Source organism: Psychrobacter sp. LFX-11D (genome assembly GCF_904846475.1).
Classification (GTDB): Bacteria; Pseudomonadota; Gammaproteobacteria; order Pseudomonadales; family Moraxellaceae; genus Psychrobacter; species Psychrobacter cryohalolentis.
On the sequence record NZ_CAJHAV010000014.1, the window covers coordinates 1 to 57671 of the forward strand.

Genomic DNA, 57671 nt, shown 5'->3' on the forward strand with positions numbered 1-57671 from the left:
ATTCTTCTTTGTATGTTTGTCACTACAAAAAGGGCAGTTTTTTGATTCATGGCGTTGATTCCTTGCAAATATAGACAGTATATAGCTTTAGGACCTATCCCAGCATGAAAAATGTCCATTACACCGAGCTTAATTAAAAAATCTTATTAAGGCTGCCACTGCTCAAGCTTAAACTTCGTATCCAAATGCTTCTCTAATGCCGGTATATTAAAGGCATCATCTTCGCTGACAAAGCTAATACTAATACCGGTTTGCCCGGCGCGCCCAGTACGACCTATACGGTGTACATAGTCATCTGGCTGATCTGGTAAGGTATAATTAATCACATGACTGACATCATCAACATGAATACCGCGCCCTGCTACATCCGTCGCAACCAAAACAGAGGCATGCCCGTCTTTAAAGCGCTGTAAATATTTCTCGCGTTTTTGCTGAATCACATCGCCTGATAACATGACAATTTTATGTCCCTGACGCAGCTTATGATATAGGCGCTTTACTTGGTCTTTACGATTGGCAAAAATAATGACCTTTTCTACCGTACTATCCGTGATAATACGCTCAACCGCTTCTAGCTTCTGATCTTCGGTTAAGAGATAAAAATGTTGGTCTACCAGCTCACTGGTTTTATGCTCAGGCTCAATCTCAACAAACTCTGGCTCATGTAACCAGCGATAAGCCAAACCCATCACATCTTGGTTAAAGGTAGCAGAAAACAATAAACTTTGACGGTCGGTATTAGGCGGCATGCGACCGACTAAGCGTTTGATATCGGGTATAAACCCCATATCGAGCATGCGGTCTGCTTCGTCTAATACTAGCACCTCTACGCGGTCTAAATAGACCATGCCTTTGTGCATCAAATCAATCAAGCGACCAGGTGTGGCAATCAAGATATCGACATATTGGCGCTCAAGCTCATGCTGTTGGGTTTCATAATTGGTACCCCCCATAATGCAAACGCTATGCAAAGCGGTATATTTGGTCAAGGCGATACAGTCATCAAATATTTGCTGAGCAAGCTCACGGGTTGGTGCCATGACGACGGCACGTGGCTCACCTAAATGACGCTCTTCATCAGCGGCAAACGGACGTTTGAGTAACGCCTCCATAATCGTCAATAAGAACGTGGCCGTTTTGCCCGTACCCGTCTGTGCCTGTCCAATTGCATCTTGATTTGCCAACGTATGCGGCAGTATCTTTGCTTGAATAGGCGTCAATTCAGTAAAACCTAAGTCACTTACTGCACGCAAGGTCGCTGCTGAAAGTGGCAAATCCGTAAACGTCGTAAAGTTACTCAAAAAAATATCCTTTTATATAAATCGCTTGTATATCATAAATAAATGAGCGGCCATAAGGCTTAGCTGTTTGCATTAAACATTGGCCAGCAGGCGAAGCTGTATAAAACTGATAAGCATAAAAAAGCCAAGCCCTATGTCGATGCTTACCCAATATGCTGCGTTAAAATCAACATAAGTAAGACAGGACGGACTTGACTCAGCAGTATATCAGTAGTTTGTACAGACATTATAGCTAAACTATAAGAATGACTGTCGCGATTACTCTTCTACTTTTCTGACTTCTTCAGCTTGTAGACCTTTATCACCTTCTACCACACTGAACTCAACTTTTTCGCCGTCTTTTAAAGAGCGATAACCATCACCTTGTATCGCGCGGAAATGCACAAAAATATCTTCTCCGCTGTCACGTTGAATGAAACCAAAGCCTTTTGAGTCATTAAACCACTTAACGATACCTTGTTCGCGAGCTGACATAATATTACTTCCTAAAAAGTTTACTTAGTCCCAAATTCCTTTGCATCATTGCATATAAACGGGTACTAAAATTATGAAATCAAAACTTAAGAGTGACTATCCGATATAATATTAGCGAAATCTAAAAGATTCATAATAGCTTTTAATATTTAGCATATAGTCATTTTACTGCCTCTAGTCTTTGGCAAAAACCAAAACCGCTTTACAAAAAAAGCATTAATCATCAAATAAACTAGAATTAGCAACAAACATGTAATGTTTGTTGTGTAAAAAATATCATAGCACGGCTTTTTAGCAACACAAAGACTTTTAATATGATTTTTGGAACTTGAACGGTCTTTTAGAATTATTTTTTTATAACTTAGCTCGCAAGCTGTTAATATAAAGGGATAGAGCACGCTATGTTCTCTAAAATCTGTTATTGTAGTACGCTTATATTCACCAAAAATTTATATAAAGATATTCATTGCTATTCATAGAGACCATTATGACCACCTCATCTCAATCAGCAACGACCACCACTGCATCCCATCAAAAAGCCAATAAAACCCTTACTCATAAACTATTATTGATTAATGGTGTGAATCTAAATCTACTCGGCAAACGTGAGCCTGATATTTACGGTCATATGACCCTTGCTGACATTGAGAGCGCCTTAACCGAGCGCGCAGCAGCACATGGTATTGAGCTGATTTGCAGTCAGTCTAATCACGAAGGCAAGCTGGTCGATGATATCCAGCATTACGGTCTATTAGCAGAGGCAAGTGCGCAGGTCGATGCAATAATTATTAATCCTGCTGCCTTTACTCATACCTCGGTTGCGATACGCGATGCCCTACTTGCCACTCAAAAGCCATTTATAGAGGTACATTTATCCAATGTCCACGCCCGCGAGTCGTTTCGAGAGCACTCTTATTTATGTGATGTAGCCGTTGGCGTGATTTGTGGTTTGGGGCAGCTGGGTTATCATATGGCATTGGATTATTGGCTGACCCATACTTATGCTATAACATTGAATAAGTAGTTTGTTGGCGTTGAAATTTTTATATGCATAATACTGCTAAAAACATGATAAAAATTACTGCGACAAATAGTACAAAAATCGTCATGGCGATACTTTTGGCACAGTAGTCAAACAGCATTTATGTAATTAAAATAATAATATGAGGGTTTAGAAAACAACCCACTATATGGTGATAGGCATGGCAAAATCGTCCGGAACGCGCTTTATGAAACTCGCTGGTATGACAGCAAGTATTGCCGGAAAAGCAGCTAAAAACTCACTAAAGCATCTCTCAAGTGACGAAGAAAAACGCCTACAAGCGCGCTCAGAATTGATGCAAGATGTCGGTATTCAAATCGCTGAAACTTTAGGTGAGATGAAAGGTGCGGTCATGAAGGTAGGTCAAATTGCATCGCAGTATAAAGATGTGTTTCCACCTGAAGTTGCAACCGCATTAGAGAAACTGCAGAAAGATGCACCGGCGATGCCCTATGCGCAGATACGCACACAAGTTGAACGTGAGCTGAAAGCACCTATTCATGAATTGTTTACTGAATTCGAAGAAATGCCATTTGCTGCAGCTTCCATCGGACAGGTACATCGCGCAATTTTACCATCTGGGCAAAGGGTTGTGGTTAAGGTGCAATACCCTGATGTCGACAAAAATTGTGATAGCGACCTAAAACAAGTGCGTATGGCACTAAAAATCGCTGGCGTGCTCAATATGAGTAAGCAATTGCAAGAGCAGTTATTTCACGAAATTCGCCAAAGCTTACATGATGAACTTGATTATATTAAAGAGGCGCATAATCTGCGGGTATTCGGCGCTTTTCATGCCGAAGATACGGGTCTCATTATCCCAAAAGTGATTAGCAGTCACTCTTCTAAAAGAATCTTGACCTTGACAGAAGAGAGCGGCGAAACCTTGACAGTGGCAGCAATGTGGGATAATGATATTAAGCAGAAAATCGCAGTGCGCTTGTTTCATTTTACCGCAGGGCAGCTGTTTGGGTTATATCGAATGCACTGCGACCCTCATCCGGGCAACTTTGCGTTCCGTGATGATGGCAGTGTAGTTGCCTATGATTTTGGCGGGATTCGTAGCTATAGCGACAGCGAAGTTCAATTATTTCGCCGATTTGCCAAGCATGCCTTAAAAGGTGATGTCACTGCGCTTGAGCAAGATTTGGTTGCTCTGGATATACGCCGTGAAGACGATAAAATCGTACCGGGCGAGTTTTATGGAAAATGGTTAGAGATTGGGCTGAAACCCTTATCTATCAAACCCTATCAAGACGGTGATTTTGATTTTGCAAGCAGTCAAACCCATCATGAAGCCATTGCCCAAATGCGCACTTCTTTGAAATACTTTGGACAGTTTCAACCATCAGCCTCTACGATGATGCTCGACCGTACTATATCAGGACAATACTGGAACCTAGTCAATCTAGGAGTGACGATAGATTTGTCGCCACTGGTACATGAATATATAGGTTTTTAGAGCGTTAAATGGCTATAAATATATAGGACAAGTTTTAGTATTGGTTATACATGCAAGGCATGTCCACAGCGGTCACAAAAATCCGCACCTACTGCGTGACCAAATTTACCACAGTTCGGACACGTGACAGGATTGAGCTGCGGGCGCATATTACGTGCAAGCTCTGAAGTGAAAATCCCTGTCGGTACAGCAATGATTGAATAACCTGTAATCATGACCATGGTTGCAATGGCTTGCCCTAAAGGTGTTTTTGGTGACATGTCTCCGTAACCAACCGTCGTCATGGTAACAACTGCCCAATAGATAGATAGCGGAATACTGGTAAAGCCGTTTTCTGGTCCTTCTACGACATAGATAATCGAGCCAAAAATGGTGACCAGTAACACCAGTGACAAGAAAAATACCGTGATTTTTTGCTGACTGGTTCTAAGCGCAGACGCCAAAAACCCTGCTTGTTGCATATAGGCTTCAAGCTTAAGTACCCGAAAGATACGCAAAATACGTAAGATACGAATGACAAGTAAGTACTGTACGCCCACAAACATTAAGCTTAAGTAGCTCGGTAGTACGGACAATAAATCCACTATCCCAAAAAAACTAAACACGTAACGAAAACGATTGGGTGCTGAGAACAACCTGAGCATATACTCAATCGTAAACAAAATAGTAAAAAACCATTCTGCATATAAAAACAGCGTGCCATACTGCAAGCGCATATAGAGCACACTATCGAGCATCACGACCGCCACACTGGCCAAAATCGCGATCAACAATACAATATCAAACAGCTTACCCAAACGAGTATCTGTACCTTCAATAATAATATGAATGCGGTTACGCAAATGAGTAACGGCTTCGGTATTCGGCTGCTTCATAAAGTCAATCAAATCATAGGATCAATGGATATCTAAAACCGGACAGCTTAGGCGTATATGCGTAAGCTAAGATTGGTCAAAATACGTGAAAGTGGTTTATAATATTGAAAGTAATGTGGTTATCGGCTGCTATCCGTCACTACGAAAATAATCGACAGCGGGTCAAAAGCCAGAACATAGCAGTGTAGCAAAAAAGCGCTATTAACAACATACAAATCGTTAACTTAGCGACAGATCACTTACCTGAGCTTAACAGCGAAATCAGGTAATAAAACTGCTGTAGCTATAAAAAATTTTTACCAATAAATATTTTAGCTGTACAATACATCACTCGTAATACTTAAGGACGTCATATGGCAGGCCATTCAAAATGGGCAAATATCAAACACCGTAAAGCCCGTCAGGATGCGGTAAAAGGTAAAGTATTTACCAAAATTATTCGTGAAATTGTTTCTGCTGCCAAGCAAGGTGATCCTGACCCTGATAAGAATCCGCGCCTACGTGCGGTTATTGAAAAAGCCCTGTCCGTCAATATGACAAGAGACACCATCAATCGTGCGGTAGCTCGTGGTACAGGCGGTGATGACAATGACAATATGGACGAAGTCAGCTATGAAGGTTATGGCATCGGCGGCGTCGCAGTATTAGTCGAAACCATGACTGACAATCTCAATCGGACAGTCAGTGAAGTACGCCATGCTTTTACCAAAAATGATGGCAATCTGGGTACTACTGGCTCTGTGGCTTACCTATTCAATAAACGCGGTGAAATAAGCTTTAATGACACAAGTTTAGAAGATGAAGTTATGCTAGTGGCATTAGATGCAGGCGCGCTTGATATCGAAAATGATGGCGAAAGCTTGCTGGTTATCACTGAGTGGGAAAATTTCGGTCATGTTAAAGACGCGCTTAATGCTGCTGGTTTAGTCTCTGACAATGCTGAAGTAACCATGTCGCCATCAACCAGTGCTGAAATAGACAACGTTGCAGATGCCGAAAAAGTCATGAAGATGATTGATATGTTAGAAGATATCGATGATGTGCAAGAAGTTTATAGCAACGTCAATTTTTCAGACGAAGTCATGGCACAGCTTGAGCAGTAATTTTTGTGCTTTGTATTAAAAAAGCCAAACGTTTTTAGCGTTTGGCTTTTTTGTTCAGCAATATGTGACGAGCAATTACTTCAAACTAAGCTTTGCACGTGACGCCTTCAAGCGCTAACAAATGCGTTTTCTTATCTAAGCCGCCTGTATAACCACCAAGTTTGCCGTCGCTTGCAATAACACGATGACACGGAACAACAATACTAAAAGGGTTTTTACTATTGGCATTCGCAACCGCACGAAAGCCTTTGGGACTATCGATATTTTGTGCCAGCGTTGCATAGCTAATCGTCTTGCCATAACCAATATCTTGTAGTGCTTGCCAAACTCGCTGCTGAAATTTAGTTCCTAGGCTCATATCTAGTGACAAATCGAACGCTTGACGCTCACCGTTAAAATACTCCGCTAATTGTGCTATAGCCTCTATTAATAATGCTTGAGTAGGTTCATTTTTGCTTAGGCTGTCTTTATCTATGAATGTAAAACTCTGATCGTCAATACCATAATGCTTTTTAAGCTTGGGAATAGATTTCGAACTGTGCCAAGAGTCACCTGCCAGCAGCCAATTGACTTCAACCAGCTTAGGACTGCTATGCTCATTGGCACTCGCAATTAATGTTAACTGATTAGATCCAAAAGCGGCTGTGGTGACTATCATGACTACTCCTTTTCAAATCGTTATATTTTCAAGACTTGAGTATTGACTAAAATAAACTGTTGAGCGCTATTCTTTGTCATCAGTTTCAAACAGCGCGGCGACAAATTGTTTTGGACTAAAGGCACGCAGATCATCAATCGACTCACCTACGCCAATATAACGAATAGGCACATCTGTCGTTTCGGCAATATTAAAGACCACACCGCCTTTGGCAGTCCCGTCTAGTTTGGTAATCGTGATTCCGGTTAATGGTACCACTTTATTAAATAATTCCACTTGATTAATGGCATTTTGACCCGTGCCAGCATCAAGCACAATCATGCCTTCATGTGGCGCGCTTGGATCGGCTTTACGCATAACGCGCACGACTTTTTCAAGCTCCGCCATCAGGTGGGTTTTATTTTGCAAGCGCCCTGCCGTATCAGCAATTAACACATCAATATTTTTTGCTTTAGCAGATTGCATGGCATCAAAGATAACTGATGCACTATCAGAGCCATGACCTTGCGCCACAACTGGAATGTTATTGCGTTCGCCCCAGATTTGTAGCTGTTCAGTCGCTGCTGCGCGGAAAGTGTCCCCTGCTGCTAACATCACAGACTTACCCTCGCCTTGCAAACGTTTGGCAAGTTTACCGATAGTCGTCGTTTTACCTACGCCATTCACGCCTACGACTAAAATCACAAAAGGTTTTTTGCTGCTATCAATAATAAGCGGCGCAACTTTCGGCGTTAAGATATCGACCAATTCAGTCTGCAATGCCTTGTATAGTGAATGCGCGTAGATTAAATCACCGCGATCTGTCTGCTCAGTAAGGCTTTTGATAATACGATTGGTTGCATTGACACCAATATCAGCCACCAACAGTTGGTCTTCAACCTCTTCTAATAGCTCATCATCAATCTCTTTGCCACCAATAAGGATACTGACCATCCCTTCGGCTAAGTTCTTACGCGACTTACTTAAACCGGTTTTCATCCGGTTAAACCAGCTGCCTTTTTTGCTGCTTTCTTGTTCTTCTTGCAACGCTTTATTTGCTTGCGACTCTACTGGAATCGTTTGCTGTGGCTCAGAAGACGCTTGATTACTATTACTATTAATGCTACTTGCACTGCTAGGCGCAACGCTTGGCAGATCTCCTAATTGTGCTTGTAAGGGCATAGTAGGGATTTTTGATCCAGAGACAGCTGGTGTTGTCTTCTCTGTTTCATTGGTATTTGCAAAGCTCTCTGAGGTATTGTCTGTATGACTCTGCTTTTGCGTCATGAGGATAGGCGCGCCTAGGGCAATGCTCTCGGCTGCATCGGTGCTTGATACTTGCTTATTGACTGTAGGCGTTACTGGCTCATCACTATTACTTACCTCATTTCTTTCAGGGGCATCGATAATAGGGACAGATTGCACTGGCAGACTGGGTAAGGTAATATCATCGTCATCTAATTCATCAAGTCCGCTGTCAAGATTAATGACCACACGATTGCTATTATTGGGGTTATTCATAAGTTTGCCCTAAAGTTCATCAGTATCAGTAATGTGTTTATGGTAAAACCGGATCTGTATATCGTTGTATTGTCCGTTTTCTATGATTCAATGCAGAGATTATTTTTAGTCTAGTTTAGCATAATTCAAGTTGAGCTCAGCCTTTCGCATCCTAGATTGCTTATAAATGGCAAAAATCATCCAGTGATACAAAAGCGCTATTAAACCTTTAGCGTGAAAAAGATGATAAATATAATCGCTCATTGAGCAAGTTTCGCTTAAGGTTTGGACACATAAATCTGACCTTTGCGATGGCAAACTTCGCCTACTCTTAGCAAGGCTAATTAAATACATGTTTATACCCTTTATCTCCATGCTTATTACTTATATTAGGAATGTCTTATGTTGTCTTTATCCAATCATTATAAAAACATTACCCATATCACTGCTGCTTTATTACTGGCGACGATGGCACTATCAGCGACAGGTTGTAACACGACTCAAGAATTCAAGCCGACTGCCAGTGTCATGGTTGGGGCGCACAAATCTTTATGATGGTATAAGTATCAGTGCCATGATGAAAATAAATATGTAGTCAATTCAATTTAAAAAGAACACAGTACTGCTATTCTGAACGTAACTCTTTTACATTGAACTTACTATACGATCTCATCCATTTACAAGCTGCCCGTTTAAAAGTCTTCCTTTTATATAAGTAGAACATACCATGTCTGTCCCTTTATCTCGAACCACACTCTCTTTACGTCTTGCATCTGCCTTAGCCATGGCGACCACACTTGCCGCTTGTCAAACCAGTACCATTAACGCCAATCCCGTGACTGCGGTCAAGAATCCAGTGTCTGAAAACATAGTTACCAAGGACGCTCAGCCATCATCAGCGCTGACTATGGATATGTCTGGTCGCCATGAATATCAGCTGGAAAACGGTCTAAAAATAATCGTCAAAGAAGACCATCGTGCGCCTGTGGTGATGACACAGATTTGGTATCGGGTGGGCTCAGCTGATGAGCCGGTCAATAAAGGTGGTATCTCGCATGTGCTTGAGCATATGATGTTTAAAGGCACTAGTAACGTTTCAAGCGCTGATTATGAACGCTTAATTGCTAAGTTTGGCGGCGTCAATAATGCCTTTACTAGCTATGATTATACGGGTTATTACGAGCTGTTCCCTGCCAACCGTTTTCCTTTAGCACTTGAGCTTGAAGCAGATCGGATGAAAAACTTGGTATTTAACGAAAAAGAATTTGTCAAAGAACATCAAGTTGTCATGGAAGAGCGCCGTCAGCGTACCGATGATAATCCACTTGCCAAGGCTTACGAATCATTTCGTTTACTGGCATTGCCAAATAGCCCTAAGGGTGAATCGGTTATCGGACCCATGAGTGAGCTTGAATCGATTACACTCTCAGACCTAAAAGACTGGTATAAAATATGGTATGCACCAAATAATGCCACCTTGGTTATCGTTGGTGACGTTGAGCCAGCCGAAGTCTTAACACAAGTGAAGCGTTACTTCGGTGAGCTAAAACCAAGCAAGCTACCAAAACGTCCTGCCGTTAATCAAAAAGGTTTTCGTGGTTATCAGCAAGTAGAATCTGAGCAAGCAGTACAAGTGCCTGTATTGCTGATGGGCTATAACGTGCCAAGCCTTGTGACAACAGATGCCAGCAATGAAAAACAAGCCTATGCACTATCACTTGCGCAAGACGTATTGGATGGCGGTTTATCAGCGCGCCTTGAGAGTCGATTGGTACGCGAGCAAGGGCTTCTGACCACGGTGGGTACGTCTTATGATCTATTAGATCGAGGCGACGGGCTATTTTTGATACAAGCGACTCCGCGTGAAGGCGTCAGCTTAGCGCAAGCGCAGCAAGCCATCCTCTCTGAAATAGAAAAGCTTAAAACCGATCCAATTGCCACCGATGAAATTGAGCGCGCCAAAACCAATACGGTCACTGGTCTGGTATACGCGCAAGACAGCATGGAAGGTCAAGCGCGCATGATTGGCTCACTACAATCTATCGGTCTCGATGATAGGTTACTTGCTCAGCTACCCACCAAAATGGATACCGTAACGGTTGCAGACATACAAGCAGCTAGCAAAAAGTATTTGGTCAAAGACAATTTGACGGTCATGCATATTATCCCACCTAAAGAGCCAGTCAAAAAGGTCGTTAAGAAAAAATAAGGGTACTGTAATATTGGATAATGTTATCAAATATCATGACTCAAAATACCAATGACTAAAACGCTATTAATAAGAAGAAAGATATGACTCAAAATCCTACTCTCCATGCTAAAAAGAATACTGCTCTGGTGTCATCAATAAAGCCAACATTCAAGCTACTACCCTATTTGAGCATGGGGTTATTTTTGGGGCTGACTACTTTGACCATGACCGCGCAGGCTGATGGCATTACTGGTGAGGATTATCGTACTCAGGCATCTGCAGTTGATGTCAATGCGCCTATTGCTGCTTTGTCTAAGTTGACTAGCCTCGATAATGCCAAGCCTTTAAAAGTCACCGTTCCAAAGATTCAACAGTTTAAGACCAAAGCGGGTGTGCCAGTACTTTTTGTACCGACGACGGCATTACCCATTGTCGACATCGATTTACGTTTTAATGCTGGTAGCGCACGCGATGGCAGTATCAGTAGCACAGGTTTTGGTATCGCCAATATGACAGCGACCATGCTCGAACAAGGCTCCAAACGTTTAGATGAAAATGAATTTACTCGCGCGGTTGAAACCTTAGGCATCAATCTAGGCAGCAGTGCCTATAAAGATATGTTTACGGTCTCATTACGCAGTTTATCTGACGATAAACATCTATTATCTGCCATCGATTTGATGACCCAAATGCTCACCGAACCAAGTTTTAATGAGCAAATTTTAGCCCGCAATAAAGCCCGTTTATTGGTCGGCTTGCAGCAGCAAAAACAAGACCCAAACAGCCTTGCCAGCCTTGCTTTTGATAAAGCACTCTATGGCGCCCATCCTTATGCTCATCCTTCTGTTGGTACACTTGAGACAGTACCTAATATCACAAGACAACAGCTGATAGATTTTAAAAATCGCTATCTGGTTGCCGCCAACGCTAGCCTTTCTATGACAGGTAATCTCACTTTAGCGCAAGCCAAAAAACTGGCAGAAAACATCACGGCAGGTTTACCTACTGGTCAAGCAGCGCCTATTCTGCCTGAACCAAAACCATTGACGAAGTCTCAGCATATTCATATTCCCTTTCCTAGCACTCAAACGACAGTACTGATGGGGCAACTTGGTGATAAGCGTGCAACGGATCCTCAAGCGCAGCAAAAGCAAACCAGTTTTGCCGTTGGCAACGAGGTGCTCGCAGGGGGCGATTTTAATGCACGACTGATGACGGAAATCAGACAAAACCTTGGCTATACTTATGGTATTTCAGGCTCGATGAGTCCGATGCTGACACGTGGACCTTATCAGATAGGTTTTTCGACTCGTAATGACAAGGCTCGTGCTGCGATTAATGCTAGCTTAGACGTTATTAATGACACGTTAAAAAATGGTATTACTAGTACTGAGATGAAGCTGACCACGGACAATTTAAAAAACAGCTTCCCAATGGGTTTTGCCAGTAACGCTGGTATTAATGGTTTGCTTGGTATGATGAATTTTTATCAGCTACCAACAAGCTATCTTAGTAACTATGTCAATCGTATCGAACAAGTCAAATTAGCGGAGGTGAATCAGACCCTGCGTGATACCTTAAAGCCTGATGACTTCTTAATTGTGACCGTTGGTGAGGTCAATCCTTGGGATAAGAAGGTGGCTAAATAGTTAATTTATTTTTTATAGTGCTATAAAAAAGCTCAGCCCATTATATATACGGGCTGAGCTTTTTTTCTATCTTAGAATTATCGTCAGTAGCGGCAGGCAGAGCTGCTACTGGCATGATTAAAGCCCCATTTACGATAACCATCGGTATCTAAATGTATAGCACCTGTAGAATACAACCCTAGACCAAAATTGTGCGACTGACCCTGATATTGCCAAAACTCACATAAGCTGTCTTGCATTCGGCTCAGCTGCCATGGACTACTTTCATAATCTGGCACCCAAATATCAATCGCGCCAGCTGTCATATGCTTACTACTACTTGCGCCGCCTGCACAGTCATTTAATCCGGGACTACGATATACCGAGCGTATCTCACTGTTTGCTGGCAGAATCCCTTGGCTTTTCAGCTGACTATATAGCTGCAATGTCGGTACAATGTTTGACCACAGCTCCTGAGGAGGCAGTTGATACGGCTCATAGCCACATTTGTCCCAACTGCGAGCGGTGGTCAGTAGCTGTGACAAAGGCGGTACGTTTCGAGCGCCGACACGCGCGCTTAAATAGCGCTGATAGTTTGCTACTTGGCTTGCGCGATAGCTATTACTGTTGAGCCAAGTATTAAAATCCATGCTGATAAAATCATTGTAATTGCTATTACCTGTGCTATAGGTGGTGTTATAACGCGGCGTACTTCTATTAGTAATGACACGTTTATTCTCCTCTATCGATAAGCTGGCATCAAATTCAAACTCACGCTGCTTTTGCTGAATGAGTCCTTGCATACTATCGCCGCCTGACCCACTTAAGATAGTGACACCTGCATTATAAGGCGCTCTTTGTGCAGATGGCGTGATATAGATATTGGCATTGCTGTTGTTCACACTGCTACCCTGACGTACTTGGATACGGCGCTCACTATTATCACTAATAATAGCGGCATGGGCACTCATAATGCTGGCACAAATACAGAGTGCAATAATAGGCTTGTGGATTTGCCTGTAAACTTGTTTTGTTATTTCGATCATTGCAACAAACACCGCTAAAAACGTTTTATCGATACTATCAAATTTTAAGCAAGCAAGCTAAACTATCGTCACCAATTGGCAGCGACTTATTCGTTATTAACACTTATCCTCATTATTTTTATATTGACGTTACTTTATTACCGACAAGTTACTTTTTTTATCATCTAATCGGTTAAATGCCCTATAATTATCGATTTTCTTAAGTCTTCTGCTAAATATAGCCCTTCTTCCACGCCAACTGCCAGTCACACTTTGCCTATGTCTTCTAACCCGCAATATCGTTTTTCCCGACAGAGCCACCATTTCGGTCAAGGTCAGACACCGACCTTTTGGCAACGTAGTCATATTGACCCTTGGTTGACCCTTTTATTATTGACCGTTTGTTGTATTGGGCTAACGATTTTATATAGTGCAGCCGCCCAAGATACGAGTATGGTGCTACGACAAATGGTCAGCTATGGTGTCGCTTTTACCGTTATGTTTATCATGGCGCAGATACCACCGAGCCTTTATCGTACCTTTACGCCCATCTTTTATGTGTTAGGTCTGATACTACTGGTGTTGGTTGATATTATCGGTGAAGTACGCATGGGGGCGCAGCGCTGGATTAATCTACCGGGATTTGGCAGTGTGCAGCCCTCAGAGTTTATGAAGCTTGGCATGCCTATGATGTGTGCGTGGTTTTTGTCTAAGCGTGATCTGCCCCCTTCACTACCCAGTATCGGCATTACCTTGGCGTTAATTGTGGTGCCAGTCTTATTAATCGCTAAAGAGCCAGATCTTGGCACTTCATTATTAGTCGCTGCTAGCGGTATCTTTGTGCTGTTTTTGGCAGGGCTATCGTGGCAACTGATAGCTGGTGCGGTTGCTTTGTCGATCCCGCTTGTTGCCTTTGCTTGGAATTTTTTGTTACACGACTATCAGCGTACCCGTGTACTCACACTATTCAATCCTGAGGCAGATGTGCAAGGTGCTGGCTGGAATATCATTCAGTCCAAAACTGCTATCGGCTCCGGCGGTCTAACGGGTAAAGGCTATTTAGAGGGTACGCAGTCGCATTTACATTTCTTACCAGAAGGTCATACCGACTTTATTATCGCGGCTTTCTCTGAAGAGTTTGGCTTGCTTGGCGTCATACTATTGATGTTTATTTATGCATGCTTATTGACCCGCGCCTTATATATTGCCTTTTCTCATCCTGATACTTATAGCCGACTACTAGCAGGCGCGATTGCGATGTCGTTTTTTGTGTATGTCTTTGTCAATGTTGGTATGGTCGGCGGTATTTTACCTGTCGTTGGCGTACCTCTGCCTTTTATCAGTTATGGTGGTACTGCCATTGTTACTTTAATGGCAGGTTTTGGTTTACTGATGTCCATTCATACGCACAAGTCAGACTAAGTATCTCCATTTTTATACCTAAAGAGACAATATTTTAATAATACGGTCTCTTTTTTTATACCCTCTATAAGCCCTATCAAGGTGCAATGAATTTTTCAGAAATTAAGTATTCAATAGCTTATGTCAGTATCTAACATAGTGAAAATGGCGATGATACATAGATGGCTGAATACATAAAGAAAACATAACATAGCATGTTTCAAAATTGAATCGATTAACAAATAACCGCACAAATTTGACTTAAAATCTAGTTACTAAGTAACTATACGTAAAGATAGAATGTGCAAAAATCTTAGTAAATAAGTTCATTTTTGCCCATCTTATTTGTAATCAATTATATATGAACTATTATAAAAACTATAATTTTATTACACCTTATTGGATCATAAGATTATGATTTAATTAATAATATTTTCAAATACCATCCTTGCAAATTATACCTAATATTCAGTATTTAGGATTGAATGCCAGTCTGTTTTATTCCTTGTCTTTTACAATTATTTGCGTTAATCTCGTCTTAGTGTCATTTATACATAACCTGTACAGACCTACTAAGAAAGTTAGCATTTAATTATATTGTCGTTGTAGCTCATCCGTATAGTTAGCAACTTGTAGACTTTAGACTTTCAAAGTCACTACTTAATTAACGGTTTAATAACAAACTCATACGTAAAACTCTCGAAACCCTTTATTAACTTAGCAATGTTAAAAAAGGCTGTTTATCGAATATTAGTATCTGATTTTAGTTGTTGATGGATATTTTAATTAAGATTGTTAACTATCATTTGAGCGTGTCATAAGTGGATTATTTACAATCATCCATCCAGTTATGATCATGAATTAAAAATTACCATACGTTAGAACTTATAAAAGCCGAATGATAAAATCAGTCATTATAAAGAAGATAGATTGATATCGGTTTTGGAGTTTGCGGTATTGTTAGATTGGTCTAACACTATCTCGCTCAATCTAAGATGTTTTTAGAGTTAGGTTCTAAGGTATAAGTCATAGAGGTATTTATGAATAAGCGTTTATCTGGTTTACTTACAATGTCAGCGGTACTATTTGCTGGCTCTGCAATCGCTTCTAATGCAAATGCTGTAGAATCAAGAACCTCCCTTGCTATGATCTCGCAAGATAACGCCTCCCATATCGACCGTGTACTTGGTGAACTTAGTCGCCAACATGACGGCGCATCAAGCTTAGTCAAGTCTGCACGCCAACCTGCCTCATTAGCGCTTAGCAGCTCACTGTTAGCCAGTGATACCGCCCAAGTCAGTAATGATGAAGATGTGTTAGAGCGCTTAACAGCCGTTGCCTCTAACTCTGTCAGCAAATTCAAGCAAACCGGTTTAGCTTCTTGGTATGGTCGCCAGTTTCATGGTCGCAAAACCGCCAGTGGCGAAACTTTTGATATGAATGGTTTAACGGCTGCACATCGCTCATTGCCATTAAACTGTTATGTTAGAGTGACCAACAAAACCAATGGTAAAAGCGTCATCGTTAAAGTAAATGATCGTGGTCCGTTCCATGGTAATCGTGTGATGGATTTATCTTATGGTGCTGCCAAAAAACTTGGTATTACTGCTAAAGGTGTCGGTAACGTCGCGATTGAGCGTGTTTCAGGACCTTCTTCTTAAACCATTAACGTTTTAGACCATTCGCGGTTTAAGCCTTTAACGGTTTTGTACAAATATTTTTAGATTTAAATAAAAGCGCCTAACTAATTAATAGTTAGGCGCTTTTGCGTGTCTTAAATTTACAAGGTTTATAGTTATAAATGTTAGATCAACAAACTATAACTCGAATGCACTCGCAATCGCATCATCAAGACGTTCGACTGCAATGACATTAATGCCTTTAAACTGCGGCGCATCTTTGGCAGGCGCATTGGCTTTAGGAATAATGGCATGCTTAAAACCATGCTTCATGGCTTCCTTTAAACGCTCTTGTCCATTGGGTACAGGACGAATTTCTCCTGATAACCCCACTTCACCAAAAACCGCCAATGACGATGGCAATGCTTTTTCTCTAATGCTGGACGCACAGGCTAATAATACTGCCAAGTCCGACCCAGTTTCTATCACTTTAACACCGCCCACGACGTTGACATACACATCTTGCCCGCTAGTATGGATACCGCCATGGCGATGCATCACTGCTAACAGCATAGACAAGCGCTGAAAGTCTAATCCTAATGCCATACGTCTTGGTGAGCCTTGAGAGTCATCAACCAAGGCTTGTACCTCTACCAATAGCGGTCTTGTGCCTTCTCGGCTGACCATAACCACAGAACCCGCCACGGGCTTGTCATAGCGACTCAAAAATATCGCTGATGGATTGGCAACCTCTTTTAGTCCCATATCCGTCATGCCAAAAATACCTAGCTCATTAACCGCGCCAAAACGGTTTTTAACGGCACGAATCATACGAAAACGCGAATCAGATTGACCCTCAAAGTACAATACCGTATCAACCATATGCTCAAGAACGCGTGGACCAGCAAGCGTGCCTTCTTTAGTGACATGTCCTACCAAAAAAAGTGCCGTACCCGTTTGCTTAGCATAACGCGTCAAAATCGCCGCTGACTCTCGAATTTGACTGACCCCGCCTGGTGCAGAGTTAATCGCATCAGTATAAATAGTCTGAATGGAATCAATAATAGCAATCGCTGGCTGCTCTTGAGTCAAGGCGGCACAAATAGTCTCGACATTGGTTTCAGCGAGCACACGAAGTCTGTCCGCAGGCAAATCCAAGCGCTTTGCCCGCATAGCAACCTGTGCCAATGATTCCTCACCAGTCACATACAAAGCGCTTCCTGCCAGTGAATCCGCTTTTGCCATATTGGTCGCAGTTTGCAGTAGAATGGTCGATTTTCCGATACCGGGATCACCGCCAATCAGTACCACAGAACCTGCAACCAATCCACCGCCCAACACACGATCAAATTCACTAATACCAGTCGGCAACCTAGTATCTAAACCTACGCTCACTGCATTGAGCGGCATCACAGCACTATGCGTTCCTGCATAATTGCCCGCCGGTGTACCAGCACCACTTGCATTACGAGGTATGGCGCGACCAGCATTGGGCTTTGCTACGTTTTTATTATGATGTGGCATACTGACGTTAGGCGCTTCAGTCAAAGTATTCCATTCGCCGCAATCACTGCATTGCCCTGCCCACTTGCCAAAATGAGCACCGCAAGCTTGACAGACATAACTGGTTTTATTTTTTGCCATAATATAGAAGCCTTATGCAGGTGTTCAAGTTTAAAAGAGAGAGTATATGAAAGGGAATGACGCTTATAAGCGTATTTTTGAAGATAAGAACTAAAGTATAAATATTAAGATAAACAAGCAGTTGCTGTAAGAAGCAATGTTTTATAGAAGGATTTTTGCGAACGGCACAATATAGAGATGGCTGACTAAGAATGCAAAGTAACAAATCTTATGTCAGCATAATTCAGTAATCAATCAATTAGTCTATACCTGAAAGTCTTTACCAAGATACACAGATTTCACCAGCTCATTTTCCAGAACTTCTTCTGAGGTACCCTCAGCAATGATAGCGCCTTCTGAAACAATATAGGCTTTTTCACAAATCGCTAAGGTCTCACGAACATTGTGATCAGTGATTAACACACCGATACCACGTCGTTTGAGCGCTAAAATGACATCTTTGATATCACCGACAGAGATAGGATCTACACCGGCAAAAGGCTCATCTAGTAAGATAAACTTGGGGTCAGCTGCTAGAGCGCGAGCAATCTCACAACGACGACGCTCACCGCCTGATACGCTCATACCTAGAGATTTTCGTACATGTTCTAAGTGAAAATCACTAATGAGCTTTTCAAGCTCTTGACGCTGCTGGTTACCATTCAAATCTTTACGAGTTTGTAAAATGGCTAAAATATTGTCTTCAATGGATAGCTTACGAAAAATAGAGGCTTCTTGCGGTAAATAACCAATACCGGCACGCGCACGCTCATGCATGGCATATTTAGATAAGTCCATATTTCCCAAGGTGACACGGCCTTTATCCATATTGACCAGTCCGACTACCATATAAAAACTGGTCGTTTTACCTGCTCCATTTGGACCTAACAATCCAACCACTTGCCCTTGCTCAACAGAAAATGAGACATCTTTGACGACCCAGCGCTTACCATAGCGCTTACCCAAGTTTTGCATCGACAAACGAGCGACCGGCTCAACAGCATCATGCGCTGTTATGGTTTGGTTTTCTACTAAACTGGCATTATTTTTATTATCATTCATAACTTACTCATAAGGTGGTCGCATCTAAATGGATAGCAACCACTGAAATGTTTAGTCGTTTGTTTATATTTATCGCAGGTGTTATGACTTAAGTCGTCATATAGCCTAACGTATACCACTCTGGCTGGTACTATTGTTAGGCGGGAATACCAATTCGACGCGCTGATTGCCGCCAGCAGTCGCTTCCACATCACCAGCTTTTAGGCTATAACGAATAACATTACCTGCGAAGCTTGCACCATTTTGTACCAATTTTGCATTGCCCGTTAGCGTCACGATACCCGTCACAGCATTATAGTCAATCTTATTTGCCTGACCTTTTGCCAGACCTTTTTCTTGCGTCACAACTTGCTGCATCGTCGCTGGACGCCCTGTTGCTACTGCAGAATTGATACTTCGACCTTGTGATAAATTAACCGTGATATTATCAGCGGTCATCTTAAACGTACCTTGAGTAATAACTACTGTACCAGAATAGCTTGTAATACCGCTACGCTCACTATAAGTGGCTTTGTCTGCCAATAATTTAATAGGCTGATTGGCATCTGATGGCAAAGCATGGCTGTATAGTGGCAGCGCCAACAGCATAACCACTGGCAGTGCACGCAATCTATGCGACACTTGAATAGAGCGTGTCGATAGCAAGCGTAAAGTAGGCAAAGAATTAGATTTCATGAAAATTACTCGTTTTATAATGGGTAGTAGAGTTTGCAAACTTCCTGCTAGATGCTTCACTGAATAATATGCTAATTAAAACAGGGCTTTGTCTTGACGATCAGCGGGCGTGAAAGAGACCGCCACTTGACCAAATTCATAGTCGCCCGTTTCAAGATTGGCTTTCATACTCGATGCCTCAAAACGGTTCATACCTTGTTCAACCTTAACTGGCTCATTACTATACACTTGACCTGACTTAGTATTACCTTTCAATGTGGCACCAGTGACCTTAATGGGTTCGACTTCAGGCTTAGCTGTTTTGCCTTCACTGATTAAAGAAAATCCACCTGATAAGCTCAGCTCGCCCGTCTGCTGACTGATAGCTGCTGTGCCCGCTTCGATACGATAACGCTGCTCATCCGAAGGCTCCCAATTCATGGTAATGCCTTTCATCTCATCTTTATTGGTTGCCGGATTGTGCGTCAATGACTCAGCGCTCAGCTCATATTCGGTCTCGCCTTGCTCATTCGTTTGTACCGCTTTAATATCTGTTGCTTCATAATCGACATCAGAGGTTTCAATATTGACTGGCGGCGTAATGTCCCCTTGCTGCTTAAAAAACCAACCAGCAAGACCAGCGATGATCAAGGTAATGACTATTAAAACACGAGTATTCACGATAAGTCATCCTGATTTTTTACTTCATCAAGCGTATAGTGCGCGATAAAGTCTTGGTAATGTCCATGACCCTTTAAAATGAGATCACATACTTCACGTACGGCGCCTGTACCGCCGGCTCGCGTGGTCACCATATCACTGCGATTGATAACCTCTGCTTGGGCATTTGGCACAGTAGCAGCAAATCCTACTGTTTGCATGGCTTTGATATCTGGCAAATCATCACCCATATAAGCGCAATCAGCAGCTGTGATATGAAGCGCCGGATCAAGGCTTGCAAGCAGCTCATTTAATGCTACTAACTTATCATCACGTCCTTGGACAATATAATCTACACCAATTTCAGTGGCGCGTTTATCGACCATAGAACTGCTACGACCGGTAATAATCGCAGTCAAAATACCATAACGGGCTAATGACTTGACGCCTACACCATCATAGACAGAAAACGCTTTGGTCTCAACACCATTGGCATCATAGATAATTTGACCATTTGATAAAATACCATCAACGTCCATGACCAATAACTTCACTTGTCCGGCTTTCTTGATTAAGTCTTGCATCAGTCATCTCTTCTATTAATAGATATTCTAATATAACGTTTATTTTACACCAGCTTGTAGTAAATCATGTACCGTAATAATAGCTTCTAGGCGCTGGTCATCATCGATAATAAGCAATTGACTGATAGCATTTTCATTCATCACGCTAAGCGCATCTGATGCTCGCATGGATTTACTGATACGACGAGGGCTACTCACCATCAGCTCACACATAGGGGTCTGCAAATCAATGCCTTTTTCCAATCCTCGCCTTAAATCACCATCGGTAAATATACCGACTACTTTTTTCTCATCATCTGTGACCACCGTCATGCCCAATCGCCCAGCTGACATGATAAATAATGCTTCTTGTAACGGTGCTTGCTGATTGATGAGTGGCAAGTCCTCTGTCTTAGTATGCATCAAATCTTCTACGCGGGTCAGTAATTGACGACCCAATGCACCTGCAGGATGCGATAACGCAAAATCTTCTGAGGTAAAATTGCGGGCATGCACTAAGGCAACTGCCAATGCGTCACCGAGTGCTAGAGTTGCTGTGGTACTTGAGGTAGGAGCAAGATTGAGCGGGCAAGCTTCTTGCGACTTACCAAGAGTCAAGATAATATCCGCAGCATGGGGCAGCATACCTCGTTTATCTCGACTGATACTAATCAGCGGAATATTTAAGTGCTTGACCACAGGCAAGAGCATTTTTATCTCATCTGACTCGCCAGAGTTAGAGATGGCAAGTAACACATCCCCTTTGACCAACATTCCGAGGTCACCATGCCCTGCTTCACCAGGATGCATAAAGAACGATGGCGTACCAGTAGACGCAAATGTCGCCGCTATCTTACGACCAATCAATCCCGACTTACCCATCCCTGTCACAACCACACGACCTTGACATGCCAAAATGATGTCACAAGCCTGAGCGAATCTATCATCTATTTGCTCGGTCAGTAATGCTAGTGCCGCCTTTTCAGTATTGATGGCATCAATAGCGGTACTAATAAATTGCTCATGGGTTAGATTGCGTTCAGGACTATTCATACAGTGGCTCTATATTTTATTAATTTTTTGTTTGCAATGACTCTATATTTTTGGCTATATATTATTATAATTTGATGAATCATTTTACTATACATTTTATAATACTATGAATCATATTAATAATTATGGTCAATATTAATATGATTCTGTAGGAATACAGCCCTAAGGCTATCGTGGGTGCATTAAAACGTTATTACTTATAAGAATATCAATACAAAAAAACCCACTATAATAGTAGGTCTCAATAGGATATCTCATGTCTTAGTAGGAGGGTCTAAGAGTTACTATCACCAGATTCGTCATTAGGTTTGTTGTCATAACCCACATTCTCTGACGGCGCTTCAAAACCACGATCTTGACCAAAACCACCACGCTCAAAACCGCGCTCTTGACCTTGACCAAAGCTACCGCGCTCAAAGCCGCGCTCTTGGCCTTGACTAAAGCCTCCACGATTAAAGCCACTACGATTGGCAAAACCACGTTCTTCAAAGCCGCCACCAGTAGCTGGATTTGCGCTACCGCCACGCTCAAAACCACCGCTCACACCGCCACTTTGACTCGGATAGCCCATTGGTGCTGCGCCTTGGCTTTGAGTAGTCGCGCTTGGCGTTGTGCTGCTACGAGGATTACGTGCTGGGACGACTGTTGAGATAGCATGCTTATATACCATCTGACTGACGGTATTTTTCAGCAAAACCACATACTGATCGAATGATTCTATTTGACCTTGCAGCTTAATACCGTTCACTAAAAAAATAGAAACAGGAATGCGATCTTTGCGTAGTGAGTTCAAGAACGGATCTTGTAAAGTTTGTCCTTTTGACATGAAATCTCTCCTAAATATTATATAATTATTGTTAGCGCCAATTATTTTAAGGGTTACTGCAATTATAATGGCTAAGGGTAGATACAATAATAAGTTTTATTTATAAAACGTATCTAAATAAGTGCTAAAGCTTGTTAAGTCATTCTACTTTATCGTGAATATGTCGTTATTTTCATAAATTAAGTAACCAAGTGTTGCATGGGTCACCTCTATCACCAAATGTTGATGAATAATCACTAAAAAGCAATCAACGCTTGCAACAGTTAACACTTTCATATAATCAAATTATAACAGTTATATACATTATACTTTGAAACTAATTGTCATTACTTTCGTATCTTTGTATGATGTTATACGGTCATGCTGTGTTTTTATTACTACAGCTCGACCATTAATATTACAGAACACTAATGGTCTGACAAATCTAGATATAGGCAAACGACTGATATCACTCATTAAACCAAATACGCTCTCGCCTGCTCCATAGTGCTAAATGAGTGCAATATTAACTTATTTTTTTGAAAATCTGTCACATCATCAGAGCCAACAATGGATGTCGACGACGCTGTTATTGATCCTATTGCAGGCACTGCTGCCGTATTAGACAGTTGCATCACTTTTCGCAGCCACGTGTATTGGCGCTTTGCTAACTGCCTTGTAGCATATAATGCCTTATTTTGCATTTGCTGACAAGCAAGCGCTTCGGTTTGGGCAGTTGCCATTGGTAGATGCGTCTGAGTTATGCTACTTTGAATCGTGGTATCTTGCTCTTTACTTTCGTTACTTGATGGTTCCGATTGAGCAAAAGCATCATAAAACTGCGCTTTATCCAAATGAGGCTGTTCAAATACAGGGTGATTAGTCTGTACCAAATACTCTAATACTTGTCGATAACCAACACAGCGCATCGAAGGTAAGCTTGGGGTCAGAGGATAATGCTCAAGCAAACTGATAACCTCTGCTACCAATCCTTCACGCCACATGATATCTAATCGCTGCTCAATACGCGTATGTAACCATGGACGGTCTGGCATAACCGCCAAAGCATGCCACTGTTGATTGGGATTATGTGCCAATGCTTGCTTGGGCTGACGCTGCCAGTCACTGATAGGAATGTCAGTTTGCAAATATACTTCAACAGCACGGGTAATACGCTGGGTATCAGTTGCATTAAGGCGCTCATGGCTGATAGCATCAACTTTACCAAGATAATCATATAGCGCACTGATTCCCTCATCTTGGCGCCACTGCTCAACGCGCGCGCGAACACTGTCATCACTATCAGGCACTGGTGAGAGTCCATCAAGCAATGCCATGTAATACATCATCGTACCGCCGACCAACAAGGGTATTTTGCCATTCTGATGACAGCTATCAATTAATCTTGCCACATCATTGACAAACTCAGCGACACTATAGCTTTGCATAGGATCAATGATATCGACCAAATAATGGGGGTATCGTGCCAGCTCAGCAGCATTTGGCTTTGCGGTACCGACCGTCATGTCACGATACACCAATGCTGAATCTACCGAAATCAGCTCATAACGACCGCTATCATAAAGCTCATAAGCCAAAGCGGTCTTACCACTCGCGGTTGGTGCCATCAAGCACACCACGCTATTGTCCGCCAAATTGGGAATCAAGTAAGAAGATAGGCTATCAGACGAAAGTCGCATATACTTGCCTTTGATGGTCATGGTTTTAAGAACAATAAGGTAAATTATTGATAGCTCAGCGATATGTCTTAACTATAGAAAATACCCTATTTTCACAATACCGCTATTTAAGCGCAGATGATAACATCAATGTGACTAATTGTTGACTATCTATAGAGTGGATAGCATATTTGCTCAGTATAGCTTCCATATCTGCTACAAAAGCTCGTGCATCTTGTTCAGACATTTGCATGGTTATCTTCGCCAATTGTTGATTGGTAGTAGTACTATTTAATACTTTGGCGTTGTTATACATAGTGCTGCTAAAGATAGTTGACTCAAACAATACTTTTAATCTTGACTGCCATCTCTCAGCACTAATTAGCGCACACTGCCCTTGATAATAAAATAGCAACCAAGGCAGCGCTTTATCGTCATTGCTATATATAACTGAAGAAGCTACCAGATCAGTGACACTATCTATAACTTCTAAGCAAACTGGTAAAGGTGGTGTGTTTACAGGGTAACTGTTTACAGCATGACGACTGTCTTCTACAGGCTCATCAATATGAAAGTCTTTAATACTTTCGGATAACGACTCATTTTCTGACAGCTGATATGGTTGCTTAAGAGCTTGCACTTGCTGACTTGCCGTTGCATTGTTGGTAGATGATGTTATTGCGTCTAACGCATTAAACGACTTTCTTATGGAAATATTATCATTTGGTGCTCGCTCTTTAGAGCGAACAATTTTCGTGGTATTAAGCCCTCTTAACTTCGCACGAACCGCATGACTTAAATGCGCCATGATATTGTTCAGCGGGCTAATCTTGATACGCTGCTTGGAAGGATGAACATTAACATTGATCCACTGAGTTGGTAACTCAAAATAAAGCGCATAACCCATACCTGCTAGCTGTACACTTTGAACCATTTGACGAAGCTGATTGCTAATTAATGCCTCTTTTACCAATCTGCCATTTACATAAATAAGCTTTGGTAAACTATGGTTGGCATCATAACTTGCCCACAACCAACCGCCAATACTCGCCGGTTGCATAGTGCGTACATTATCAGCATATTCACCATTAGCATGAGTAGCAGAAGAACTTCCAAATTGCTGCGTTAGGCTAGATAAATCAACCGCGACTTCAATTGCCTGCTCTGCAAGTGCCAATCCAGTCGCTTGTTCCAAACGTGATAGCGGCAGATAATTTTCAGTATCTTTATTTATAGTGTTTACCGACAGTGATAGCCGTTTTTTATTATCATGAAAAAGCGTCAGCGCCACATCAGCGCGTGCTAAAGCCACTTCACGGACAATCGTTTCGATATGACTGAACTCAGTCGCGATAGATTTCAAATTACCGCGGCGTGCTGGTACGTTGAAATATAAATCTTTGACTGTAATAGTAGTACCGCGATGATGCACAACGGGTATTAATTTTGGCGTATCGCCTAATATACCGGCAACTTGCAACTGACGACCAATACCGCTGTCATTATGACTACTGGTTAAGGTCAAACGGGAAACAGCAGCCGTCGCTGCCAGTGCTTCCCCGCGAAAACCCAGCGTTGTAATTCCGTGCAAGTGTGCCACATCAGCGACTTTGCTAGTGGCATGACGCGTGACTGCCATGACCATATCATCAGGATGAATCCCAACGCCATTATCAATTACCTCAATCATACCCATGCCACCTTGGGTAATGCGGACCTCGATATCTGTGGCATGAGCATCAATTGCATTTTCCAGTAGCTCTTTGACCACAGCTGCTGGACGCGTCACGACTTCACCCGCTGCTAATTGATTAATAAGCAGCGGCGATAGTTTTTTAATGCGTGTATTGGTGTGGCTATGTAGCATTGATGGGTATCATATATTAAAAATAATAGAGGCAGATTTTAAGGCTTTAAACATCTGTAGCACGATTTGGACTAAAGATTTAGACTGGATAAGTCAAAACCTTGTACTTGTCCTGCCTTTGACAATCGTATTGCAACTTGGCGAGATTCTTTATCATCATTGCTATTACTTTGAATCATATCAATAAACATAGTAGGCGGCGGCAAATAGCTGTGCGCACGGCTAGCCCATTCAATGATAACCAACGCATTTGGCTCATCCAAATACTCATCAAAGCCAATAAAAGACAGCTCTTCTGGATCTTGTAAACGATATAAGTCAGCATGATAAACAGGTTTAATTGAGCCGTCATTTTGGGTAATACTATAAGGCTCAACCAAGGTATAAGTCGGACTTTTCACCGCTCCTTTATGCCCTAGCGCTTGCAACCAATAGCGAGTTAATGTGGTTTTACCCGCACCCAAATCTCCTGCCAGCCACACACTACCTGTCAGCGGCAAAGCTGCCAATTGCTCAGCCAAACGCTGAGTATCTTTTTCTGAATGCAGCGTCAAAGTCTTCAAATTCTTACCACCACTTATAGCTGCGTCTTCAATCGTTTGATTATTATTCATTAAACTCAATCTACCTGTACTTGCATTGTGACTGCTGGATTAACGAAACTCTCACCACGTATCAGTTTGGCATATAGCTCAGGGTCATGCCACTCTGCACATACTTGCTCGCTAAATTCGAAATCCTTTAGCACCAACTTACCCATTTGCTCATTGCTCACATCATCAGCAAAACACTGCGCGTAACCAGTCGCAGTTTCGTGCGCAATCACTGAATATACGCTGACATCCGCTTCGCCATTTTGCATTTGTGTCTGTTGCAGAATCTCTTGCGCCCAAAAGAATATCACCCGCGAGAACTGCTCTGCTGATGGCGATACCGGCAAGCTGATCCAGCGTGCACTGAATTTCTTACAGGCAGCGATGTACTCAGGATCGTCTTTACTCCAAAAACAAATCGCATGATCAAAGCTGTCGATAATGTCTTTAATAGAGGATTTTAATAAGCCAAAATCATAGACCATCTGCCCATGATCTAAACGCTTGGCCTCAAGTATCAGCTCAACCTGATAGCTATGACCATGAATCGAGTGTTTGCAGCGCTCAGAGCTACAGTTACGCACAATATGGGCGTTTTCAAATTTAAACAGTTTACGGATACGCATAATAATCAACCAAAACAGTAAGCATCATTGTGCTAAATAATAATAGGATAAAGGTTTGCCGCGATTTATCGGCTTGCTGCTCATTATAGCAAATCGTGATGTATTCGTAAGTAAGCACTTATTAACGCCAGCGTCCATTTGCTTGAAGCTAGCTATTAATCACCCTTAGGGCTATACTGATTTTAATAAGTATTAATCAGTCACATAAAAGGACAACATCATGAGTAAAGGTCAAGATAGTAAGAAGAATGTCAAAAAGAAGCCGCTATTAACGGCAAAAGAGAAAAAAGCGGCTAAACAATCAAAGAAAGATGATAATGGTAGCATCTTAGGAAAGCATTAATAGTAAGTGTCTCAACATGCCAATCAAGCTTAATGGTTTGATTGGCATTTTTTTATTTATATGATCAGTGAAAAGCAATATCGATACCTTATAGTACTGCTGGTATGAATTTACTAAATCTTGAATTAACAAGCTTTAATTTGCGCACTTTGACTCATAATCTAAGTACTGCGCGGCGCAAACATAATAATTGCCATGCCCAATAAAGCGATAGCAGAACCTACAATATCCCACGTCGTTGGGCGTATACCATTCACCGTCCACAACCATAAAATCGCCATCGAAATATAAACACCGCCATAAGCGGCATAGACCCTACCGGCAGCAGCTGGATGTAATGACAGCAGCCATACAAAAGCTATCAAACTCAGGGCACCAGGTATGAGTAACCAAACTGACTTACCCTCTCGTAGCCACAGATAAGGCAGATAACAACCTGCGATTTCAGCCAATGCAGTAAGAGCAAAAAGCCCTACTGTTTTTAATTCAGACAAAAGTTACTCCTCGACCGTGATAAATCCCGTCAAATAATGCACAGCATGACCAGAGATAAGCACTCTATCTCCTGTAACCACACAATCTAGCACCCCGCCACGTTTTGACGCTTGATAAGCAACCAATGTATTTTTACCCAGTCGCTGTGCCCATAATGGCGCTAATCCAGTATGAGCCGAACCCGTAACTGGGTCTTCATCACCACCATTGGCAGGCCAGAAATAACGTGAAATGAAATCGTAGTCTTTGTAGTGGGCAGATTTAGCCTGACAAGTGACAACCACATCGAGAGGCGCAAGTTGTTTTAGCGCGTCATTATCACGCTCTACATTTAACACGTCAAATTCCGAGTCATAAATCACAAAATATGCCTGTGCGTTTTTATAGACTTCAATAGGGGCAATAGACAATCCTGCCAGCAAACTATCAGGGATTTCACTGACTTTCTCAGGCTTAGTATTGGGAAAATCCATCTGTATTTTATCATGATCGGTTTGCTTGACCGCTAAAACCCCAACTGCTTCAGCTGAAAACTTAATAGACGTCAAAGTAGGGTTTTTCTTAAACAGTACAAAGGCAGAAGCCAAGGTCGCATGACCACAAAAATCAATCTCCGTAAGCGGTGAAAACCATCGAATATGATAAGTACCTTTATTATCCAAGACTATAAAAGCCGTCTCTGATAAATTATTTTCAAAAGCAATAGATTGCATGAGTTTCTCAGACAACCAACTTTCTGTGATAATCACTGCCGCTGAATTGCCTTTAAACACAGTATTAGTAAAGGCATCGATAACATTGATTTCTAATTGCATATTACGCTCTTATTTTTATGATAGGGATATCGCTGATTTACGGTAAAAAACACACTACTGTTAATAGAAGTAGAATGAAATTTCACAGCCTTTATCAGGCTCTATCTAAAGGATTGTCGCATCGGTTTGAATAGCTTATTTGTAGACTATAACTCAGTATCTATCATCTCCTGTATTTTCCTACAGACTCTCGAGCTTACCTTTTGCAAATCAGTATACATCTTTGAAAGATTTGCATTTATTATTTGGTCATTATAGGTAGAGTGCAATCATAACTAAGGCAATAGCTGGGGCGCGATATAATCTGTCAAATTAATGGTGGCTATCTTCTCAGCCCAATCTGGCTCAGTTGGATGCGGTAAACTATCTAAAACCGTCAAAGGCTTCTGATAAATTGTTTTAAAAGCATCCATAAACCCAATTGCAGTATCGCCGCAAGGTACGATGATAATATCAGCTGGCGCTTGCTCAAGCACTTCAGTTAATCGACTAACAAAGTCTTTAAAAACACCGTTTTTCTTCAAATATACAGGTAATTTATTCGGATTACTTTGATTTAAATTTTGTTTAATAGCTGCCAATTCATTCACTTTTGCTAAGTCTTCACTATTTAAAGCGCAAGGGTAAAACGCTTTATTCAGTGGCAACGTAGAGCAGTTCAAAATACCCAGTGGCTGATAATTTAGTGCTTTGATATTACAGCCTAATGGCAATTGGGCATCAAAATCCTTTAAATACCCTTGAGTCATCAAAAATTGAGTGAGCTCAAGCGCCGACTCGCCTGCCGCTGGATGTTGATGGATATATTCATTGATATAGGGAGATTCTAGAATAAATAACACTTTTAACTTTTTCACATCCTCAATCAAGTTAAATACTTTATATTTTTCTAAAGACATCGCAATTCTCCTTATGCCATCTATAGCTATCAGTTTTATGATACTCGTTCTTATTATAGAAGCAGATACGTAAAAAAGCACCCTATCGAGTCTGCCTCAATAGGGTGCTTTTTATTTAACGAACAATAAAAACCAACACGACAATTTAGATATCAAACTCAAGCGCTCTATCGCCCTCGCTATCTTTGATGCGCGTAGGCAGACCAATTTTATTCAATAGATTGATAAATGGCTTGGCATCAAGCTCTTCAACGTTTACCATTTTTCCTGCATCCCACTCGCCTGTAGCAACTAGCATCGCTGCGGCGACTGGTGGCACGCCTGCGGTATAAGAGATACCTTGACTACCAACTTCATTATAGGCATCTTTATGGTCTGCAATATTATAGATAAATACCTCACTATCGACACCATTAATCTTGCCTTTGACCTTGTCACCGATACAGGTTTTACCTGTGTAATTTGGCGCAAGTGAACTTGGATCTGGTAGGACCGCTTTCACTACTTTTAATGGGATAACTTCTTGTCCTTCAGCAGTCATGACTGGCTGCTCAGACAATAAGCCCAAGTTTTGTAGAACGGTAAAGACATTGATATAGTGCTCACCAAAGCCCATCCAAAAACGAATATTTGGCACATCTAAGTTGGCTGATAAAGAATGCACTTCGTCATGACCACTTAAGTAACTGTTTTGCACACCTACAACAGGCAAGTCATCTGTACGCTTTACTTCAAACATCTTGTTAGACTGCCACTTACTGTCCTGCCAAGAATAAACCGTACCAGTAAATTCACGGAAGTTAATCTCAGGATCAAAGTTGGTGGCGAAGTATTTACCATGACTACCAGCATTAATATCAATAATATCAATATCAGTCACTGAACCTGCATCCATCATGTCATAACCAAGACGTGCATAGGCATTGACCATACCAGGATCAAAACCTGCACCTAAGATCGCAGTGACATTATTATCGGCACAGCGCTGTTTGCGCTTCCATTCATAGTTGTCATACCATGGTGGCGTCTCGCAAATCTTGCGAGGATCTTCATGAATAGCGGTATCAATATATGCTACGCCAGTCTCAATACAAGCTTCCAATACAGTCATATTCACAAATGCCGAACCGACATTGATAAGGATTTGAATACCCGTATCTTCAATCAGCTGTATCAGCGCTTGGGTATCCATGGCATCGACTTCATGCGTGTGCAATACCGCTGGTTGCTTAAAGCTGTTCTTTTCTATAACGCTCTGAGCGATGGCATCGCATTTATCTTGGGTACGTGAAGCGATATGAATCTCGCCAAGTACGTCATTATGCATCGCACATTTATGTGCGACTACTTGAGCGACGCCGCCAGCACCGATAATAAGTACATCTTTTTTACTAGGCTTAACTTGTTGGTTTGTGTTCAAAGAACAATCCTCCTTTGTGTCCCTGTCGATACCATTGATATTGGCTATGCAAAACAGAAACGAGTGAATGATATGCGTGAATTAAAAAGGAAGACCGAGGAAAACCCACGCACCCGTTAGACAAATCCTACTGTGTTTGCCAGTAGCAATTATAACAATTTTTACTGACTTTTCGGCAAAAATTACAACATAACTTAAAAACGTCAAAGCGAATAAAAATTTATAGATAGTTGTTTAGCATTACCATTTGGTCATGCCAAATATGCGTCTAATAGCTTTATGACAAGCTCGCCTTATAATCTTGATAATCAAACTCGCGTTGGATATCGATACTGCCATCTAAGCGGCGAATGACAATCGCTGGCATATTCACGCCATTAAACCAGTTTTTCTTCACCATGGTATAGCCTGCTGCGTTACCAAAGGTAACGGTGTCACCTACTTTTAGCTTGTTTGGCAAGGCATATTCACCAAAGATATCGCCTGCCAAACAAGAACGACCATAGATAATCGTATTATCAGCTGATTTAGCGTTCTCGCTTATGGGTGCAATATTGGTAGGGTCAATATCAAGAGAGGCGATATTCATTAAATCACTATTAACAGCCGCTATCGGCGCTGACTCACGGTAAATCAGCAAATCAAGCATATGTGCTTCAATGGATGAATCTACTACAGCTAGATTTTTTTCATTATGCATCGTATCTAAAACGCTTGTGACTAGCGTGCCAGCACCATGAATACTTGCCTCACCCGGCTCAAGGTAGACTTGTACGCCATATTTTTCACTAAAGCCTTTTAACCTGTCAGCCAGTTTCTCTAGTGGATAATCAGGAGCAATAAAATGAATGCCACCGCCCAAACTGACCCATTCAAGCTGCTGCAAAACATCACCAAATCTGGTTTCGATATCAGCTAAGCTGTCACTAAATGCCTCAAAACTGTCATTTTCACAGTTGTTATGAATCATGACACCGCTAATATCACTCAACACGGCTGCAATTTTGTCTTTATCATGCTCACCAAGACGACTAAACGGACGTGCAGGATCGGCAATGATAAATGACGAATTACTGGTCTTTGGATTTAAGCGTAGTCCGACTGGGATGTTTTTTGCTGCTGCTTCACCTTTAAACGCATTTAACTGGGAGATTGAGTTGAAGATAATCTTGTCGGCATAGCTGAGTACTTCAGGCATCTCATCCGCGCTGTAAGCCACGCTATAGGCGTGAGTTTCTTTTTTATCTTTGTTACTAGCATCGCTATTATTACCAAAAGTCTCATAACCCAATCTGACTTCATTTAGCGAAGATGACGTTGTACCATGCAGATAAGGCTGCATGATATCAAAAACGCCCCAAGTCGCAAAACATTTGAGCGCAAGCAGTGCTTTTGCGCCAGACAACTCGCATAGGCGAGCGATAATCTGCATATTGGCGACGATTGCGGCTTCATCAAGCAAGTAATATGGCGTTGGTGGTAATGATGACTGAGTGTTTTGTAGCGAATTTTTTGTATTCATAAGGTTTACCTAATAGCTGCTGCTCGTATCATGACAGACATAAATATTTGCGCTATAGTAGACTAAATCTATCATAATTAGAATAGCTTATGTCTCTCTCAACCGATTATTCCACCTCAAAAAGCCATGCCAATTTATCGTCACTTGATCCAAAAAACATAAGTTTAGAGTATCTCAATTCAGAGGCGTGTGCCGTATTGGATTTTTGGTTTGATAAGGACAATGAACAGTATTGGTTCGAGCAAAGCCATGAATTTGATCAGCAAATAAAAGAGCGGTTTGGTAAAATTTGGCAAGCAGCAAAGCAAGGGGAATGCGTCACTTGGCGCATTTCAGAAGCAGCAACCGACTGCAATAGCTCCATTACCGCTTTGGCTGGGCGTCTGGCAGAGATCATCGTTTTAGATCAATTTTCACGCAATTTATGCCGCAATAAAGCGGAGGCGTTTGCGCAAGATGGTATGGCGCTGGTGTTGGCTCAAGAAATCGTATTGCAGCCACATTTTTCTACCTTACCAATGACATGGCGCAAATTTGCTATTATGCCGTTTATGCATTCAGAATCTTTAAGGATTCATAGTCGCTATCTGCCATTATTTGAGCAGCTCGATGATGCCATTACGTTAGATTTTGAGCAGCAGCACAAAGAGATTATCGAGCAGTTTGGGCGTTACCCACATCGCAATAACACGTTAGATCGCGAGTCAACAGATGAAGAAGAAGCCTTTTTGCAGCAGTGGAACTCGTCGTTTTGACGTGATAACGCTTTCATAGTGGATTGACCATTATATAAAACAAGGGCTGAATCAGATAACTGGTTCAGCCCTTGTTTTATAACTTGTTCTATAATAAGTCTTTTAGATCACGCAATTAATTGTTCACAGCACCAGTTTTAAAGGTAAAGCTCTCACGCTCTGTGGCTTTGCTATCGACTAAGATATCAAAGCTGACACGGTAATCACTATTGCCATGTAAACCACAATTTGCGTCTTTTTTACTGGTGCTTGTACAGCTTTTCAAATTGTCCGTAATGGGCAAGATGAACGCTTCGTTCGCTGGTAGCTCATATATGGTGTTTTTATGGGGATCTTGGCGATAATCTAATATCTCAATGGGCACATCCATATTACGCTGTATATCATGGAATTTAACATTGCTGATATCAATCGTTTGAGCAGACGGCATACTGACATAAATAGGCTGTCCGATAGGATCAGTTTGTAAGTCACGACCCGTTCCTTTGACCGGACTTGGCGTTTCGTTATACAACGCAGTGACGGTACCGCTGACCCCTTGGCATGGATAAGTGAATATTCCTGCTACCGTATTATCTTTGGTTGCCTGCGTCGCTGAGGCATGGTTGACTAATACATAACCTTGATTATTAGCCCTATCCTTACCAAAAGGCTTATAAGTGACCATACCCGTCCCTGTCAAACTTGAACCTGGTAGCATCAAAGAGCGCAGATGATAAGGCGCTGCCAATAACGACTTAGCCATTGAGCCTGCCACTGTATCAGAGCCTATAATATTGCCTGCCGAGCTATAGTAAACCGATTGGGCAATATTCTCAGTAACCCCATATCGGGCGTTGCCATATTTTGCCTGTAATAACCGGTCTGTGAAGCTAACGCCCCTAAAGAACGGGTTATTATCACCCGTGACGTTTGCGATATCTGCAATCATATTCTCATAATGTGGACTAAAAGTAGTCGGTGTGCTGTTAGCAAATACGTGCTTGATGTATTTGGCATGTTGAATCGCAATATTATCCAGTGCGGTGTCAGCGGACAAGCCACCAAGACCACAGCTGGTACGTGCTAGACTAAAGGTATTACTTGCGATTAATGCTGCTTGTGCCTCATTGTCGCTTGCCACATTATTAGTTTGGTCATCGGGCTTATCAGTCGAGGTATCATCAGAGCTAGCAGCAGGTGCTGTTGGCTCTGATGATACCTCTTTAGCGCTATTGTCTGAGTCTTCGCCACCGCCACAGGCCGTTAAAAAAGCCGTTAATAATATAATTACAGCGAGGTTTTTTTCTGGCAATTTAAGGGTCATCTCTTATCCTATAAGATAGTGGCGTGGTTATTATGAACAATAATTTGGGTATAACGGATATTATCGAATACTTATTCGGATGTCATTTAACAAAAAGTATAAAGCTTTAAGGCATATTTATTAAAAAATTAACAATTATTTCGCTTAGGCTATTTATTTAGATAAATCAGCCACTCTCTATCCACTCTTAACTCTCTAACGCCTTTCTCACTGGTGCAAAGCTGCGTCTGTGCGCGGCTAATACACCATAAGTTTCGATTGCCTCCATATGTGCGCGTGTTGGATAGCCTTTATGCTTGGCAATGCCATATTCAGGATGCTCAGCGTCAAGCGCGTACATGGTTTTGTCACGGCTAACTTTTGCCAAGATACTTGCGGCGGCAATACTGGTATGAAGCGCATCGCCCTTGACCCACGCTTGGCAGTCAACTACTTCTTCTTCGACACCAAGTTCTAAGAGCCTTGCATAATCTAAATCTGGACAGCGATTACCATCAAATAAAACCTCAACTTTCAGCATAGGTGTGCCAAGATGCGCGGCTATCGCCTCTAACAACATCTCTGTACATAAACGCATCCCAAGCATGGTAGCTTGTAAGATATTCACTTGGTCAATCACTGCCGCTGGAATATCAGCAATGACATAACCAATGGCATATTGCTGAACCAAGGGATACAGCATATCGCGCTTTTTTTCGCTCAACTGCTTGGAGTCCGTCAGTATCGATAAGGGCGTATCTTTGAGAGGCTGCCCTTCAATCAGTCCTGACCAAGCACGTGGTAATATTGCCGATGCAACATTCACGCTGCCCAATAATGGTCCACGCCCTGCTTCATCGACACCAATCTGAAGCACTGAGCTCGTATCACTCTGTGCAATAGTGTTCGAATATTGCGCAAGTAATTCGTTGATATTAAGTTGACCAGATAAATAAATGGGAGAAGCCAAATTAATATATTGTCCTTTTATATCAATCTGCTCGATACTGCGTTCAATTTTTAAAAGATTACTCTCTATATGTAGCATGCTATTCATTAATTTTATTGTCTTATTTTATGAAATGAAAAGGTATGTAATGAATTTTCTTACTAGATCTGCGGCGTTTTCGACGGATAATTTTGCAGATACCATTGTTCAATCACGCTATTGGCAGGCTCATGATTGCTTTGCTGTTGCAAAAGATGCTTGGTCTGAATCAGCGCATTCAATTGCTCCGCATAAGCACGTGGCTGCAAAAGGCGCATGACGGTACGGCAGATATTGTCACCACTTGCTTGCTCTTGAATAAGCTCCGGTACGATCGCGGTAGCTGCCAAAATATTTGGCAAACCCACATAGGGCACTTTGACTAGACGTTTAGCAATCTGATAGGTTAGCTGATTCAGCTGATAGACGACGACCATCGGACGCTCAAGTAGCATCGCCTCAAGCGTTGCGGTACCTGAGGCTAACATCACAATATCTGATGCCGCCATCGCCTGCTGACTAAAGGTTGGCTGGCTATCATCATAGACCACCACGATGGCGGCACGCAGCTGCTCTGAGCGCTGATCAATCACATCTTGGACGATATATTGATGGTTTTGATCGACAGTTGGGATGATAAAGCAAAGCTTTGGGTCCAATAAAAGCAGCTTTTGGATACCGTCTAGCATCAAGGGTAAAATAGCCGTTATTTCACCGCGGCGTGAGCCCGGCATCACACAAATAAGCTGACTGACCTCATCAAAGCGTTCGATAAAAAACTGCTGCAAGCCATCGTTGTGCCAGACCAGCTCACTACGGCGCTGATTGATTGGTATGTCGAGCAGTGACTGGTCAATGGTATGCATCAGTGGATGCCCAACGCATATCGCCGGATGCTTATAACGCTCGTAAACAGGCAGCTCAAACGGAAACAGGCACAATACCAAGTGGGTTGCCGCTTTAATATTATGAATACGTGACTCGCGCCAAGCCCAGATAGAAGGACTAACATATTGCACGCAAAACACGCCTTTAGGCTTTAATTTTTTAGACACTCGTAGATTAAAATCAGGGGCATCTATGCCAATAAACCAATCAATATCCGCCTTTTTAAAAGCAGCCAGCAACTCACGACGCGCCTTAAGCAAATCAGGCAATTGCCCCATGACTTCTACCAGACCCATCACTGCCAAACGGGACAATGGAAAAATACTATTAAGCCCTTGTTCCTGCATTTTGGTACCGCCCACTCCGACCCAAACGATGTCATCACGTAGATTGTTCATCTGCTGCATAAAATCTGCACCCAGACTGTCTCCTGATACTTCACCAGCGACGATACCGATAACGAGCGGCTCACGCGCTACATTAGCCAACTCGTGAGTATCAAATGGCGCAGTTAAATCAGTCTGAAGCGTATGGTTATCGGTCATGAAAAGCTCTTAATAATAAAGTGTTACAGTGAAAGTCGTACAAGGGAAAAAACATGGATATTATAAAATATAACATAGGGTATCTATTATAGGATACGCACCATCATAATCAGCGGCATTTGTGGTGCTAAAATTCAGCTATTTATACTGCCATCATACGTGACGATGATAAAAATAGCGAAGCTGCCCGAAGAAATACAGTGGCATAAACGTCTCTTTATCCTACCTATAATCATCAAGTATAACCAAGTTTTCGCATCAGCATTCCAGTTATCAGTCAATTAACTGCTTGACTGCCCTTGTCAACTGGTACTTTTGTCCGCATAATGAAAGTCCCTATAAATCAGCTAGACGATATATAATCATGATAACAACCGCTACCCATAATGCAGAAATTGACGACGTGAATATTGAAAAATTTATTCCATTAATCACACCCAATGAGCTAAAAACCGAACTTCCTTTATCAAACGAAGCCTATAAAACCGTTTTAAATGGTCGTCACACTATCCAAAACATCTTGGATGGCAAAGACAAGCGTTTGTTTGTGGTTATTGGTCCATGCTCTATTCATGACATCAAAGCCGCTCATGAATATGCTGATCGCTTAGCCATATTGGCGAAAGAGATTGAAGACAGCGTATTCGTTGTGATGCGTGTCTATTTTGAGAAGCCGCGCACGACCGTTGGCTGGAAAGGCATGATTAATGACCCTGATATGAATGACAGCTTTGATATTGAAAAAGGTTTGCGTACAGCCCGTAAGCTACTGCTTGATCTCAATGAAAAAGGACTACCTTGTGCTACTGAAGCGCTTGACCCGAATACACCGCAGTACATGCAGGACTTGATCAGCTGGTCAGCGATTGGCGCACGTACAACCGAGAGCCAAACGCACCGTGAGATGAGCTCAGGCTTATCATGCCCAGTCGGCTTTAAGAATGGTACTGATGGTGGCATGACTGTTGCGGTCAACGCCATGCAAGCGGTAAAAGCGGGTCATAGCTTTTTAGGTCTTTCTTCAGATGGTAAAGTGTCTATCATCAAATCTAAAGGCAATCCTTATGCTCACGTGGTATTACGCGGTGGCAATGGTAAGCCTAACTACGATGAAACAGCAGTCGCTCAAGTAGAAGACGCGCTTGCCAAAGGTAAAACCAGTAGCAAGATTATGATTGACTCAAGTCATGCCAACTCTGGTAAAGACCCTTACTTGCAACCGATGGTGATCCAAAACGTCGCGGAGCAAATCAGAAACGGTAACAAGTCAATCATTGGTATGATGATTGAGAGTCACTTAAAAGGCGGTCGCCAAGAGCTGACTGCTGATTTGGACGCGCTCGAATACGGCATGTCAATTACTGATGGTTGCTTAGATTGGGACAGCACGGTCACAGCACTACATAACTTACGTGATATGGTCAAAGACATCCTACCTAACCGTTAATAACTGCTTATCCAACAATAGCTACTTATTAAAAAAGCCCGTTTGACACTAAATTGTCAGACGGGCTTTTTTCATGTTTAAGATTATGACTTTAGTTTTCTAAGACAGCTCTATGCAGTCGCTGTACCTAGCACACTGCTTAGACTCTCATGCACATGCTTAGAGAATACCTGCTGCTGTACATCGAGCAGCTGCAAATGAGCCATTTGACGGCGTGGCTCAGCTAATGTATTCCAACGTGCCAATACTTGTAGTAAGCGCGAGGCTATCATCGGGTTAGAATCATCTAGCTTCTTAATCACGTCTGTATAGATATCCAAACCTTGTTGCGTCCATAATGCAGTTGGCTGCGAGGTAAAAGCGCTGATGACTGAACGTACGCGATTGGGCGTATTCCAATCGAAATCTTCATGTGCTAATAGTGATTTAATAACATCAGCATTGACGTTGTCAGCAGATGCTTGGACACTAAACCACAAATCAATCACCAAATCATCGGCTTGAAAACGCTGATAAAAATCTGCCAAGTACGCATCAGCATTTGCCACTTGATGATTGACCATGGCCTTTAGTGCCCCAAAACGTTCCGTCATACAGCTGGCATTATCATACTGCTGCTGTGCCCACTCTCCAGCGCCTTCCACGTTCGCCGTCAATGCCATATCGAGTACCACATTACGTAGTGCCCGTTCACCACGAGCTTCTGCACTGTCTTCATAAGAGTGCAATGGCAGTTGCTTGTAAAGCATTTCCCATTGATCTTTTAACGCCTCTGCTAGCTGCTGATACAAACCTTCACGCTGCGCTTTGACCACTTCTGGATCATAATCTTCAGGAATAGCAGCCGCCAACTCTTGAGCTGATGGAATATCAAGTAAACGCGCTGCTAGCATTGCATCTTCACCTGCGAGCACTGGCAATGTCTGCGCCAATGCCGCTAGATAAACATCAGGATTGCTCTTTGTGCTTTGGGTGGGCAATAAAATACGGTTGACCAGCATTTGTGTCACTTGCCAACGATTGAAGCCATTGGTTTCATGTTTAAGTAAAAATGCCAAATCTTCATCTTGATAATCATAATTCAGCTGTACAGGCGCACTAAAATCACGTAGCAAAGACACCACAGGCTCAGCACTTACGCCTTCAAAAGTAAAGGTTTGTTTGGCTTGGTCTAATAGCAACATACGCTCAGCAATAATTTTGCCGCTTTCTTTATCAAATAATGCCGTTGCAACTGGAATAGGCAAGGGTTTTGGCGCATCAAAGCCGCTCACATGGCGGGTTTGCTGACTCAACGTAATGGTCAATGTTTGCGTGGCGCTATCATAGTCTTGATGACCGGACACCACTGGCGTACCTGGCTGGCGATACCAATCGATAAATTCTTCTACTTTATCGTTAGTAATACTAAGCGCAGATAAAAAGTCTTCAACCGTGACCGCTTGACCATCATAACGACGGAAATACTCGTCCGTCCCTTTTCGGAAATCATTAGCGCCCAAGGTATTGGCTATCATACGGACAATTTCAGCGCCTTTTTCATAAACGGTGGTGGTATAAAAGTTATTGATCTCAACAAAACTCTCAGGACGTACAGGATGGGCAAGTGGTCCTGCATCCTCTGCAAACTGATGGGCACGCAAAGTCGCGACGTCATCGATACGTTGTACCGCGCTTGATTGCTGATCCGCTGAAAACGACTGATCGCGGTAAACGGTAAAGCCTTCTTTTAAACATAACTGAAACCAATCACGACAAGTAATCCGATTGCCCGTCCAATTATGGAAATACTCATGGGCGATAATAGCTTTTACGCTAAAGCTACGAGTATCAGTCGTAGTTTCAGGGCTCGATAATACACAGGCAGTATTAAAGATATTTAACCCTTTATTTTCCATCGCACCCATATTAAATTGACTGACTGCAACGATCATATAACGATCTAAGTCATAAGCACGACCGTAATTAACTTCATCCCATTGCATCGAATCTTTGAGTGCTTGCATACCAACATCACACTTATCGATATCGGCAGACTTTGCATATACTTCAAGCAAGACTTCTCGACCTTCACTGGTCGTATAGCTATCCGCTAATACATCCAAGTCAGCGACCACACAAGCAAACAGATAGCTTGGCTTATTGGTCGGATCATGCCAAATCGCATAATGGCGGTTTGGCGCATCGATCATCTCCCCCGCTTCAACCAAATTACCATTGGCTAGTAGTGTTGGATAGCGCTTGTCTGCTTCAAGGCGAGTGGTAAATATCGCGAGTACGTCAGGGCGGTCTGGATAAAAGGTAATTTTACGGAAACCTTCCGGCTCGCACTGGGTGACAAACATCGTCTCATCACCACTGCCTGCCATATAAAACCCCTCAAGCGCAGTATTGGTCTGTGGACAGATACGCACTTGTAGCGCCAATGTCACCTCATCAGGAGCATCACTAATCGTAAGCTTACCTGCTGACAGCTCATAGCGTTCAGCACTCAATGCCTCACCATTCATCATAAGAGCCAGCAGCTCTAAATCTTCACCAAATAAAACGATATCGCCTGCGCTTTGACGTACCATCTTTAGAGTACTGTCTACCTGTGCATGATCTTCAAATAACTTGATATCTAAGCTGACAGTTTCAACATCGAAGCTTGGCTTTTGATAGTCTTTTAAATTGATTTTACTGGGCGCATGGAGAGGCACATCAGGCATTTCAGCATTGATGATTTGCGCATCGTTTTCAGCGGTAGACATATAGATTCCTATGGGTTTTTATGATGGTTATATTTATAATAGCCTTTATAGCGACACTTAAGCGACACTTCGATACTGTCGCAATACTTATGTAAGATACCTAAGTACATTGACTTAAAGCGCCAAATTTCAAGGTTACTGTTAAATTAAAATAAGAAAGGTAACAATGATAAGAATCCCTATATAATGACGTAAATATTGGCGTAATGCGCATTATATCTATTTGTAAACTCTAGCATTATTTACAGTAATAGTACTTACATAAAGTAACATTTAGTATATTATAGATAGCAATTGCCTAAGTTTTATCGTAAGCAGTTTACAACAACAAATGTAATTCATTAAAATTTTTGGAGCTTATTATGTCAACCAGTTTTTCAAAAATCGCTGCCCTCGCTGTATTATCAAGCGCTGTTGTTCTAGCATCAGGTTGTGCCACTAAGCGTGCCACTTCTGAAGTCGTCGTTGCCCCTCTAGGTATCCCAGGCGGTCAAGTTGGCTACAATGGTGCTGTTATCGTAGACAACTCAAACGCAGTTATTACCGGTGCTGAGAACATCCAAGCCGTTGTATACTTTGCCTTTGACAGCAGTGCGATCACTTCACAATCTGCAGGTGTCTTAAACCAACACGCAGGTCTGTTAAAATCTAACCCAAATGCAGGCGTAGTTATCGCGGGTCACACCGATGAGCGCGGTAGCCGCGAATATAACATCGCATTGGGTGAGCGCCGTGCCCAAGCAGCACGTGATTATCTAGCAGCACAAGGCGTTGCAGCAAATAATATCCGTGTCATCAGCTATGGCGAAGAGCGTCCTGCTGCTGCCGGTACGAACGAAGATGCCTATGCCCAAAACCGCCGTGCTGAACTGTCTTACTAAGTATATAGCATAAGACATTATAAGCATTCAAAAGCCCAACAAGCCTATTGTTGGGCTTTTTGTTAGGCTAAGATAAATCACGATATAAACCATAAGTTTCTACAATATACAGACTATGCAAAACTTAATGCTACACGATATTCTCTATACTCAGCTCGACCCCATGACAATGACGTGGTGTGCGACTGCTAAAGTGCGTGCTTCACATTGCGATATTAAAAAAACCACTACTTGCTTAGCTGCCCCTCAAATTGCTTATAACCAACGCCAGCAGCAACGTGCAGGTGTAAGGCTATTATTGCAGGCATTGCTCAAAAGACTGGATATCGTCGATTGTTTAGATGAATCAAATTTTCCTTATCGACTTACTCATAGCCAATATTATGTGTGTTTTAGCCATACCAATGGCAATAATAAAAATGCTACTCGAATACAAAATGATATAGAAAACTCAGACATACCATACGTCAAGGTCGCTGTCGTTATCAGTCGCTATCGTGCCTCGGGTATTGATATCGAAGTCAATGCCGTGAAATGGCAGGTAGCAAAGCGGTTCTATCATCCAAAAGAGCTGGCTATCTTGCAAGCATTGCCAATAATACAGCGTAACTCTGCCATAAGATGGCTGTGGCAAATAAAAGAGAGCTTTATTAAGATACATCAATATACGCTTGCCCAAGGTTTAGGCATGGATTATTCCGCCATCATTTACGATTTACTCAATCAGCCTATAGAAACCCTACCCTTGCTTACTCTGACTGATGATAAGACTAACTATCGAATTTCTGTTATTTCCTCACAGCAAACTGTTATTGTTTATTGATAAATCTCAAATACCTGATAATAAATGATATTTATTACTTTATTTTAGACATAAAAAAACGACCCTCAAAAGGATCGTCTTTTTATACTTATTCTTCTGTTAACAACAGCACTCAGACTGTCATTAAATTAGAAGCGGTAAGTTGCACCAACTTTAACAATTGGCAACCACTCAAGAAATTTTTCGTCTTCCAATTCTTTCTTAATTTGAGCTTCAGCAGCTGCACCGTTTGCGCCAGTGGCATTAACAGTAGCAGTCGTTTTACCCATATAAGCTGCACCTAGCTCACCGAATAAACCAAAGTTATTAGTGATATTAGGACGGAAGCCAATAGTAGCATAAGGAGCTAATTTATTACGATGCTCTAAATCAGCTGAAACACTACCAACATTTAATTGGTCACCACGTGAAGCATCATAGTCACCATTTGTAGGAGTGCCAACAAAATATTTTTTGCCATCTACAGGATAATATCCATTAGGACCAGCATCTCTTGCATTAGCTGTGGCAGTGATTTCGTTATCAGGAACGATGATACCAGCACCCATAGTGAACCAGTTCGCCATAGGACGTAATTGGACGCCTAGGTACGGGTTGCTAAAGTCAGTATCTACATCGTAGTTTACATCGTTAGCATCAAAGTCACCGCCGAATAATTCAGCAGCATCGCCACCTGCCCAACCAGCTTGAATTTCAGTTTTGTCGTTTAAGCCCCAAGCGATGTTAGCACCATAACCTAAAGTACCAGCTTCAGCACTGATCGCTGCTGGATGAGTAACAGTTTGGAAGAAAGTCTTAGTACCGCCAACAACTGCACCAGTGGTGTTACGTAACACACCAGCATCTGCATTATAGGCATAACCAGCGTCTGCTTGATAAGCAACTGCTACTGGCTCAGCTTCGTATACAACAGCGTCATTGCCATCAATAACAATAACTGGATCAGCTGCAAGAGCAGCAGTTGAGGCTAAAACGGCAGCAGTGATTGCTGTTAATTGAATAAGTTTCATAATTACTCTCCTAAAGTATGAAATAACGCGCCCATAAAAAAATGAAAATCTAACTTTTTTAAACAATCATTTTGATGCGAGGATTAAAACAATTTTGGCTCAAAAAGTCACCCCTAAAGACGCACTTTTTATTTACCATTATGTAAAGATTGCATAGATATTGTAATAATTACTACACCAGCCCGCAATACTTCGCCTTTTTGTTACACAATGCTATTAAAGCCACCGCGCAGCCTACACATGATTATTGGAATGCTTAACGCTCATGTAAAGGTATTACAAAATATGTCTGCATGATGAAGCATCTTGAGAAATAACGCAATAACAGTTATGGAGTTAATTACTACAGATTGTTGTACTTTGTGACTGAACGTATCTAATATTGCTAAGAAAACCAAAAAATTCTCAGATAATTATTTTGTTATAAATCCACGCAATGTAAATACGTTACTATATAATGAGAGGTAGGCTTGTCTAAGGGTTATATTGTGCTAAATTAGAGTCAGTAAGCCAATTACTGTAGGCTTTTATACTTATCCATTTTTAGCCTTATCGCCTTGACTGTTCTGCTCTATTTTTAGAGGCGATTATATCTATTACGATACAACTACTTGCTTTGTTTTTTTATTATTACTGAGTCATTTATATGCCTAAAGTATCATCGATTACCCGTGTGCTAGAGATTATTGAGGCGGTATCTTATGCCTCAAAGCCGATTTCGCCACTAGAGCTATCGCAGGAGCTTGATATTCCGAAGCCAACCATTCATCGATTGATTCAAAATCTGGTTGATGAAGGGTTTGTGACAATTGATATTGGCGGCGGTATTATACCGGGTAAACGTGTACGCAATTTGGGTGTTGAGCTTTGGCAGCAGCGACTGTTCTTTAATGAACGTCAAATGATTTTGCAAAAACTGGTCGATGAGTTAAAAGAAACCTGCGGTATCGGTGTTCCTTATCACATGAATATGATCTATACCAACCGCGCACAAACGACCTTGCCGATACAGATTTATTTACCAGTGGGCGCAAAGTCGCCAATGTGGTGTACAGCGACTGGGAAGCTGTATTTAAGTCAGTTGCCGAGTGCAAGCCGCGAAAAAATACTACAAAATTTATCACTAGATAAGTTCACTAAAAACACCATCACTGATATCGACAAATTAAACGCTGAGCTTGATCGTATCGCTGAAACAGGCATAGGTATCGATAACGAAGAGTTTATCTCTGAGATGGTGGCAATCGCCGTACCGATAAGGGATAGGAAATCACGCTACCTTGCTTCGCTATATCTGCATGCACCGACCATACGGGTGTCTTTAGATGATCTCTTAACCTATGTGCCACGACTGCAAAAAGCGGCGCAAGATATTCAGTCTCTGGTCTATGAGCTGCCAAGTTAAATGCCTTGATATAAACTAGAAATAAGTCAAAAAAGGTCTGCACTATTACCATAATGCAGACCTTTTTTATTTGTGTGCTTGATAATTTAAGACAATACAGAGCTGTCGTGACGCGCCATAATGCTAGAAAAATCTCTATCGCCATTCTCGATGGTATGCGCGGCATAAAGCTCAGTTGCTTTAGCGCCCATTGGTGTCTCTACATGCGTATCTTGAGCGGTTTGCATGGCAAGGTTAAGATCCTTTTGCATCAGCTTACTCATAAAGCCACCTTGATAGCCATTGCTCGATGGGACATTTTCCATCACTTGCGGGTACGGGTTGTAGACTTCTAGCGTCCAGTTACGACCGGAGCTTTGTAGCATGATATCCGATAGCACTTTTGGGTCGAGACCGTTTTTGACACCCAGATTAATCGCTTCTGCCGTTCCTGCCATCAAAATCCCAAGCAGCATGTTATTACAGATTTTTGCAACTTGTCCTGCACCATGTGCGCCTGCATGAAAGATGTTTTTACCCATCACAGCCAGTATCGGCTCAGCTTTGGCAAAGGCTGCATCGTCTCCACCAACGATAAAGGTCAATGTGCCAGCGATAGCGCCCCCTGTACCGCCAGAGACTGGCGCATCTAAAAAATCAATACCAAGCTTACTTGCAACTTCTGCTACTTTCCTAGCATCAGCTGCTGCTATGGTACTGCTATCGATAACCAAAGTACCTTTTGGTAAGTCTATAAGTAGACCGTCAGAGCTACCTTCTCCTAGATAGACAGAATGCACGTGCTTGCCAGCAGGTAACATACTGATAATTACTTGGGCATTTTGAGCAGCATCTTTCGGACTCTCTGCTATATTGGCACCCGCTTGTTGCAAGCGCGCGGTCGCCTCTACAGATAAATCATAAACCGAAAGCGTATAACCTGCCTTTAACAAGTTTTCTGCCATTGGACCGCCCATGTTACCTAGTCCAATAAAGGCAATATTTGGCTTTGCTGTATTACCATCATTATCAGTCGTAGTTGTACTACTTGAACCTGTATCCTTTGTAGCCATCTCATCGCTCCTTGATGATTGATTATGCAATTAGTTTTAATTTTTCAAATTTCACTTAATCTAGTCACTTAATCCAGTTAAGTTGGCTTAAATCAGATGCTAAATATCTGGTTAGCGAACCGCTTCATTACCCAATGCAGCAGCGCTAAGCCAATCGTCTAAAGGATGCTCGCCTTTAGCATATGGATTGGTAAAATGCTGCTGGATATAATCTTGTCCCTCTGCGCTCAAGCAGTCCGCTAACGTACGAGACCAGTTTGGCGTGCGATCTTTATCAATCAATAACGCACGTACGCCTTCCTTAAAATCAGGGTTAGCCGCACAATGTACAGCGACATTGGTCTCTAGGTACAAAACTTGCTCTAGCGATAAATCCGTCACCTTATGATATAGCGCATAGGTCAATGCCGCAGTCACTGGACAGCCATGTCGATAGGTTGCAATGGCTCGTTGTGCCCAACTGTCGGCAGCAAAATCTGTATCAAGCTGTGTGAGCGCCTCATCACTTTGTAATAGCGCATCGATATCACCCAAACCGCCTCTGTTCATTAGTTGCTGAATAGCACACCAATGCTGCGCAAGCTTACTAGCAGGCAATTCAGCAACAGGCTGCGCCGCCAATGCTCGACTCACGATACTATAGGCGCTATTGTTGTCACATTTATCCGTACTATTAGCTGCAACCTGCCAATCGCTCTGTTTTAAACTTTGTATGACGGCATCATAATCACTACTGGCGACAGCATACTCTGCAAGGTTAGCCAACATTGCGTCGCTACCATTACACATTGCACCTGTCAGCCCTAAGAATAAACCAGTTTTGGCCGGCATGCGTTGCAAAAACCAACTGCCAGAGGCATCAGGGAATAGACCAATGGTAATCTCAGGCATAGCAAAACGGGTACGCTCAGTGACCAAGCGATGGCTACAGCCTGCCATCAACCCCATGCCGCCGCCCATAATGATGCCATCGCCCCACAAGATTAACGGTTTAGGATAAAAGTGCATTTGTCGATAAAGACTATATTCATGACCAAAAAAATCTGTCGCATAAGGATTTGGCATAGGCGCTGTTGCTGACATACTGTCATATAACCTACGAATATCACCGCCTGCACAAAACGCTTTGTCGCCTGCGCCTTTTAATAGCAATGCCACCACTTGCTCATCACCTTGCCACTGCTCTAGTTGTTGCGATAACAATTGACACATCTCAACGCTCAAGGCATTAAGAGATTTGGGCATATTTAACGTCATTATCCCAATAAGGTGATCACAATCTGTCGGCTCGGTGCTGAATAATACCGGCGCGTCTGATATGCCTTCTATAGCTGCTGTCATAAATGTGACCTACAAATATTAAAAGAAAAATAGTATCATTAAGTTTGATTTTATGGCGTTTATTTATTTTGCCAAACAGGCTTAAGCTTCTCTAAAAATGCTTGCACACCTTCGCGCTGATCTTCAGTATCGAACAATTTAATAAAGGCTTCACGCTCATGGATAAGGTTTTGCGCAGGCGGCGTGTGTCTTGCTGCTTGAATAAGTGTTTTGGAATAACTGACTGCAACTGGTGATTGTTTAGCGACTTTTTTCGCTAATGCCTGAGCTGCTTGCAACCCCTCACCTTTTGCAGCAACTTCTTCGACTAAGCCAATGCGTAGTGCAGTCTCGGCATCGACACGCTCGCCGCATAATATCATGCGCTTTGCCCAACCCTCGCCTACTAAAGCTGTTAGATTTTGAGTGCCACCGGCACACGGCAACAAGCCAACACCTGTCTCAGGTAAGGCCATTTGAGCATGATCTTCTGCGATACGGATATCACAAGCGAGCGCACACTCAAGACCACCGCCCATCGCATAGCCATTGATGGCAGCGATGCTCACGCCACGATAAGCTGACAGTGCTTCAAATGCTTCACCAAACGCTATCGCCATACTGATTGCGCGACCTTTATCGCCATCTGCAAAATTATTTAGATCGGCGCCCGCTGAAAAGAATTTCTCACCATCACCATGAACGATTAGTGCATATACCTCATCATTAGCATTGAGGTCAGTGACCAATTGCTTAAGCGCCTTAAGACTGTCCATCGTCCACGTATGAGCAGGTGGGTTGTTTAGGGTTAATGTCGCAGTATGACCATCAATCGATAGTTTTAAGTTGGTATAATCCGTCATGAGCAAACATCCTTATCATAAAATCATTTTATTCATATAAATAGTTAGCGCAGTTGGCTCAATGCATCATCTTGTAATAGCTGGCGCGAGACAATCACGCGCATAATTTCATTGGTACCTTCCAAAATCTGATGCACACGCAAATCTCGCACATGACGCTCAAGCGGATACTCATTGAGATAGCCATAGCCACCATGTAATTGTAGAGCTTCATTGGCTACATCAAAACAAAGATCGGTCGATAAACGCTTTGCCATCGCACAATAAGTAGAGGCTTGCGCATCCTTATGGTCGACTTTGCTCGCCGCTAAATACAGCATTTGCCGTGCCGTGATGGTTTGAGTCAACATATCGGCAAGCTTAAACTGTACCGACTGTAAGCTGGCAATCGGGCTGCCAAACTGACTGCGCTCTTGTACATAATTGGTCGCTGTTTCAAGCGCCGCTTGCGCCGTACCTACCGCACAGATACCGATATTAATCCGGCCACCATCAAGCCCTTTCATGGCGATACGAAAGCCTTGACCTTCCTCGCCAATGAGGTTCTCTACTGGCACTTTGACGTCTTTAAAGCTAATGGTACGCGTCGGCTGCGCTTTCCAGCCCATTTTATGCTCGTTTTTGCCGTATTCAATACCAGCACTATCGGCATCAACCACAAATGCTGAAATCCCCTTTGGTCCTGCAGCGCCCGTACGTGCCATCACTACCAACACATCAGTTGAACCTGCCCCTGAAATAAAGGTTTTTTCACCGTTAAGGACATAATACTCGCCTTGCTTCTCCGCTTTAGTACGTAATGATGCGGCATCAGAACCGGCATTAGGCTCCGTCAAACAGTAACTGCCTAGCCATTCACCACTAACCATATTGGGCAAATATTTCTTGCACAACACATCGCTACCAAACTCACCAATCATCCAGCCTGCCATATTATGAATACTCATATAAGCAGCTACTGCGGTATCACCCCATGCTAGCTCTTCAAAAACCATGGCAGAATCTAAACGCGGCAAGCCCAAGCCATCATACTCAGGGTTGGTGTATAACCCTAAAAAGCCAAGCTCGCCTGATTTTTTGATGACATCAATCGGGAAATGCGAGGTGCGATCCCATTCAGCAGCATTGGGCTTTAGCTCTTTTTGGGCAAACTGTCTGGCGGTTTGGCGAAAGGCAATTTGGTCATCGGTTAATGAAAAATCCATGGGGTCATCCTTTTGCATGCAAAACAAATATGGTGGAGAGAACTGAATAAATCATCAGTTTAATATTATTCATACCGTGTATTTTATACAGTATAGCAGCGGTATAACGACAATCATAAAATCATACTTTTCTAGCAAAAAATCTATTAAGCAAGATTGACGTTAGACCGCAAATATAGTGGATTGATTATTAAATTGAAATAGTTGTATTGACGCCGCGACTTGCTTCATCATCAAACCAGCGCGCCGTCACGGTTTTAGTTTGGGTATAAAATTGCACCGCTTGCTTACCATAAGGACCTAAATCACCAAGCTTACTAGCACGTGAACCTGAAAACGAGAACATCGGTAGTGGCACAGGAATTGGCAAGTTAATACCGATTTGACCGACTTGGATATCTTGCTGGAACTTATGCGCGGCAGCCCCTGACTGAGTAAAGATAGCGGTACCATTACCATGCGGGTTGGCATTGAGCAGCTCAATTGCCTCATCTAAGCTATTGGCACGCATGATGCACAGTACAGGTCCAAAGATTTCTTCTTTGTAAATTTGCATGTCGCTTGTGACGTTATCAAAGATAGTTGGACCAACGAAGTTGCCTTTCTCATACCCTTCAACCGTAATACCACGACCATCAAGCAATAGACTGGCTCCCTCTTCTACACCAGTACCAATCAAATGCTCAACACGCGCTTTTGCTGCAGGAGAAATCAGTGGACCCAAATCTTTATCGTGCTTACCGGCTGAGACGATTAAACCTTCTGCTTTGGCCTTGATGTCATCAATCCACTCACCAGCAGCACCGACAAGGACAACGACAGACAATGCCATACAACGTTGACCAGCAGCACCAAATGCGGCACCTGCTAGCTGATTAAGAGTCTGCTCTTTATTGGCATCTGGCAGGATAACGCCATGGTTTTTTGCGCCCATCATACACTGAGCACGTTTACCTGATTGACTGGCACGCTCATAAACGTGTTTACCAACGTTGGTCGAACCTACAAAAGAAACTGCTTTGATATCGGGATGATCACAAATGGCATCGACAGTGGCTTTGCCGCCATGTACGACGTTTAGCACGCCTTCAGGTACACCCGCTTCAACCGCAAGCTCAACCAAACGCATGGTCACCATCGGATCTTGTTCAGAAGGTTTTAAGATAAAAGTATTACCCGTGGCAATCGCCATTGGAAACATCCACAGTGGAATCATCGCTGGGAAGTTGAACGGCGTAATGCCTGCACAAACACCAAGTGGCTGCCAAATACTGTAAGTATCAACGCCTGAGGCAACGTTTTCAACGAAGTCGCCAATCTGCAGGTTTGCAATACCTGCTGCATGCTCGACTACCTCTAAACCTCGGAATACATCACCACGCGCATCAGCAATAGTCTTGCCCTGCTCTGCAGTCAAGATCTCTGCTAATTCATCCATATGATCGCGAATCAGTGCTTGATACTTTAAAAAGATACGGGCACGCGTAGTAATTGGTGTTTTGCGCCACGTTTGAAAAGCCGTTTGAGCGGCAGCGACTGCTTGATTGATTTCAACGTCTGTCGTTTGTGGGACTTTGGCGATAACTTCTTGAGTGGCAGGATCGGTAATATCAATCCATTCGCTAGTATTAGAATCAACAAATTGACCATTAATGAGCTGCTTGACGTGGTGCATAAGATATCCTTATCTTGTTTATAAGACCGCTATTAGGTGACGGCTTAGAATTTTGAAGACTTTGAGTTTTAAAACTTTAAATTTAAAAACTTAGAACTTATCATTCTGTCATATAATTTTAAAATGATTTATTTCGTATCGTTATTGACTATAACAATAAAACAATTTTAGGGTCAAGCTCTTTATGCTGCTTTTAGTAAAGTTAACGTTAATGTCCGATTTATCTACCATAACCCATAAGCTATTAACGACAATAAAAAAGCCCATGAGCATTCATGAGCTTTTTTAGATAAAGGTAATTTTAAAACGTGCCTGAAAATGCGCCTAGTAATCTTTCATAGATTGCTTGACCGCATCAATAGCCGTTGGATTATCAAGGGTAGACATATCACCAGTGGGTTTATCCTCTGCTAACGCCCGAATAGCACGGCGCAATATCTTACCAGAGCGCGTCTTTGGTAATGCTTGCGGGAAATAAATCGCAGCAGGTCGTGCGATACCACCCAAAGATTTGACGACCGCGCCTATCACTTGCTGCTCAAGGCGAAAGCGGTTTTCAGTCGTTGCCACCAGTTCATGATCTTTTAACACACAAAAAGCAATCGGCAGCTCGCCTTTTAGTTCATCTTGAATACCCACGACCGCACACTCTGCGACCTCTGCATGCATACTAATCGCCTCTTCAATCTCTTGGGTGCCCAGTCTATGACCGGCGACATTAATGACATCATCGGTACGACCGAGAATATGAAAATAGCCGTCTTCGTCAACGACTGCATAGTCCGATGTCGAATATTGATTGCTATCCGCTAAGCTAAAGTAGCTGTCAATAAAGCGTTTATCATTACCCCAAACTGTGGTCAAACAACCCGGTGGTAAGGGCGCGCGAATCGCGAGTAAACCTTTTTCGCCTGCTTTACACGGCTCGCCAGTTTCTTCATTGATGATCTGCGCATCGTAGCCATACATAGGATAGCCAGGTGAGCCTTGTTTGTGCGGTTTATCAGCGAACCTAGGAGTATTACTCAGAATAGGCCAACCCGATTCTGTCTGCCAATAATGGTCTAAAATCGGTACGCCCAAATGCTTGGTCAGCCAGCTGGCAGTAGACTCATCTAGTGGCTCACCTGCCAAAAAGAAGGATTTGACGCTTGAGACATCATAGCGCGTCATCCATGTCTCATCTTGCTTTTTCAGCATACGTACACCAGTCGGTGCAGTAAACAAAATATTGACCTTGTTGGCTTCCACAATTCGCCACCAGATACCAGGATTTGGCAGATGCGGTAAGCCTTCATACATAACACTGGTCATGCCAGCAAGCAATGGCGCATAGATGGTATAAGAATGCCCAACGGCCCAACCGATATCAGATATCGCCCAAAACGTCTCGCCTGCCTTACCGTCGTAGATATAGTCCATCGATGTGGTCAGTGCTACTGCATGACCACCGGTATCACGTTGCACGCCTTTTGGTGTGCCCGTCGTACCAGAGGTATAAAGCAGATACGATGGCGTATTAGACTCAAGCCATACAGGCTCGACGATAGCATTGGCTTCACAGCTGATACGGCGTTCAGTGGCATAATCCACATCTAGCTCTTTTACGTCAAACGGCAAAATACCACGATTGACCACTACTACATGATCAGGCTTGGTGGTTGCCTGCTCGATACCTTGATTGACAAGGTTTTTATAGTTGACAACTTTACCACCACGCAAACCTGCATCCACTGTGATGACCATTTTTGCTTCAGCATCATCCATACGAATGGCTAAATTATGGGCAGCAAAGCCACCAAATACCACCGAATGCACTGCACCGATACGCGCACAGGCGAGCATTGCATAAGCGGCCTCTAAAATCATCGGCATATAAATGATGACACGATCGCCCTTCTCAATACCGTAACGCTTTAATACATCGGCAAAATAATTCACTTCTTTATAAAGGTCGTTATAAGTCAGGCGGCGCTTGGTGTAGTCGGTATAAAATTCAACGTTATTACCCAAGTCTTTAAAAGCATCGACTACAGCAGGATAGGTTTCTACGAGTTCTTGATTAATCTCTGATGACAGCCAAATAAAAGCATCCTGTTCTGCACGTTCTGCAAGATGACGATCGACACAGTTATAGCAAAGATTGGTCTCGCCGCCGACATACCATTTAGCAAATGGCAAATTACTATCATCAAGGATTTGCTCAGGCTCTTTATGCCAATAAATACGCTTGGCTTGCTCAGCCCAAAACTCTTCTTTATTTTCAATAGAAGACTGATAAATCTCAGCAAAGGTTTGAGTCGTATTTAGTGCTTGAAATGTTGGGGCTGACGTTTGATTGGTCACTGCAGTGGCGGTTTGCGCGCTCATAATAGCTGTCCTTAGCATAAATGATGGGTAATGCGATATGATTTGTCCGATAATATCATAATATAAGACTGGCTATCCCGGCCAGCTATCCTTACTAAATCAAAAAAACCGATACACTATGTATCGATTTAGTGTGTATCGGTTTAAAATGTAGCAGAGCCAATCATAAAGGTCAACTATTAAGCCTGTTATCTGCTGAATAGTTGAGTTAGTTCAAAAAAACTATACCTCGCTCTGATTGGCATACATCTTACGCATCACTTTTTTATCGTGTTTACCAACAGAGGTCTTTGGTAGTTCATCGACAAACTTAAACTGACTAGGTATACCGTATTTTGGAATGATACCACGGGCCACTGCCTGCTCTGCCAGCGCTTTGATGTCATCGACTTTGGTATCTTGGCAATTTGGTTTGAGTACTACTAATGCTAATGGACGTTCGCCCCATTGCTTATCACGTACCCCAATCACAGACACATCCGCCACCGAAGGATGTAGCGATAGAATCGTCTCAATCTCTAGTGAAGATATCCACTCGCCACCTGACTTAATCACATCTTTTAAGCGATCGGTGATTTTGATATAGCCATCAGGTCGTATATAAGCGATGTCTTGGGTATGCATGTAGCCGTTTTCCCACAGCTCTTTGCCAGCGTCATCATTTTTTAAATAGCTTTGGGTCAACCACGGTGCGCGTAATACCAGCTCGCCAGTATTGTCCTGACCTGTACCAACTGGCTGATTGTTCTCTCCCCATACTTGAGCATCAACCATAAGTACAGGCTTACCCGTCATACAGCGGCGAGCAATATCCTCTTCTTCACTCAGCTGGGGCTCATTGAGGCTAAAGTCAGTCAGACTGATTAGAGGTGCGGTCTCCGACATGCCATAACCGGTATAAACTTCAATACCCTGATCCATCGCCGCTTTTGCCAAGCCTTCTGTCAATCGTGAACCACCAATAATCATTTTTAGACCATTAAAGCTGGCACCGCGGTCTTGCGCTTCTTTGAGTACCATTTGCAAAATTGTCGGTACACAGTGGGTGATGCTGACCTTTTCATTGATAATCAAATCCATCAACAAATCGGGTGCATAACGACCAGGATATACTTGCTTTAGACCTGTCATAGTAGCTGTAAACGGAAAGCCCCACGCATGGACATGGAACATCGGGGTCATTGGCATATAGACATCACCATAGCTGACGCCTTGTTTATTTGGCAACATACCAATCGACGCTGCTTCCGTCAGAGTATGCAGTACTAACTGACGATGGCTAAAGAACACGCCTTTCGGATCACCTGTCGTACCTGAGGTATAAAAAGTTGTAGCAATGGTATTTTCATCAAAATCTGGGAAATCAAAATGGTCATCAGCAGCATCAAGTAGCGCCTCATATTCACCTTTGACACGGTTCTGGTTACCCCCGAATACGCCTTCAGAGGTCACACCATTATCATCTAACCAAATAATATGCTCAATGCTGGAGTTTTCAAACTGATAATCTTTGACCAACGGCGCAAATTCAGAGTTGAGTAGCAGCACCTTTGGTTTCGCATGATTAATGGTATAAAGGATTTTGTCAGGTGATAGACGAATATTGACCGTTTGCAAAATATACTCTGACATCGGCACCGCAAAGTAGGATTCAAGATAGCGATGACTGTCCCAATCCATCACAGCGACCACATCACCAGCATCCAGATTTAAGCCGTCTAAAACATTCGCCAAACGATTGATACGGTTAAATAAGTCTTTATAAGTAAAACGTTTTTTATCTGCATAAACGATTTCTTGATCTTGTGATACGGTTTTGGCGCGGTTTAATAACTGCTTAACCAATAGCGGAAAATCATAGGCGGATGGCGCACTGTGATAGATATTTGACATAAGTTTGACGTCCTTGTTTATAGTATTTTTGAGTGCAGATAAAAACCAATTGATTGGATATCAGTCGTGATTACATAGTGATGTTTTTATCAATAACCTCTTGATAGTAAGAAAAAACCAGCGTCATGTAAAGGCATGACACATAAGTGGCACAATACTCATTGTTCGAAAATAATCGTTTCTCGATTGCTTAGCTTGTGATAGCTTATTTTATCTCTTATGTTGGTTTGTCTGGTGTTAGCTTGTCTGGCATTAAGCAGGACGCGGTTTTGTTTTTATCATGCCAAAACTTGCGACCAAAAGTGCCAATACTTGTACAAATAGTAATAGCCAAACGGTTAATGACCATTGTCCACGTGCATAAACGATACCGCACAGCCATGCGCCCATCGTGCCGCCCGCATAATAAGCCATGTAATATAAACCTGAGGCTAATGAACGTCCGTTTTTGACATTGACGGCGATATAGCTAATGGTTGCTGCTTGGGTAACAAAAACGCCTGACGACATAATGGCAAGCCCAATAATAATGCCCCATAATGGCGTGACCAGCGTTAATAACGCACCAAGCATCGAAAAAATTACTGCCACTCGAACAGTGCGTGCTGCCCCAAATCGACGTAATAATGTCGTCGACAATGGCGTGATAATCACTCCGATTAAATACACCGCAAAAATATTGGCAAGCGCGCCAGTGCTAAGCTCATAAGGCGTGCCAGCAAGATGTAGATTGATAAAGGTAAAGCAACCAACGAGCGAAAAAAGCACACAAGCACCGAGCAAACATGCGGTTACCACATAACGATTGGTCAAATGCTCACCAAGCGTCTGCATCGCTGAGCGAAAATTTGGATTGGCTACAAAATGCCGCGACGATGGCAACATCTTGCCAACCCATAGTGCACCGATAAGCGTCATCGCTGCCATCACATAATAGCCTGCACGCCAGCCAATAAACTCGTGCAGATGCCCCAGTAAGAACCGCCCCATAAAGCCGCCAAGTACCGAGCCTGAGACATAGAATGACATCAGCTCTGTGACAGCTCGCCCCTCGAACTCCTCACCGATATAGGCAATGGTCACAACCGTAATGCCTGGGACAGACAATCCTTGCATAAAGCGCCACATACCAAGCCAGCCAATACTAGGACTTTGGGCGATTAAAGCAGTAGGTATCGCTAAAAACAACAATGCCCCAACGATAAAAGATTTGCGCCCGACCGCATCAGATAGCATCCCTAAAAACGGTGACATAATGGCAATCGCCATCACTGTTGCGCCAACAACCATCCCTGCCTGCACTTCAGTCGCTGAAAAATCTACCATCAATACTGGTAATACCGCTTGAATAGAATACACCTGCAAAAAGGCGAACATCCCAATCAGACCGATAGTTAACTTCAGCACCCATGAAGGCGAATCAAAGGGTATCTTTGTAGTGTTGTTATTTATATGATTATTCAAAAGAGTACTGACTATAAAAAGGCTCATTTAGCTTAGGCTAATTGGGCGTGGGTGATAGAAATATGGCAATCGTACACAAAATATCTAATAACTGTAAAAATCATGACTTAAC

General features: G+C 42.5%; 48 protein-coding genes and 1 pseudogene. 14 read left to right on the plus strand and 35 right to left on the minus strand.

Annotated features, from left to right (window positions below; translation table 11 throughout):
- Positions 1-146: 146 nt before the first annotated feature.
- A complete protein-coding gene (locus JMX75_RS10325; RefSeq protein WP_201532254.1) occupies positions 147-1301 on the minus strand; it encodes a DEAD/DEAH box helicase in 1155 nt (384 codons plus the stop codon).
- 258 nt (positions 1302-1559) lie between these two features.
- Complete coding sequence (locus JMX75_RS10330; protein ID WP_011513806.1) at positions 1560-1775, minus strand: cold-shock protein; 216 nt, start codon at positions 1773-1775, stop codon at positions 1560-1562.
- 487 nt (positions 1776-2262) lie between these two features.
- Here JMX75_RS10330 and aroQ point away from each other — a divergent pair, with 487 nt between their 5' ends.
- Together aroQ and JMX75_RS10340 are read left to right on the plus strand one after the other, a co-directional pair.
- A complete protein-coding gene (gene aroQ / locus JMX75_RS10335; RefSeq protein ID WP_201532255.1) occupies positions 2263-2799 on the plus strand; it encodes a type II 3-dehydroquinate dehydratase in 537 nt (178 codons plus the stop codon).
- A gap of 178 nt (positions 2800-2977) precedes the next feature.
- Entirely contained in the window at positions 2978-4279 is a 1302-nt protein-coding gene (locus JMX75_RS10340) for an ABC1 kinase family protein (protein WP_201532256.1), read from the plus strand.
- A gap of 44 nt (positions 4280-4323) precedes the next feature.
- On the opposite strand, the gene JMX75_RS10345 is transcribed toward JMX75_RS10340, so the two are convergent.
- Positions 4324-5154, minus strand: a complete 831-nt coding sequence (locus JMX75_RS10345; RefSeq protein ID WP_011513809.1) for an ion transporter — start codon at positions 5152-5154, stop codon at positions 4324-4326.
- A 353-nt stretch (positions 5155-5507) separates the two neighbouring features.
- On the opposite strand from JMX75_RS10345, the gene JMX75_RS10350 reads away from it, so the two are divergent.
- Entirely contained in the window at positions 5508-6257 is a 750-nt protein-coding gene (locus JMX75_RS10350; protein WP_011513810.1) for a YebC/PmpR family DNA-binding transcriptional regulator, read from the plus strand.
- An 85-nt stretch (positions 6258-6342) separates the two neighbouring features.
- On the opposite strand, the gene JMX75_RS10355 is transcribed toward JMX75_RS10350, so the two are convergent.
- Positions 6343-6915 carry a methylated-DNA--[protein]-cysteine S-methyltransferase gene (locus JMX75_RS10355; protein ID WP_201532257.1) on the minus strand — a complete coding sequence of 191 codons (573 nt, stop codon included), beginning with the start codon at positions 6913-6915 and terminating at the stop codon, positions 6343-6345.
- Positions 6916-6981: 66 nt separating this feature from the next.
- A complete protein-coding gene (gene ftsY, locus JMX75_RS13095) occupies positions 6982-8415 on the minus strand; it encodes a signal recognition particle-docking protein FtsY (RefSeq protein WP_320157704.1) in 1434 nt (477 codons plus the stop codon).
- Between the two features lie 381 nt (positions 8416-8796).
- Between ftsY and JMX75_RS10365 the strand changes: the two genes are divergently transcribed.
- The 3 genes from JMX75_RS10365 (at position 8797) to JMX75_RS10375 (ending at position 12234) form a co-directional block, all read left to right on the plus strand.
- A complete protein-coding gene (locus JMX75_RS10365; protein WP_156772646.1) occupies positions 8797-8949 on the plus strand; it encodes a hypothetical protein in 153 nt (50 codons plus the stop codon).
- Between the two features lie 172 nt (positions 8950-9121).
- Positions 9122-10603, plus strand: a complete 1482-nt coding sequence (locus JMX75_RS10370; protein ID WP_201532258.1) for a M16 family metallopeptidase — start codon at positions 9122-9124, stop codon at positions 10601-10603.
- Between the two features lie 83 nt (positions 10604-10686).
- Positions 10687-12234, plus strand: a complete 1548-nt coding sequence (locus JMX75_RS10375; protein WP_201532259.1) for a M16 family metallopeptidase — start codon at positions 10687-10689, stop codon at positions 12232-12234.
- Positions 12235-12317: 83 nt separating this feature from the next.
- On the opposite strand, the gene JMX75_RS10380 is transcribed toward JMX75_RS10375, so the two are convergent.
- On the minus strand, positions 12318-13184 hold the full coding sequence (locus JMX75_RS10380) for a D-Ala-D-Ala carboxypeptidase family metallohydrolase (protein WP_413786637.1): 867 nt from the start codon (positions 13182-13184) through the stop codon (positions 12318-12320).
- A gap of 333 nt (positions 13185-13517) precedes the next feature.
- Here JMX75_RS10380 and rodA point away from each other — a divergent pair, with 333 nt between their 5' ends.
- Positions 13518-14660 (plus strand): rod shape-determining protein RodA, encoded by a 1143-nt coding sequence (rodA, locus tag JMX75_RS10385; RefSeq protein WP_011513816.1) that lies wholly within the window; start codon positions 13518-13520, stop codon positions 14658-14660.
- Positions 14661-15952: 1292 nt separating this feature from the next.
- Positions 15953-16300 (plus strand): annotated as a pseudogene (locus tag JMX75_RS13125) (septal ring lytic transglycosylase RlpA family protein); the annotation flags it as partial.
- Positions 16301-16456: 156 nt separating this feature from the next.
- On the opposite strand, the gene radA reads toward JMX75_RS13125, so the two are convergent.
- The 11 genes from radA to JMX75_RS10445 all read right to left on the minus strand — a co-directional run bounded on the left by radA (position 16457) and on the right by JMX75_RS10445 (position 27443).
- Positions 16457-17902 carry a DNA repair protein RadA gene (radA, locus tag JMX75_RS10395; protein WP_133104583.1) on the minus strand — a complete coding sequence of 482 codons (1446 nt, stop codon included), beginning with the start codon at positions 17900-17902 and terminating at the stop codon, positions 16457-16459.
- Positions 17903-18145: 243 nt separating this feature from the next.
- A complete protein-coding gene (gene lptB, locus JMX75_RS10400) occupies positions 18146-18943 on the minus strand; it encodes an LPS export ABC transporter ATP-binding protein (protein ID WP_413786638.1) in 798 nt (265 codons plus the stop codon).
- A 105-nt stretch (positions 18944-19048) separates the two neighbouring features.
- Positions 19049-19618: a lipopolysaccharide transport periplasmic protein LptA gene (lptA, locus tag JMX75_RS10405; protein ID WP_011513820.1), complete on the minus strand. Its 570-nt coding sequence runs from the start codon at positions 19616-19618 to the stop codon at positions 19049-19051.
- 75 nt (positions 19619-19693) lie between these two features.
- Entirely contained in the window at positions 19694-20278 is a 585-nt protein-coding gene (gene lptC, locus JMX75_RS10410; RefSeq protein ID WP_201532261.1) for an LPS export ABC transporter periplasmic protein LptC, read from the minus strand.
- Positions 20275-20841: a KdsC family phosphatase gene (locus tag JMX75_RS10415; RefSeq protein ID WP_201532262.1), complete on the minus strand. Its 567-nt coding sequence runs from the start codon at positions 20839-20841 to the stop codon at positions 20275-20277. The genes lptC and JMX75_RS10415 overlap by 4 nt, the downstream gene beginning before the upstream one ends.
- 39 nt (positions 20842-20880) lie before the next feature.
- Positions 20881-21873: a KpsF/GutQ family sugar-phosphate isomerase gene (locus tag JMX75_RS10420; RefSeq protein WP_201532263.1), complete on the minus strand. Its 993-nt coding sequence runs from the start codon at positions 21871-21873 to the stop codon at positions 20881-20883.
- A 274-nt stretch (positions 21874-22147) separates the two neighbouring features.
- Positions 22148-22699, minus strand: a complete 552-nt coding sequence (gene hfq, locus JMX75_RS10425) for an RNA chaperone Hfq (RefSeq protein ID WP_201532264.1) — start codon at positions 22697-22699, stop codon at positions 22148-22150.
- A 455-nt stretch (positions 22700-23154) separates the two neighbouring features.
- Positions 23155-24378 (minus strand): tRNA (adenosine(37)-N6)-dimethylallyltransferase MiaA, encoded by a 1224-nt coding sequence (miaA, locus tag JMX75_RS10430; RefSeq protein WP_227673016.1) that lies wholly within the window; start codon positions 24376-24378, stop codon positions 23155-23157.
- A gap of 103 nt (positions 24379-24481) precedes the next feature.
- Complete coding sequence (mutL, locus tag JMX75_RS10435) at positions 24482-26224, minus strand: DNA mismatch repair endonuclease MutL (protein WP_201532266.1); 1743 nt, start codon at positions 26222-26224, stop codon at positions 24482-24484.
- Positions 26225-26295: 71 nt separating this feature from the next.
- A complete protein-coding gene (tsaE, locus tag JMX75_RS10440; RefSeq protein WP_149491725.1) occupies positions 26296-26838 on the minus strand; it encodes a tRNA (adenosine(37)-N6)-threonylcarbamoyltransferase complex ATPase subunit type 1 TsaE in 543 nt (180 codons plus the stop codon).
- Positions 26839-26843: 5 nt separating this feature from the next.
- Positions 26844-27443, minus strand: a complete 600-nt coding sequence (locus JMX75_RS10445) for a 6-pyruvoyl trahydropterin synthase family protein (RefSeq protein ID WP_201532267.1) — start codon at positions 27441-27443, stop codon at positions 26844-26846.
- A gap of 220 nt (positions 27444-27663) precedes the next feature.
- Here JMX75_RS10445 and JMX75_RS13060 point away from each other — a divergent pair, with 220 nt between their 5' ends.
- Positions 27664-27786, plus strand: a complete 123-nt coding sequence (locus tag JMX75_RS13060; RefSeq protein WP_020443648.1) for a hypothetical protein — start codon at positions 27664-27666, stop codon at positions 27784-27786.
- A 161-nt stretch (positions 27787-27947) separates the two neighbouring features.
- Here the strand turns inward: JMX75_RS13060 and JMX75_RS10450 are convergent, their stop codons facing one another.
- The 5 genes from JMX75_RS10450 to JMX75_RS10470 form a co-directional block, all read right to left on the minus strand.
- On the minus strand, positions 27948-28280 hold the full coding sequence (locus JMX75_RS10450) for a YnfA family protein (protein WP_201532268.1): 333 nt from the start codon (positions 28278-28280) through the stop codon (positions 27948-27950).
- A 3-nt stretch (positions 28281-28283) separates the two neighbouring features.
- Positions 28284-29096: a PhzF family phenazine biosynthesis protein gene (locus JMX75_RS10455; RefSeq protein ID WP_201532269.1), complete on the minus strand. Its 813-nt coding sequence runs from the start codon at positions 29094-29096 to the stop codon at positions 28284-28286.
- A gap of 275 nt (positions 29097-29371) precedes the next feature.
- Complete coding sequence (locus JMX75_RS10460) at positions 29372-29995, minus strand: hypothetical protein (RefSeq protein ID WP_201532270.1); 624 nt, start codon at positions 29993-29995, stop codon at positions 29372-29374.
- A 145-nt stretch (positions 29996-30140) separates the two neighbouring features.
- Complete coding sequence (locus JMX75_RS10465) at positions 30141-31415, minus strand: saccharopine dehydrogenase family protein (RefSeq protein ID WP_011513832.1); 1275 nt, start codon at positions 31413-31415, stop codon at positions 30141-30143.
- Between the two features lie 277 nt (positions 31416-31692).
- The gene (locus JMX75_RS10470) at positions 31693-32937 is read right to left on the minus strand and encodes a carboxynorspermidine decarboxylase (protein ID WP_201532271.1); all 1245 of its coding nucleotides are present in this window, start codon (positions 32935-32937) and stop codon (positions 31693-31695) included.
- An 89-nt stretch (positions 32938-33026) separates the two neighbouring features.
- Between JMX75_RS10470 and JMX75_RS10475 the strand changes: the two genes are divergently transcribed.
- Positions 33027-33692: a DUF924 family protein gene (locus JMX75_RS10475; protein WP_227673171.1), complete on the plus strand. Its 666-nt coding sequence runs from the start codon at positions 33027-33029 to the stop codon at positions 33690-33692.
- A 115-nt stretch (positions 33693-33807) separates the two neighbouring features.
- On the opposite strand, the gene JMX75_RS10480 is transcribed toward JMX75_RS10475, so the two are convergent.
- The 3 genes from JMX75_RS10480 to lpxB form a co-directional block, all read right to left on the minus strand.
- Positions 33808-34998, minus strand: a complete 1191-nt coding sequence (locus JMX75_RS10480; protein WP_201532272.1) for a CAP domain-containing protein — start codon at positions 34996-34998, stop codon at positions 33808-33810.
- 187 nt (positions 34999-35185) lie between these two features.
- Positions 35186-36025, minus strand: a complete 840-nt coding sequence (locus tag JMX75_RS10485) for a ribonuclease HII (RefSeq protein WP_227673172.1) — start codon at positions 36023-36025, stop codon at positions 35186-35188.
- Between the two features lie 62 nt (positions 36026-36087).
- Positions 36088-37398: a lipid-A-disaccharide synthase gene (lpxB, locus tag JMX75_RS10490; protein ID WP_201532274.1), complete on the minus strand. Its 1311-nt coding sequence runs from the start codon at positions 37396-37398 to the stop codon at positions 36088-36090.
- 364 nt (positions 37399-37762) lie between these two features.
- Between lpxB and JMX75_RS10495 the strand changes: the two genes are divergently transcribed.
- On the plus strand, positions 37763-38845 hold the full coding sequence (locus tag JMX75_RS10495; protein ID WP_011513838.1) for a 3-deoxy-7-phosphoheptulonate synthase: 1083 nt from the start codon (positions 37763-37765) through the stop codon (positions 38843-38845).
- Between the two features lie 110 nt (positions 38846-38955).
- Here JMX75_RS10495 and pepN read toward each other — a convergent pair whose 3' ends face one another.
- Positions 38956-41556 (minus strand): aminopeptidase N, encoded by a 2601-nt coding sequence (pepN, locus tag JMX75_RS10500; RefSeq protein WP_201532297.1) that lies wholly within the window; start codon positions 41554-41556, stop codon positions 38956-38958.
- Between the two features lie 404 nt (positions 41557-41960).
- On the opposite strand from pepN, the gene pal reads away from it, so the two are divergent.
- Both pal and JMX75_RS10510 read left to right on the plus strand, forming a co-directional pair.
- Positions 41961-42479: a peptidoglycan-associated lipoprotein Pal gene (gene pal / locus JMX75_RS10505; RefSeq protein ID WP_011513840.1), complete on the plus strand. Its 519-nt coding sequence runs from the start codon at positions 41961-41963 to the stop codon at positions 42477-42479.
- A 115-nt stretch (positions 42480-42594) separates the two neighbouring features.
- Positions 42595-43302 (plus strand): 4'-phosphopantetheinyl transferase family protein, encoded by a 708-nt coding sequence (locus JMX75_RS10510; RefSeq protein ID WP_201532275.1) that lies wholly within the window; start codon positions 42595-42597, stop codon positions 43300-43302.
- 128 nt (positions 43303-43430) lie between these two features.
- Here the strand turns inward: JMX75_RS10510 and JMX75_RS10515 are convergent, their stop codons facing one another.
- Entirely contained in the window at positions 43431-44312 is an 882-nt protein-coding gene (locus JMX75_RS10515) for a hypothetical protein (RefSeq protein WP_020443660.1), read from the minus strand.
- A gap of 646 nt (positions 44313-44958) precedes the next feature.
- Between JMX75_RS10515 and JMX75_RS10520 the strand changes: the two genes are divergently transcribed.
- A complete protein-coding gene (locus tag JMX75_RS10520; protein ID WP_149409501.1) occupies positions 44959-45717 on the plus strand; it encodes an IclR family transcriptional regulator in 759 nt (252 codons plus the stop codon).
- An 86-nt stretch (positions 45718-45803) separates the two neighbouring features.
- On the opposite strand, the gene mmsB is transcribed toward JMX75_RS10520, so the two are convergent.
- From mmsB to JMX75_RS10560, 8 genes are all read right to left on the minus strand, one after another.
- Positions 45804-46769, minus strand: a complete 966-nt coding sequence (gene mmsB / locus JMX75_RS10525; protein ID WP_201532276.1) for a 3-hydroxyisobutyrate dehydrogenase — start codon at positions 46767-46769, stop codon at positions 45804-45806.
- A gap of 111 nt (positions 46770-46880) precedes the next feature.
- Positions 46881-48110: an enoyl-CoA hydratase/isomerase family protein gene (locus JMX75_RS10530; RefSeq protein ID WP_201532277.1), complete on the minus strand. Its 1230-nt coding sequence runs from the start codon at positions 48108-48110 to the stop codon at positions 46881-46883.
- 59 nt (positions 48111-48169) lie between these two features.
- Positions 48170-48952, minus strand: coding sequence for an enoyl-CoA hydratase (locus JMX75_RS10535; protein ID WP_201532278.1), 783 nt, complete (start codon positions 48950-48952; stop codon positions 48170-48172).
- Between the two features lie 44 nt (positions 48953-48996).
- On the minus strand, positions 48997-50157 hold the full coding sequence (locus tag JMX75_RS10540) for an acyl-CoA dehydrogenase family protein (protein WP_201532279.1): 1161 nt from the start codon (positions 50155-50157) through the stop codon (positions 48997-48999).
- A gap of 190 nt (positions 50158-50347) precedes the next feature.
- A complete protein-coding gene (locus tag JMX75_RS10545; protein ID WP_201532280.1) occupies positions 50348-51832 on the minus strand; it encodes a CoA-acylating methylmalonate-semialdehyde dehydrogenase in 1485 nt (494 codons plus the stop codon).
- Between the two features lie 324 nt (positions 51833-52156).
- Positions 52157-54202: a propionate--CoA ligase gene (locus JMX75_RS10550; RefSeq protein WP_201532281.1), complete on the minus strand. Its 2046-nt coding sequence runs from the start codon at positions 54200-54202 to the stop codon at positions 52157-52159.
- A 222-nt stretch (positions 54203-54424) separates the two neighbouring features.
- Positions 54425-56095, minus strand: a complete 1671-nt coding sequence (locus JMX75_RS10555; RefSeq protein WP_201532282.1) for a fatty acid--CoA ligase — start codon at positions 56093-56095, stop codon at positions 54425-54427.
- Between the two features lie 252 nt (positions 56096-56347).
- On the minus strand, positions 56348-57586 hold the full coding sequence (locus JMX75_RS10560) for an MFS transporter (protein WP_265088677.1): 1239 nt from the start codon (positions 57584-57586) through the stop codon (positions 56348-56350).
- Between the last annotated feature and the right edge of the window lie 85 nt (positions 57587-57671).

Excerpts from the sequence above, each read along its gene's own strand:
- JMX75_RS10345 (WP_011513809.1), bottom strand. The coding sequence starts at position 5,154 with ATGAAGCAGCCGAATACCGAAGCCGTTACTCATTTGCGTAACCGCATT.
- mmsB (WP_201532276.1), bottom strand. The coding sequence starts at position 46,769 with ATGGCTACAAAGGATACAGGTTCAAGTAGTACAACTACGACTGATAAT.
- pepN (WP_201532297.1), bottom strand. The coding sequence starts at position 41,556 with ATGCCTGATGTGCCTCTCCATGCGCCCAGTAAAATCAATTTAAAAGAC.
- JMX75_RS10375 (WP_201532259.1), top strand. The coding sequence starts at position 10,687 with ATGACTCAAAATCCTACTCTCCATGCTAAAAAGAATACTGCTCTGGTG.
- JMX75_RS10370 (WP_201532258.1), top strand. The coding sequence starts at position 9,122 with ATGTCTGTCCCTTTATCTCGAACCACACTCTCTTTACGTCTTGCATCT.
- JMX75_RS10480 (WP_201532272.1), bottom strand. The coding sequence starts at position 34,998 with ATGACCCTTAAATTGCCAGAAAAAAACCTCGCTGTAATTATATTATTA.
- JMX75_RS10365 (WP_156772646.1), top strand. The coding sequence starts at position 8,797 with ATGTTGTCTTTATCCAATCATTATAAAAACATTACCCATATCACTGCT.
- JMX75_RS10355 (WP_201532257.1), bottom strand. The coding sequence starts at position 6,915 with ATGATAGTCACCACAGCCGCTTTTGGATCTAATCAGTTAACATTAATT.
- JMX75_RS10380 (WP_413786637.1), bottom strand. The coding sequence starts at position 13,184 with ATGAGTGCCCATGCCGCTATTATTAGTGATAATAGTGAGCGCCGTATC.
- JMX75_RS10560 (WP_265088677.1), bottom strand. The coding sequence starts at position 57,586 with ATGAGCCTTTTTATAGTCAGTACTCTTTTGAATAATCATATAAATAAC.
- JMX75_RS10555 (WP_201532282.1), bottom strand. The coding sequence starts at position 56,095 with ATGTCAAATATCTATCACAGTGCGCCATCCGCCTATGATTTTCCGCTA.
- JMX75_RS10340 (WP_201532256.1), top strand. The coding sequence starts at position 2,978 with ATGGCAAAATCGTCCGGAACGCGCTTTATGAAACTCGCTGGTATGACA.
- JMX75_RS10540 (WP_201532279.1), bottom strand. The coding sequence starts at position 50,157 with ATGGATTTTTCATTAACCGATGACCAAATTGCCTTTCGCCAAACCGCC.
- JMX75_RS10485 (WP_227673172.1), bottom strand. The coding sequence starts at position 36,025 with ATGCTACATATAGAGAGTAATCTTTTAAAAATTGAACGCAGTATCGAG.
- JMX75_RS10550 (WP_201532281.1), bottom strand. The coding sequence starts at position 54,202 with ATGAGCGCGCAAACCGCCACTGCAGTGACCAATCAAACGTCAGCCCCA.
- JMX75_RS10515 (WP_020443660.1), bottom strand. The coding sequence starts at position 44,312 with ATGAAACTTATTCAATTAACAGCAATCACTGCTGCCGTTTTAGCCTCA.
- JMX75_RS10455 (WP_201532269.1), bottom strand. The coding sequence starts at position 29,096 with ATGCAATTAGAAATCAATGTTATCGATGCCTTTACTAATACTGTGTTT.
- JMX75_RS10420 (WP_201532263.1), bottom strand. The coding sequence starts at position 21,873 with ATGAATAGTCCTGAACGCAATCTAACCCATGAGCAATTTATTAGTACC.
- JMX75_RS13060 (WP_020443648.1), top strand. The coding sequence starts at position 27,664 with ATGAGTAAAGGTCAAGATAGTAAGAAGAATGTCAAAAAGAAGCCGCTA.
- JMX75_RS10475 (WP_227673171.1), top strand. The coding sequence starts at position 33,027 with ATGTCTCTCTCAACCGATTATTCCACCTCAAAAAGCCATGCCAATTTA.
- miaA (WP_227673016.1), bottom strand. The coding sequence starts at position 24,378 with ATGCGACTTTCGTCTGATAGCCTATCTTCTTACTTGATTCCCAATTTG.
- JMX75_RS10535 (WP_201532278.1), bottom strand. The coding sequence starts at position 48,952 with ATGACGGATTATACCAACTTAAAACTATCGATTGATGGTCATACTGCG.
- rodA (WP_011513816.1), top strand. The coding sequence starts at position 13,518 with ATGTCTTCTAACCCGCAATATCGTTTTTCCCGACAGAGCCACCATTTC.
- radA (WP_133104583.1), bottom strand. The coding sequence starts at position 17,902 with ATGGCAAAAAATAAAACCAGTTATGTCTGTCAAGCTTGCGGTGCTCAT.
- tsaE (WP_149491725.1), bottom strand. The coding sequence starts at position 26,838 with ATGAATAATAATCAAACGATTGAAGACGCAGCTATAAGTGGTGGTAAG.
- hfq (WP_201532264.1), bottom strand. The coding sequence starts at position 22,699 with ATGTCAAAAGGACAAACTTTACAAGATCCGTTCTTGAACTCACTACGC.
- lptA (WP_011513820.1), bottom strand. The coding sequence starts at position 19,618 with ATGAAATCTAATTCTTTGCCTACTTTACGCTTGCTATCGACACGCTCT.
- JMX75_RS10510 (WP_201532275.1), top strand. The coding sequence starts at position 42,595 with ATGCAAAACTTAATGCTACACGATATTCTCTATACTCAGCTCGACCCC.
- aroQ (WP_201532255.1), top strand. The coding sequence starts at position 2,263 with ATGACCACCTCATCTCAATCAGCAACGACCACCACTGCATCCCATCAA.
- JMX75_RS10495 (WP_011513838.1), top strand. The coding sequence starts at position 37,763 with ATGATAACAACCGCTACCCATAATGCAGAAATTGACGACGTGAATATT.
- JMX75_RS10545 (WP_201532280.1), bottom strand. The coding sequence starts at position 51,832 with ATGCACCACGTCAAGCAGCTCATTAATGGTCAATTTGTTGATTCTAAT.
- JMX75_RS10415 (WP_201532262.1), bottom strand. The coding sequence starts at position 20,841 with ATGCAAGACTTAATCAAGAAAGCCGGACAAGTGAAGTTATTGGTCATG.
- ftsY (WP_320157704.1), bottom strand. The coding sequence starts at position 8,415 with ATGAATAACCCCAATAATAGCAATCGTGTGGTCATTAATCTTGACAGC.
- JMX75_RS10445 (WP_201532267.1), bottom strand. The coding sequence starts at position 27,443 with ATGCGTATCCGTAAACTGTTTAAATTTGAAAACGCCCATATTGTGCGT.
- JMX75_RS10460 (WP_201532270.1), bottom strand. The coding sequence starts at position 29,995 with ATGTCTTTAGAAAAATATAAAGTATTTAACTTGATTGAGGATGTGAAA.
- lptB (WP_413786638.1), bottom strand. The coding sequence starts at position 18,943 with ATGAATGATAATAAAAATAATGCCAGTTTAGTAGAAAACCAAACCATA.
- lpxB (WP_201532274.1), bottom strand. The coding sequence starts at position 37,398 with ATGACCGATAACCATACGCTTCAGACTGATTTAACTGCGCCATTTGAT.
- JMX75_RS10520 (WP_149409501.1), top strand. The coding sequence starts at position 44,959 with ATGCCTAAAGTATCATCGATTACCCGTGTGCTAGAGATTATTGAGGCG.
- pal (WP_011513840.1), top strand. The coding sequence starts at position 41,961 with ATGTCAACCAGTTTTTCAAAAATCGCTGCCCTCGCTGTATTATCAAGC.
- JMX75_RS10470 (WP_201532271.1), bottom strand. The coding sequence starts at position 32,937 with ATGAATACAAAAAATTCGCTACAAAACACTCAGTCATCATTACCACCA.
- JMX75_RS10330 (WP_011513806.1), bottom strand. The coding sequence starts at position 1,775 with ATGTCAGCTCGCGAACAAGGTATCGTTAAGTGGTTTAATGACTCAAAA.
- JMX75_RS10350 (WP_011513810.1), top strand. The coding sequence starts at position 5,508 with ATGGCAGGCCATTCAAAATGGGCAAATATCAAACACCGTAAAGCCCGT.
- JMX75_RS10530 (WP_201532277.1), bottom strand. The coding sequence starts at position 48,110 with ATGACAGCAGCTATAGAAGGCATATCAGACGCGCCGGTATTATTCAGC.
- mutL (WP_201532266.1), bottom strand. The coding sequence starts at position 26,224 with ATGCTACATAGCCACACCAATACACGCATTAAAAAACTATCGCCGCTG.